The sequence below is a fragment of the Streptomyces sp. NPDC127190 genome (assembly GCF_042672505.1).
In the GTDB taxonomy this organism is placed as follows: Bacteria; Actinomycetota; Actinomycetes; order Streptomycetales; family Streptomycetaceae; genus Streptomyces.
Genome location: NZ_JBHXVE010000010.1, coordinates 187,204 through 242,019, shown reverse-complemented (window position 1 = coordinate 242,019; position 54,816 = coordinate 187,204). Strand labels below are relative to the sequence as shown.

Annotated in this window: 56 protein-coding genes and 1 riboswitch (2 of these 57 cut by a window edge); of the genes, 24 read left to right on the top strand and 32 right to left on the bottom strand. The window is 71.6% G+C overall.

Features of this window, described 5'->3' with window-relative positions; all coding sequences use genetic code 11:
• A protein-coding gene (locus ACFVIU_RS18265; protein WP_385843544.1) for a sigma-70 family RNA polymerase sigma factor crosses the window boundary here: on the top strand, window positions 1-544 show its 3' portion. Its footprint begins 461 nt before the window's first position; the window shows 544 of its 1,005 coding nt (coding positions 462-1,005); the start codon falls outside the window, past its left edge; its stop codon occupies window positions 542-544.
• Here the strand turns inward: ACFVIU_RS18265 and ACFVIU_RS18260 are convergent.
• The 8 genes from ACFVIU_RS18260 to ACFVIU_RS18225 all read right to left on the bottom strand — a co-directional run bounded on the left by ACFVIU_RS18260 (window position 437) and on the right by ACFVIU_RS18225 (window position 8,560).
• Window positions 437-823, bottom strand: coding sequence for an STAS domain-containing protein (locus tag ACFVIU_RS18260; RefSeq protein WP_385843543.1), 387 nt, complete (start codon window positions 821-823; stop codon window positions 437-439). The genes ACFVIU_RS18265 and ACFVIU_RS18260 overlap by 108 nt on opposite strands.
• Window positions 824-861: 38 nt before the next feature.
• Window positions 862-1,446, bottom strand: a complete 585-nt coding sequence (locus tag ACFVIU_RS18255) for a Uma2 family endonuclease (protein ID WP_385843542.1) — start codon at window positions 1,444-1,446, stop codon at window positions 862-864.
• Between the two features lie 94 nt (window positions 1,447-1,540).
• Window positions 1,541-2,818, bottom strand: coding sequence for a thymidine phosphorylase (locus ACFVIU_RS18250; RefSeq protein WP_385843574.1), 1,278 nt, complete (start codon window positions 2,816-2,818; stop codon window positions 1,541-1,543).
• An 80-nt stretch (window positions 2,819-2,898) separates the two neighbouring features.
• Window positions 2,899-3,303, bottom strand: coding sequence for a cytidine deaminase (locus ACFVIU_RS18245; protein ID WP_385843540.1), 405 nt, complete (start codon window positions 3,301-3,303; stop codon window positions 2,899-2,901).
• The gene (locus ACFVIU_RS18240) at window positions 3,300-4,586 is read right to left on the bottom strand and encodes an ABC transporter permease (RefSeq protein WP_385843539.1); all 1,287 of its coding nucleotides are present in this window, start codon (window positions 4,584-4,586) and stop codon (window positions 3,300-3,302) included. The genes ACFVIU_RS18245 and ACFVIU_RS18240 overlap by 4 nt, the downstream gene beginning before the upstream one ends.
• Entirely contained in the window at window positions 4,586-5,713 is a 1,128-nt protein-coding gene (locus ACFVIU_RS18235) for an ABC transporter permease (RefSeq protein ID WP_385843538.1), read from the bottom strand. Before ACFVIU_RS18235 ends, ACFVIU_RS18240 begins: the two co-directional genes overlap by 1 nt.
• Entirely contained in the window at window positions 5,710-7,236 is a 1,527-nt protein-coding gene (locus ACFVIU_RS18230) for an ABC transporter ATP-binding protein (RefSeq protein ID WP_385843573.1), read from the bottom strand. The genes ACFVIU_RS18235 and ACFVIU_RS18230 overlap by 4 nt, the downstream gene beginning before the upstream one ends.
• Window positions 7,237-7,504: 268 nt before the next feature.
• Complete coding sequence (locus ACFVIU_RS18225; RefSeq protein ID WP_385843537.1) at window positions 7,505-8,560, bottom strand: BMP family protein; 1,056 nt, start codon at window positions 8,558-8,560, stop codon at window positions 7,505-7,507.
• Between the two features lie 467 nt (window positions 8,561-9,027).
• On the opposite strand from ACFVIU_RS18225, the gene ACFVIU_RS18220 reads away from it, so the two are divergent.
• The gene (locus ACFVIU_RS18220) at window positions 9,028-9,339 is read left to right on the top strand and encodes a hypothetical protein (RefSeq protein WP_385843535.1); all 312 of its coding nucleotides are present in this window, start codon (window positions 9,028-9,030) and stop codon (window positions 9,337-9,339) included.
• Window positions 9,340-9,439: 100 nt separating this feature from the next.
• On the opposite strand, the gene ACFVIU_RS18215 is transcribed toward ACFVIU_RS18220, so the two are convergent.
• Together ACFVIU_RS18215 and ACFVIU_RS18210 are read right to left on the bottom strand one after the other, a co-directional pair.
• Window positions 9,440-10,678 (bottom strand): amidohydrolase, encoded by a 1,239-nt coding sequence (locus ACFVIU_RS18215; protein WP_385843534.1) that lies wholly within the window; start codon window positions 10,676-10,678, stop codon window positions 9,440-9,442.
• Between the two features lie 159 nt (window positions 10,679-10,837).
• On the bottom strand, window positions 10,838-11,134 hold the full coding sequence (locus tag ACFVIU_RS18210; RefSeq protein ID WP_385843532.1) for a hypothetical protein: 297 nt from the start codon (window positions 11,132-11,134) through the stop codon (window positions 10,838-10,840).
• Window positions 11,135-11,894: 760 nt separating this feature from the next.
• Here ACFVIU_RS18210 and ACFVIU_RS18205 point away from each other — a divergent pair.
• The 3 genes from ACFVIU_RS18205 to ACFVIU_RS18195 all read left to right on the top strand — a co-directional run bounded on the left by ACFVIU_RS18205 (window position 11,895) and on the right by ACFVIU_RS18195 (window position 13,328).
• On the top strand, window positions 11,895-12,038 hold the full coding sequence (locus tag ACFVIU_RS18205; protein WP_385843531.1) for a hypothetical protein: 144 nt from the start codon (window positions 11,895-11,897) through the stop codon (window positions 12,036-12,038).
• Window positions 12,039-12,046: 8 nt separating this feature from the next.
• A complete protein-coding gene (locus ACFVIU_RS18200; protein WP_385843530.1) occupies window positions 12,047-12,988 on the top strand; it encodes a DUF2637 domain-containing protein in 942 nt (313 codons plus the stop codon).
• 142 nt (window positions 12,989-13,130) lie between these two features.
• Entirely contained in the window at window positions 13,131-13,328 is a 198-nt protein-coding gene (locus ACFVIU_RS18195) for a hypothetical protein (protein ID WP_385843529.1), read from the top strand.
• Window positions 13,329-13,403: 75 nt separating this feature from the next.
• On the opposite strand, the gene ACFVIU_RS18190 is transcribed toward ACFVIU_RS18195, so the two are convergent.
• From ACFVIU_RS18190 to ACFVIU_RS18175, 4 genes are read right to left on the bottom strand one after another with little or no spacing between them, the layout of a single operon-like run.
• Entirely contained in the window at window positions 13,404-14,570 is a 1,167-nt protein-coding gene (locus ACFVIU_RS18190; RefSeq protein WP_385843527.1) for a hypothetical protein, read from the bottom strand.
• A 38-nt stretch (window positions 14,571-14,608) separates the two neighbouring features.
• Entirely contained in the window at window positions 14,609-15,544 is a 936-nt protein-coding gene (locus ACFVIU_RS18185) for an N-acetylneuraminate synthase family protein (RefSeq protein ID WP_385843525.1), read from the bottom strand.
• A gap of 14 nt (window positions 15,545-15,558) precedes the next feature.
• Window positions 15,559-16,776, bottom strand: coding sequence for a cytidylyltransferase domain-containing protein (locus tag ACFVIU_RS18180; protein ID WP_385843524.1), 1,218 nt, complete (start codon window positions 16,774-16,776; stop codon window positions 15,559-15,561).
• Between the two features lie 20 nt (window positions 16,777-16,796).
• Window positions 16,797-18,107, bottom strand: coding sequence for a DUF6716 putative glycosyltransferase (locus tag ACFVIU_RS18175; RefSeq protein ID WP_385843522.1), 1,311 nt, complete (start codon window positions 18,105-18,107; stop codon window positions 16,797-16,799).
• Window positions 18,108-18,305: 198 nt separating this feature from the next.
• Here ACFVIU_RS18175 and ACFVIU_RS18170 point away from each other — a divergent pair, with 198 nt between their 5' ends.
• From ACFVIU_RS18170 to ACFVIU_RS18160, 3 genes are all read left to right on the top strand, one after another.
• Window positions 18,306-19,283: a glycosyltransferase family 2 protein gene (locus tag ACFVIU_RS18170; RefSeq protein ID WP_385843521.1), complete on the top strand. Its 978-nt coding sequence runs from the start codon at window positions 18,306-18,308 to the stop codon at window positions 19,281-19,283.
• The gene (locus ACFVIU_RS18165; protein ID WP_385843519.1) at window positions 19,280-20,614 is read left to right on the top strand and encodes an alpha-2,8-polysialyltransferase family protein; all 1,335 of its coding nucleotides are present in this window, start codon (window positions 19,280-19,282) and stop codon (window positions 20,612-20,614) included. Before ACFVIU_RS18170 ends, ACFVIU_RS18165 begins: the two co-directional genes overlap by 4 nt.
• A 97-nt stretch (window positions 20,615-20,711) precedes the next feature.
• Entirely contained in the window at window positions 20,712-21,857 is a 1,146-nt protein-coding gene (locus ACFVIU_RS18160; RefSeq protein ID WP_385843518.1) for an acyltransferase family protein, read from the top strand.
• Here the strand turns inward: ACFVIU_RS18160 and ACFVIU_RS18155 are convergent.
• Window positions 21,842-22,495, bottom strand: coding sequence for a TetR/AcrR family transcriptional regulator C-terminal domain-containing protein (locus tag ACFVIU_RS18155; RefSeq protein ID WP_385843516.1), 654 nt, complete (start codon window positions 22,493-22,495; stop codon window positions 21,842-21,844). The genes ACFVIU_RS18160 and ACFVIU_RS18155 overlap by 16 nt on opposite strands.
• A 71-nt stretch (window positions 22,496-22,566) precedes the next feature.
• Between ACFVIU_RS18155 and ACFVIU_RS18150 the strand changes: the two genes are divergently transcribed.
• Window positions 22,567-23,937 carry an FAD-dependent monooxygenase gene (locus tag ACFVIU_RS18150; RefSeq protein WP_385843515.1) on the top strand — a complete coding sequence of 457 codons (1,371 nt, stop codon included), beginning with the start codon at window positions 22,567-22,569 and terminating at the stop codon, window positions 23,935-23,937.
• A gap of 36 nt (window positions 23,938-23,973) precedes the next feature.
• Here ACFVIU_RS18150 and ACFVIU_RS18145 read toward each other — a convergent pair whose 3' ends face one another.
• A complete protein-coding gene (locus ACFVIU_RS18145) occupies window positions 23,974-25,554 on the bottom strand; it encodes a methylmalonyl-CoA mutase (protein ID WP_385843513.1) in 1,581 nt (526 codons plus the stop codon).
• A 92-nt stretch (window positions 25,555-25,646) separates the two neighbouring features.
• Here ACFVIU_RS18145 and ACFVIU_RS18140 point away from each other — a divergent pair, with 92 nt between their 5' ends.
• Window positions 25,647-26,465 carry a L,D-transpeptidase family protein gene (locus ACFVIU_RS18140; protein ID WP_385843571.1) on the top strand — a complete coding sequence of 273 codons (819 nt, stop codon included), beginning with the start codon at window positions 25,647-25,649 and terminating at the stop codon, window positions 26,463-26,465.
• 201 nt (window positions 26,466-26,666) lie between these two features.
• On the opposite strand, the gene ACFVIU_RS18135 is transcribed toward ACFVIU_RS18140, so the two are convergent.
• The 6 genes from ACFVIU_RS18135 to ACFVIU_RS18110 all read right to left on the bottom strand — a co-directional run bounded on the left by ACFVIU_RS18135 (window position 26,667) and on the right by ACFVIU_RS18110 (window position 32,579).
• On the bottom strand, window positions 26,667-27,863 hold the full coding sequence (locus ACFVIU_RS18135; RefSeq protein ID WP_385843512.1) for a hypothetical protein: 1,197 nt from the start codon (window positions 27,861-27,863) through the stop codon (window positions 26,667-26,669).
• The gene (locus tag ACFVIU_RS18130) at window positions 27,863-28,525 is read right to left on the bottom strand and encodes an RNA polymerase sigma factor (RefSeq protein ID WP_385843511.1); all 663 of its coding nucleotides are present in this window, start codon (window positions 28,523-28,525) and stop codon (window positions 27,863-27,865) included. The genes ACFVIU_RS18135 and ACFVIU_RS18130 overlap by 1 nt, the downstream gene beginning before the upstream one ends.
• A 276-nt stretch (window positions 28,526-28,801) precedes the next feature.
• Entirely contained in the window at window positions 28,802-29,191 is a 390-nt protein-coding gene (locus ACFVIU_RS18125; RefSeq protein ID WP_385843510.1) for a hypothetical protein, read from the bottom strand.
• Between the two features lie 190 nt (window positions 29,192-29,381).
• The gene (locus tag ACFVIU_RS18120; protein ID WP_385843509.1) at window positions 29,382-29,948 is read right to left on the bottom strand and encodes a hypothetical protein; all 567 of its coding nucleotides are present in this window, start codon (window positions 29,946-29,948) and stop codon (window positions 29,382-29,384) included.
• 92 nt (window positions 29,949-30,040) lie between these two features.
• Window positions 30,041-30,742 (bottom strand): DUF4328 domain-containing protein, encoded by a 702-nt coding sequence (locus ACFVIU_RS18115; RefSeq protein WP_385843508.1) that lies wholly within the window; start codon window positions 30,740-30,742, stop codon window positions 30,041-30,043.
• 190 nt (window positions 30,743-30,932) lie between these two features.
• The gene (locus tag ACFVIU_RS18110) at window positions 30,933-32,579 is read right to left on the bottom strand and encodes a glycoside hydrolase family 20 protein (RefSeq protein ID WP_385843506.1); all 1,647 of its coding nucleotides are present in this window, start codon (window positions 32,577-32,579) and stop codon (window positions 30,933-30,935) included.
• Window positions 32,580-32,769: 190 nt separating this feature from the next.
• Between ACFVIU_RS18110 and ACFVIU_RS18105 the strand changes: the two genes are divergently transcribed.
• The 8 genes from ACFVIU_RS18105 to ACFVIU_RS18070 all read left to right on the top strand — a co-directional run bounded on the left by ACFVIU_RS18105 (window position 32,770) and on the right by ACFVIU_RS18070 (window position 38,814).
• Window positions 32,770-33,318: a 2-oxo-4-hydroxy-4-carboxy-5-ureidoimidazoline decarboxylase gene (locus ACFVIU_RS18105; protein ID WP_385843505.1), complete on the top strand. Its 549-nt coding sequence runs from the start codon at window positions 32,770-32,772 to the stop codon at window positions 33,316-33,318.
• Between the two features lie 183 nt (window positions 33,319-33,501).
• The gene (sdhC, locus tag ACFVIU_RS18100) at window positions 33,502-33,882 is read left to right on the top strand and encodes a succinate dehydrogenase, cytochrome b556 subunit (RefSeq protein ID WP_385843504.1); all 381 of its coding nucleotides are present in this window, start codon (window positions 33,502-33,504) and stop codon (window positions 33,880-33,882) included.
• Between the two features lie 5 nt (window positions 33,883-33,887).
• Complete coding sequence (locus tag ACFVIU_RS18095; protein WP_385843502.1) at window positions 33,888-34,370, top strand: succinate dehydrogenase hydrophobic membrane anchor subunit; 483 nt, start codon at window positions 33,888-33,890, stop codon at window positions 34,368-34,370.
• A 19-nt stretch (window positions 34,371-34,389) separates the two neighbouring features.
• A complete protein-coding gene (gene sdhA, locus ACFVIU_RS18090; RefSeq protein ID WP_385843501.1) occupies window positions 34,390-36,144 on the top strand; it encodes a succinate dehydrogenase flavoprotein subunit in 1,755 nt (584 codons plus the stop codon).
• Complete coding sequence (locus ACFVIU_RS18085) at window positions 36,144-36,905, top strand: succinate dehydrogenase iron-sulfur subunit (RefSeq protein WP_385843499.1); 762 nt, start codon at window positions 36,144-36,146, stop codon at window positions 36,903-36,905. Before sdhA ends, ACFVIU_RS18085 begins: the two co-directional genes overlap by 1 nt.
• Before the next feature lie 108 nt (window positions 36,906-37,013).
• The gene (locus tag ACFVIU_RS18080) at window positions 37,014-37,556 is read left to right on the top strand and encodes a hypothetical protein (RefSeq protein WP_385843498.1); all 543 of its coding nucleotides are present in this window, start codon (window positions 37,014-37,016) and stop codon (window positions 37,554-37,556) included.
• Window positions 37,557-37,596: 40 nt separating this feature from the next.
• A complete protein-coding gene (locus ACFVIU_RS18075) occupies window positions 37,597-38,022 on the top strand; it encodes a VOC family protein (RefSeq protein ID WP_385843496.1) in 426 nt (141 codons plus the stop codon).
• A 63-nt stretch (window positions 38,023-38,085) separates the two neighbouring features.
• The gene (locus ACFVIU_RS18070; RefSeq protein ID WP_385843494.1) at window positions 38,086-38,814 is read left to right on the top strand and encodes a TetR/AcrR family transcriptional regulator; all 729 of its coding nucleotides are present in this window, start codon (window positions 38,086-38,088) and stop codon (window positions 38,812-38,814) included.
• A 9-nt stretch (window positions 38,815-38,823) separates the two neighbouring features.
• On the opposite strand, the gene ACFVIU_RS18065 is transcribed toward ACFVIU_RS18070, so the two are convergent.
• Entirely contained in the window at window positions 38,824-40,368 is a 1,545-nt protein-coding gene (locus tag ACFVIU_RS18065) for an ABC transporter substrate-binding protein (protein WP_385843493.1), read from the bottom strand.
• 274 nt (window positions 40,369-40,642) lie between these two features.
• On the bottom strand, window positions 40,643-40,882 hold the full coding sequence (locus ACFVIU_RS18060) for an SCO4848 family membrane protein (protein ID WP_385843491.1): 240 nt from the start codon (window positions 40,880-40,882) through the stop codon (window positions 40,643-40,645).
• Between the two features lie 97 nt (window positions 40,883-40,979).
• Here ACFVIU_RS18060 and ACFVIU_RS18055 point away from each other — a divergent pair, with 97 nt between their 5' ends.
• Entirely contained in the window at window positions 40,980-42,230 is a 1,251-nt protein-coding gene (locus ACFVIU_RS18055; protein ID WP_385843490.1) for a D-alanyl-D-alanine carboxypeptidase family protein, read from the top strand.
• Here the strand turns inward: ACFVIU_RS18055 and ACFVIU_RS18050 are convergent.
• Window positions 42,178-43,101, bottom strand: coding sequence for a YihY/virulence factor BrkB family protein (locus tag ACFVIU_RS18050; RefSeq protein WP_385843489.1), 924 nt, complete (start codon window positions 43,099-43,101; stop codon window positions 42,178-42,180). The genes ACFVIU_RS18055 and ACFVIU_RS18050 overlap by 53 nt on opposite strands.
• A gap of 115 nt (window positions 43,102-43,216) precedes the next feature.
• Here ACFVIU_RS18050 and ACFVIU_RS18045 point away from each other — a divergent pair, with 115 nt between their 5' ends.
• Both ACFVIU_RS18045 and ACFVIU_RS18040 read left to right on the top strand, forming a co-directional pair.
• Window positions 43,217-44,503: an FAD-binding protein gene (locus tag ACFVIU_RS18045; RefSeq protein ID WP_385843488.1), complete on the top strand. Its 1,287-nt coding sequence runs from the start codon at window positions 43,217-43,219 to the stop codon at window positions 44,501-44,503.
• 38 nt (window positions 44,504-44,541) lie between these two features.
• Window positions 44,542-45,276, top strand: coding sequence for an SDR family NAD(P)-dependent oxidoreductase (locus tag ACFVIU_RS18040; RefSeq protein ID WP_385843486.1), 735 nt, complete (start codon window positions 44,542-44,544; stop codon window positions 45,274-45,276).
• A 7-nt stretch (window positions 45,277-45,283) separates the two neighbouring features.
• On the opposite strand, the gene ACFVIU_RS18035 is transcribed toward ACFVIU_RS18040, so the two are convergent.
• The 5 genes from ACFVIU_RS18035 to ACFVIU_RS18015 form a co-directional block, all read right to left on the bottom strand.
• Window positions 45,284-45,859: a 2'-5' RNA ligase family protein gene (locus tag ACFVIU_RS18035; protein WP_385843485.1), complete on the bottom strand. Its 576-nt coding sequence runs from the start codon at window positions 45,857-45,859 to the stop codon at window positions 45,284-45,286.
• Between the two features lie 192 nt (window positions 45,860-46,051).
• Complete coding sequence (gene trpS / locus ACFVIU_RS18030; protein WP_385843484.1) at window positions 46,052-47,068, bottom strand: tryptophan--tRNA ligase; 1,017 nt, start codon at window positions 47,066-47,068, stop codon at window positions 46,052-46,054.
• A gap of 165 nt (window positions 47,069-47,233) precedes the next feature.
• On the bottom strand, window positions 47,234-48,682 hold the full coding sequence (locus ACFVIU_RS18025) for a glycine hydroxymethyltransferase (RefSeq protein WP_385843482.1): 1,449 nt from the start codon (window positions 48,680-48,682) through the stop codon (window positions 47,234-47,236).
• 42 nt (window positions 48,683-48,724) lie between these two features.
• Window positions 48,725-48,814, bottom strand: a riboswitch (ZMP/ZTP riboswitch).
• Window positions 48,815-48,896: 82 nt separating this feature from the next.
• Window positions 48,897-50,081, bottom strand: a complete 1,185-nt coding sequence (locus ACFVIU_RS18020; RefSeq protein ID WP_385843481.1) for a glutathionylspermidine synthase family protein — start codon at window positions 50,079-50,081, stop codon at window positions 48,897-48,899.
• A 26-nt stretch (window positions 50,082-50,107) separates the two neighbouring features.
• On the bottom strand, window positions 50,108-50,449 hold the full coding sequence (locus ACFVIU_RS18015; RefSeq protein ID WP_385843480.1) for a hypothetical protein: 342 nt from the start codon (window positions 50,447-50,449) through the stop codon (window positions 50,108-50,110).
• A 127-nt stretch (window positions 50,450-50,576) separates the two neighbouring features.
• Between ACFVIU_RS18015 and ACFVIU_RS18010 the strand changes: the two genes are divergently transcribed.
• Complete coding sequence (locus tag ACFVIU_RS18010; protein ID WP_385843570.1) at window positions 50,577-51,422, top strand: DMT family transporter; 846 nt, start codon at window positions 50,577-50,579, stop codon at window positions 51,420-51,422.
• Window positions 51,423-51,426: 4 nt separating this feature from the next.
• Here ACFVIU_RS18010 and ACFVIU_RS18005 read toward each other — a convergent pair whose 3' ends face one another.
• Both ACFVIU_RS18005 and ACFVIU_RS18000 read right to left on the bottom strand, forming a co-directional pair.
• Window positions 51,427-52,251 (bottom strand): ATP-binding cassette domain-containing protein, encoded by an 825-nt coding sequence (locus tag ACFVIU_RS18005; RefSeq protein ID WP_385843479.1) that lies wholly within the window; start codon window positions 52,249-52,251, stop codon window positions 51,427-51,429.
• A 241-nt stretch (window positions 52,252-52,492) separates the two neighbouring features.
• Window positions 52,493-53,893 carry a PLP-dependent aminotransferase family protein gene (locus ACFVIU_RS18000; RefSeq protein ID WP_385843478.1) on the bottom strand — a complete coding sequence of 467 codons (1,401 nt, stop codon included), beginning with the start codon at window positions 53,891-53,893 and terminating at the stop codon, window positions 52,493-52,495.
• A gap of 46 nt (window positions 53,894-53,939) precedes the next feature.
• Here ACFVIU_RS18000 and ACFVIU_RS17995 point away from each other — a divergent pair, with 46 nt between their 5' ends.
• Together ACFVIU_RS17995 and ACFVIU_RS17990 are read left to right on the top strand one after the other, a co-directional pair.
• On the top strand, window positions 53,940-54,440 hold the full coding sequence (locus ACFVIU_RS17995) for a carboxymuconolactone decarboxylase family protein (protein ID WP_385843477.1): 501 nt from the start codon (window positions 53,940-53,942) through the stop codon (window positions 54,438-54,440).
• 38 nt (window positions 54,441-54,478) lie between these two features.
• Window positions 54,479-54,816 carry the 5' portion of a carboxymuconolactone decarboxylase family protein gene (locus ACFVIU_RS17990; RefSeq protein WP_385843569.1) on the top strand. The gene runs 91 nt beyond the window's last position, so 338 of the gene's 429 nt are visible here — the first part of the coding sequence; its start codon is at window positions 54,479-54,481; its stop codon lies off the right edge, out of view.

The window sequence follows — 54,816 nt, the reverse complement described above, 5'->3', positions numbered from 1 at the left end:
CGAGGTGCTGGCCTGGCGGGCGAGCGAGGTCGCCGAGCTGCTGGGCACCACGGTCGCCTCCGTCAACAGCGCCTTGCAGCGGGCCCGGGCCACGCTCGCCGAGCGCGCGGAGGCGGGCGCCGACGCGGCGGTGTCCGACCCGCTGGACGAGGAGCAGCGAAAGCTCCTGGACCGCTATGTGCAGGCCTTCGAGGGGTACGACATGACGGCGCTGACAGCGCTGCTGCACGAGGACGCCGTCATGACGATGCCGCCGTTCGACCTGTGGCTGCGCGGCCCGGCCGACATCACCGGCTTCATGACCACGCTCGGCTCCGCCTGCGCCGGGTCCCGGCTGCTGCCGGTCCAGGCGAACGGCCTGCCGGGCTTCGCGCACTACAAGCCGGATCCGGAGCAGGGCGGGTTCAGCCCCTGGGCGGTGCAGGTCCTGGAGATCTCAGCCGGCCGGATCACCGGATTCCACTGCTTCCTCGACGCCCAGCGATGGTTCCCGCTGTTCGGCCTCCCGCTCCGTCTGGAAGCGGAGTCCGGTCAGTTCGAGTAGCGCGGCCAGCGCGGCGTCGGGGTCGCGCAGCCGGATCCGCCCGCCGGCCCGGCGGGCGGTCAGCTCCAGCCGCGCCAGCAGCTCCACGGCCCCCAGCCCCGGCGGCCCGAGCGCCCCCACGTCGATCACGACCACCCCTCCCCCGCGCCCCTCCAGCAGCCCCCGCACCTCGGCACACAGCGGTGCCACCGCCTCCCGGGCCAGGGGGCCGCGCAGCACCAGCACGGCAGGGGTCTCGTCCTCCACATGCGGTAGACCGGCGGAGCGCGCGGAACTCATCGCCGGGAGCCGGTCTCCCCGGTGTGCGGGGCGGCAGGTCAGTCCACGGGGAACTCGCCGGTGTCGATCGTCAGGTCGAAGGGCGCCGGGAGCGTGATGGGATCACCGAACGTGACGGCGCTGAGGACCCGGTACACCTCGCCCTTCGGCTCCCCGTAGAGGGTCGCGGTGGGGCCACCGGGGGCCCAACGGTCGACGAGGAGGGAGAGCGGAATACCTGTGGTGGCGTACGCGGCGGGCTTGCTCACCCGGTCGTGCCGCGCGTTGGTCCTGGAAGTCACCTCGACGACCAGTTCGGCGACGGCGCCTGGGATGTGGGAGTCCGACTCGGCGCACTCCTGAACGGGGGCCACCAACAGGTCCGGGATGAACATGCCGAGCCGCGACGGCACGGCGATGGCCTGCGTCTGATAAATACCCCAGTCCTCGGGGATCACGGAGTAGAGGCGACGCTGGATGCGGGCCGCGATCACGTTGTGGCGGACTGCGGGAGGGGGTGACACGGTGATGATCCCCTCGATGATCTCCACCTTGCTGCCCTCGGGCCATTCCATCTCCTCCCAGTACCGGACGAGGTCGTCCCGGTTCTGGTCGGGGTCCTGGCTCACGGTGAGTGCGCTCATGGCGGTCTCCTTCGGTGCGTCACCGATCCCAGCATGCCGAACGGGACCGGCGTGGTCCGCCGGTCCCGTTCACCCGGAAGGGGAGATCCCCTGGTCAGGCGATGCGTTCCAGCACCACCGGGGACGGGGTGAAGGCGGTGCCCGGGGCGGCGATGTCGTAGGAGCCCTCGATGGCGTTCAGGGCGTAGTCGAAGCGCTCCGGGGTGTCGGTGTGCAGGGTGAGCAGGGGCTGGCCCTCGGTCACCGTGTCGCCGGGCTTGGCGTGCATCTCGACGCCCGCTCCCGCCTGCACCGGGTCCTCCTTGCGGGCGCGGCCGGCGCCGAGGCGCCAGGCGGCGATGCCGATGTCGTAGGCGTCGAGGCGGGTGAGGACACCGCTCGACGGGGCCTTGATCACGTGCTGCTCGCGGGAGGTGGGCAGCGGGGCGTCCGGGTCGCCGCCCTGGGCCGCGATCATCCGGCGCCACACGTCCATCGCCGTACCGTCGGCCAGCGCCTTCGCCGGGTCGGCGTCCTTCACCCCGGCGGCGTCGAGCATCTCGCGGGCCAGCGCGATCGTCAGCTCGACCACGTCCTTGGGGCCGCCGCCCGCCAGGACCTCGACCGACTCGCGGACCTCCAGGGCGTTGCCCGCGGTGAGGCCGAGCGGGGTGGACATGTCGGTCAGCAGGGCCACGGTCTTCACGCCGTGGTCGGTGCCCAGGCCCACCATGGTGGTCGCCAGCTCGCGGGCGTCCTCCAGGGTCTTCATGAAGGCGCCGGTGCCGACCTTCACGTCCAGGACCAGCGAGCCGGTGCCCTCGGCGATCTTCTTGGACATGATGGAGGAGGCGATCAGCGGGATCGCCTCGACCGTGCCGGTGACGTCGCGGAGCGCGTACAGCTTCTTGTCCGCCGGGGCCAGGCCGTCGCCGGCCGCGCAGATCACGGCGCCCGTGGTGTCCAGGACGTGCAGCATCTCCTCGTTGGAGAGCAGGGCACGCCAGCCCGGGACGGACTCCAGCTTGTCCAGGGTGCCGCCGGTGTGGCCGAGGCCGCGGCCGGACAGCTGCGGGACCGCGGCGCCGCAGGCGGCCACGAGCGGCGCCAGGGGCAGCGTGATCTTGTCGCCGACGCCGCCGGTGGAGTGCTTGTCGGCCGTCGGGCGGGACAGCGAGGAGAAGTCCATGCGCTCGCCGGAGGCGATCATGGCCGCGGTCCAGCGGGCGATCTCACGGCGGTTCATGCCGTTGAGCAGGATCGCCATGGCGAGCGCGGACATCTGCTCGTCGGCGACCTCGCCGCGGGTGTAGGCGTCGATGACCCAGTCGATCTGCTCGTCGGTCAGCTCGCCGCGGTCCCGCTTGGTGCGGATGACGGAGATGGCGTCCATGGCCATGGCGGGTGTCGTTCCTTCCGGGAGGTGCGAAGTGTGCGGCCCCCCTGCGAGCGGGGCAGGGGGGCCGTACGGCATTACGAGGTGAGATGCTCCGGGCCGAAGGCCTGGGGCAGCATCTCGGCCAGCGGGAGGATCCCCGCCGGGGTGTCCAGGAGCAGCTCCGGGCCGCCGAACTCGTAGAGGAGCTGGCGGCAGCGGCCGCACGGGACCAGCAGGCCGCCGGTGCCGTCCACGCAGGTGAAGTGCGTCAGGCGGCCGCCGCCGGTGCGCTGGAGGTCGGAGACCAGGCCGCACTCGGCGCACAGGCCGAGGCCGTAGGAGGCGTTCTCCACGTTGCAGCCGGTGACCGTGCGCCCGTCGTCGACCCGGGCCGCCACGCCGACCGGGAAGCCGGAGTAGGGGGCGTACGCGTGGGACATCGCCTCGCGCGCCACCTCCCGCAGCGCCTCCCAGTCGAACCCGGCGTCGGCGCCCGTCACTTGCCCTGGCCCTTCCGGTACCGCATGCCGTCCGCCTTCGGCATCCGCAGGCGCTGCGCCGACAGCGACAGCACGAGCAGGGTGACGACGTACGGGGTGGCGCCGACGAAGTCGCTCGGGACCTCGTCGGTGAGCAGGTACCAGACCAGGACCATGCCGGCCCAGCCGAGGCTGATCAGGCCCTGGAGCACGGCCTTCTGGTACAGCTTCCAGGCGCCCAGGGCCACGAGCAGGACGACCAGCAGGAGCAGCAGGGCGTGCACGGTGGTGCCGCCGTTGCGCAGCTGGAGCGCGTCGGAGTAGCCGAACAGCCCGGCGCCCATCGCGACGCCGCCGGGACGCCAGTTACCGAAGATCATCGCCGCGAGGCCGATGTAGCCGCGGCCGCCGGTCTGGCCCTCCAGGTAGGTGTGCGAGGTGACCAGGGCCAGGAAGGCACCGCCGAGGCCGGCGAGACCGCCGGAGACGGCCACGGCCGCGTACTTGTACGTGTAGACGTTGACGCCGAGCGACTCCGCGGCGATCGGGTTCTCACCGCAGGAGCGCAGCCGCAGTCCGAACGGGGTGCGCCACAGCAGCCACCAGCTGGCGACGAACAGCACCACGGCCAGGATCGTGATCACGGACAGGTTGGTGACCAGGCCGCCGAGGATGCCGGCGAGGTCGGAGACCAGGAACCAGTGGTGCTTCTCCACCGAGGCCAGGGCGTCGGAGAGGCCGGGCACCGTGACCTGCGGCAGCGAGTCGACCGGCGGGGACTGCTTGGGGTTGCCGCCCGCGTCGGCCGCCTTGCCGGTGGTGAAGAAGACCTTGGCGAGGTACTGGGTGATGCCGAGCGCGAGCAGGTTGATCGCGACACCGGAGACGATGTGGTCGACGCCGAAGGTGATGGTGACGACGGCGTGCACCAGACCGCCGAGGACACCGAAGGCGACACCGCAGAGCAGGCCCAGCCAGGGGTTGGTCTGCCAGCCGATCCAGCCGGCGCCGAAGGTGCCGAGGATCATCATGCCCTCGAGGCCGATGTTGACCACGCCGGACCGCTCGGACCACAGACCGGCGAGACCGGCGAGACCGATCGGCACCGCGAGGCCGACGGCGGCACTGACCTGTCCGGCGGAGTCGAGCTGGTCGGAGCCGGTGATCATACGGACGGCGGCGACGAGCAGCAGGGCACCGGCGATGATCATGAGGAGCTGGCCGAGCGAGCGGCCGGAGCGCTGGGGGGCGTTGCCCGCCTTGGGCGCCGCGGGCGGCGGCGCGTCGGTCATCGTGGCAGTCATCACGCCACCTCCTGATTCTTCGTCGTGGCGGCGGCCATGGCGGCGAGTTCCGCGCCGACCTTCTGCTGCTGGCGCTTGAGGCCGTAGCGTCGTACGACCTCGTAGGCGATCACGACGCAGAGGACGATGACGCCCTGGATGACGCCGAGGATCTCCTTGTCGTAGCCCTGGAACTCCAGGTGGTTCGTGGTGCGCTCCAGGAAGCCCCAGAGCAGGGCGCCGAGCGCGATGCCGACCGGGTTGTTGCGGCCGAGCAGGGCGATGGCGATGCCGGTGAAGCCGATGCCGGCGGGGAAGTCGTTGCTGAAGGCGTGACTGTCGTTGAGCAGGGTCGGCATGCCGATCAGACCGGCCACCGCACCCGAGATGAGCATGCTGGTGAGGACCATCTTCTTCACCGACACACCGCTCGCGGAGGCGGCGCTCTCGGACTGGCCGACCGTGCGCAGGTCGAAGCCGAACCGGGTGCGGCCGAGCACGAACCAGTAGGCGACACCGACGATGACGGCGAGGAAGATGAAGCCCCACAGCTCACCGGCCGGACCGGTGTTGATGCTGAAGAAGTACGAGGACGTCGGCAGCGGCTTGGTGGAGACGACCGTGCCGCCCTCCTCCAGCCGGGCCAGCTTGCCGGGCTGGAGCAGATAGCCGATGACCGCGGTGGCGATCGCGTTCAGCATGATCGTGGAGATGACCTCGCTGACGCCCCGGGTGACCTTGAGGACACCGGCGATGGCCGCCCACAGGGCGCCGGTCGCCATGGCGCAGATGATGATCAGCGGGATGGCGATCCAGCCGGGCAGGGTCAGCGCGCCGCCGAGCACGGCGGCGAAGAACGCGGCGATCCGGTACTGGCCGTCGACGCCGATGTTGAACAGGTTCATCCGGAAGCCGATGGCCACCGAGACACCCGCGAGGTAGTACGTCGTCGCCTTGTTGAGGATGTAGACCTGGCTGTCGCTGGCGAAGCCGTAGGTCACCATGTCGTTGAAGGCGGGGCCCGGGTTCTTGCCGGTCGCGAGGATCACCAGGGCGGTGATGACCAGCGCGGCGACGACCGCGAGCACCGGGGCCGCGATGCCGAGGAGCAGCCGCTCCTTGTCGATCCGTGAGGTCAGCTTGTTCATCGCTCGTCGTCCTCTGTGTGCTCCAGGTGGCCGGAGGCCGCACCCGTCATGGCGGAGCCCAGCTCTTCGGGGGTGATGGTGGCGGGGTCGGCGTCGGCGACCAGGCGGCCGCGGTACATCACCCGCAGGGTGTCGGAGAGGCCGATCAGCTCGTCCAGGTCGGCGGAGATCAGCAGCACCGCCAGGCCCTCGCGACGGGCCTCGCGGATGTAGTCCCAGATGGCCGCCTGGGCGCCGACGTCCACACCACGGGTGGGGTGGGCGGCGATGAGCAGCTTGGGGTTGTGGCTCATCTCCCGGCCGACGATCAGCTTCTGCTGGTTGCCGCCGGACAGCGAGCCCGCGGTCACGTCGATACCGGGGGTGCGGACGTCGTACGCCTGCACGATCCGCTCGGTGTCGGCGCGGGCCGCCTTGATGTCCAGCAGGCCGCCGCGCGAGTTGGGCTTCTCGCTGACGTGGCCGAGGATGCGGTTCTCCCACAGCGGCGCCTCGAGCAGCAGGCCGTGCCGGTGGCGGTCCTCGGGGATGTAGCCGATACCGGCCACGCGGCGGGCGCGGGTGTCGATGTGCGAGATGTTGGTGCCGTCGAGGGTGACGACGCCGGTGTCCGGGTGGCGCATGCCCATGATCGCCTCGACCAGTTCGGACTGGCCGTTGCCCTCCACACCGGCGATGCCCAGCACCTCGCCCTTGTGGATGGTGAAGGTGATCTCGTCGAGGATGATCCGCTCGATGCCGTCGAGCCCCGTCTGCGTGAGGTGCAGCCCGGTGACGTCCAGCATCGGGACGTCCGTGACGGTGGACTCCTCGGTCTCCGGGGTGGGCAGCTCGCTGCCGACCATCAGCTCGGCGAGCTGCTTGGGGGTGGTGGCGGACGGTACGGCCGTGCCCACCGTGGTGCCGCGCCGGATGACGGTGATGTCGTCGGCGACCGAGAGCACTTCGCCCAGCTTGTGCGAGATGAAGATGACGGTGAGGCCCTCGGCCTTCAGCTCGCGCAGGTTGGCGAAGAGCGCGTCGACCTCCTGCGGCACCAGCACCGCGGTCGGCTCGTCCAGGATGAGGATCTTGGCGCCGCGGTAGAGGACCTTGAGGATCTCCACGCGCTGGCGGTCGGCGACGCCCAGTTCCTCCACGAGGACGTCGGGGCGGACGTTCAGGCCGTACGCGTCGGAGATCTCCTTGATCTTCGCGCGGGCCTTGCCGCCGATGCCGTACAGCTTCTCCGCGCCGAGGACGACGTTCTCGAGGACGGTGAGGTTGTCGGCGAGCATGAAGTGCTGGTGCACCATGCCGATGCCGCGGGCGATGGCGTCGCCGGGGTTGTGCAGGACGACCTGCTCGCCGTTGACCGTGATGGTGCCCTCGTCCGGCTGCTGCATGCCGTAGAGGATCTTCATCAGGGTCGACTTGCCGGCGCCGTTCTCACCGCACAGGGCGTGGACGGTGCCCGTGCGGACCGTGATGTCGATGTCGCGGTTGGCGACGACGCCGGGGAAACGCTTGGTGATGCCGCGCAGTTCGACGGCAGCGGGAGGGCTGGACGCGTTGATGGCGCACTCTCCTCGGGGAAAGGGGCTGCGTAGGGGAGGGCTGGGCGTCGGCGACGCTAGCGCGGCAACTCCGTGCTACACGCGTAGAGTTGACACATTGTTATGGCTCGGCGAGGGGGTCCCGAAGGCTCCCCCGCGCCGAGCCGAGGTCCGCTGGACGGACCTGATCCGACGGGTCCTCGGACCGCCCGGGCGCTGGGGCCGCGGGCGGGTCCGGGACCCCCGGACCGTCAGATCACGGGGTGGTCTTGACCTTGATCTTGCCGTCGACGATGTCCTTCTTCGCGGCGTCCAGCTTGGGCTGGATGTCCGCGATGAAGCCACCGCTGGCGGCCAGCGAGACGCCGCCCTTGGCCAGCGAGTAGACGTTGTTGCCGGACAGCGGCTTGCCGTCGTGGACGGACTTGATGAAGTCGTAGACGCCGACGTCGACGTTCTTGACCATGGAGGTCAGGATCGAGCTCTTGTACTGCGCCAGACCCGGGATGTTGTACTGGTCCGAGTCCACGCCGATGGCCCAGGCGCCCTTGACGCCGTGCACGGCCTCGATCGCGCCGTTGCCGGAGGAGCCGGCCGCCGTGTAGATCACGTCGGCGCCGCCGTCCAGCATGCCCTGCGCGGCCTCCTTGCCCTTGTCGGGGCTGGAGAAGCCGGAGGTGTCCGAGCCGTGCGACAGGTACTGGGTGTCGACCTTGATCTTCTTGTTGGTGTCGTGGACACCCTGGACGTAACCCGCCTCGAACTTCTTGATCAGCGGGCTGTCGACACCGCCGATGAAGCCGACGTGGTCCTTCTTCGTCTTCAGCGCGGCCGCGACACCGGCGAGGTAGGAGCCCTGCTCCTCGGTGAAGGTGATGCTGTTGACGTTGCTGCCGCCGACCACGGCGTCGACCAGGCCGAAGGAGGTCTTCGGGTACTTCTTCGCGACCTGCTCGACGGCGGGCGCGTAGGTGTAACCGACGGCGATGATCGGGCTGTAGCCGGCGTCCGCCAGGTCCGTCAGGCGCTGCACACGGTCCGCGGGGGTGTCCGAGGACTTCGCGGTCAGCTCCTTGATCGAGCCGCCGAACTCCTTCTGGGCCTTGTCCGCACCGCGCGCGGCGGAGTCGTTGAAGGACCGGTCACCACGGCCGCCGACGTCGTAGGCGAGACCGATCTTGACACCCTTGCCTCCGCCGGAGGACGGCGAGGTGCCGTTGTTGTCGGACGAGGTGCTGCCACAGGCTGTGGCAGTCAGTGCGAGGGCTGCGGTGGCGAGACACGCAGCGGAAAGCTTGGCTACCCGGCGCACGGGAAGGCTCCTTCACCTGACCTGAGCGCCTTGTCGGCGCTTGATGTGAGCACCATGCCAGTGCTCGGGCCGAGACGCCCCCATCGGCGTCGGCTTCGCGGCATCGTAACGCGCGTAGATGTCAGAAAAACACCCCTCTCGAAGCCGTTATCGATTCGAGGCAAACACTGCCTGAACTCGGGGTCTGCGATCTCTCACGCCGTCGTCGCGCACAGGGCACGAATGGCTTACGAGTGTGTTGCGCCGGACAGCGGAACCTCTCGCTCCGCCTGCCCGGCCTCCGGGAGGCGGCCCGGCAGGTTGATCGAACACCCTTGCAAGCCGCCTCCCGCTTGGCTAGCTTGACCGCGGCGATCTTCGGCTTCTGACCAAAGTCGATCTTTCCGATCGTCCGATCATCCAGATCTTCTGGATCGACCAAGGGGGAACTCTTGAATTTCCGTAAGGCCGTATCCGCCGCTGTCGGCGTGGGTCTCACCGCCAGCACCGCGCTCGTCGTCCTGGCGGCCACGCCCGCCTCCGCCGACTCCACCTGCACCACCTGGACGTCCAAGAACGGTGGCACCGCCTACGGCAAGTGCACCGGCGGCGACACCCGCTTCAGCGTGCACCGCGTCTGGGCCGTGTGCGTAGGCCCGAACGGCCACACCTTCAACATGGAGGGCAACTGGGTCAACACGCGCAAGGGCGAGACCTCCCATGCGACGTGCAGCTCGGACCCGGGACACTCCGGCGTCGGCGTCCTCCGGATGAAGATCGAGACCGACGAGCCGGTCTGATCCTGCCCGGCAGGGCTCTGCCCGGAACAAGGGCCTGTATACGACAGAAGGCTGTCCGGCATCGCGCCGGGCAGCCTTCTGCCGGTGCCGCTGCTGCGGCTCAGTCCTCCATGGGGGACCTGGCGTCCAGGCAGGCCGCCGCCGTGAACATCTCGACGCCGACCACGATCGCGTGCTCGTCGGCGTCGAAGTCGCCCTGGTGCAGATCGCGCACCGTGCGCTCGCCGGGCCGGCGGACGCCGAGCCGGGCCATGGCACCCGGCACATGCTCCTGGTACCAGGAGAAGTCCTCGCCGCCGAGACTCTGCTCGGTGCTCTCGACGGAGTCCCGCCCCCGCCGCGCGGCCATGGCGCGGCGCAGCAGCTCGGTGGAGTCCTTGTCGTTCACCACCGGCGGCACCCCGCGTACATAGGTGATCTCCGTCTTGGCCCGGTGCAGGGTGGCGACCTCGTCGATGGCGGCGTGCACGATGTCCGGGGCCTGCCGCCAGGCCTCCAGGTCCAGGCAGCGCACGGTGCCGGACAGCTCGGCGTGCTGCGGGATCACGTTCGGCGCGTGCCCGGACTCGATCCGGCCCCAGGTCAGCGCCAGCCCCGCCCGGGTGTCGACCCGGCGGGCGATCAGCGCGGGCACGTCCACGGCGACCCGGGCGGCGGCGGTCACCAGGTCGGTGGTCAGATGCGGCCGGGCGGTGTGCCCGCCGGGCCCGTCGAGGGCGATCTCCAGCCGGTCGCAGGCGCTGGTGATGGCCCCGTGCCGCAGCCCGATCTTCCCGGCGTCCACCCGGGGGTCGCAGTGCACGGCGAGAATCCGTCCGACACCGGACAGCACCCCGTCCTCGATGGCGTCGAGGGCACCGCCGGGCATCAGCTCCTCGGCGGACTGGAAGACCAGCCGCACCGGCCGGGGCAGCAGCCCCTTGGCGTGCAGGTCCGCCAGCACCAGCCCGGCCCCGAGCACCACGGTCGTGTGCACGTCGTGTCCGCACGCGTGCGCCCGGTCCGGCACGGTCGACCGGTACGGGCAGTCGGTCTTGGTGTCCGGGATGGGGAGGGCGTCGATGTCGGCCCGCAGCGCCAGCAGCGGCACCGCCGACCGCTCCCCCTCGGCGAGTCCGATGTCGCACACGAGTCCGGTTCCGGCGGACAGGACGCGGGGCCGCAGCCCGGCCTGCTCCAGCCGCTCCTTGATCGCGGCGGTGGTTCGGAACTCCTGGTTGCCCAGCTCGGGGTGCATGTGCAAGTCGCGGCGGAACGCGACGAGTTCGGTGTGCAGGGACTCGCTCAGCACCCCGGGGAGCACATCCCCCGCGAGGCCGGCCTCGGACTCTAGGGACATCAATTGCTTCACCCTCTGAAGGGTAGGACGCCCGGCCGGTCAAGTACCCCTCGATCAACAAAAGTTCAGCCCGTTAGGGGAATAAAATCTGACCGGCGGACGCATGGCGGCGGACACTGGTGGGTAAAACACTTGTTTCCTCCTTCCACGCATACCACGTCACGCCGCGATCACGCGCGCCATGTCCACGCACCGGACCCCCCGGACGCGCTCTCCGACGGCGGGCGGGGAGGCGCGGCCGCCGGCCGGACCGGGGCCGGCCGGCCCCTCCTTCTTCATCCAGGCGTCCAGCTTGTCCTGTAGCCGGCCCGGCTCTCGGCCGGCACGAGACGGTTGGCCTCGTCCCGCACGGTGGCGGGTCCAGTCCCGGCCGGACGCCACCAGGTCGCCGTCGGCCTTCAACGCCCGCAGTTTCGGCGCCCACTTGGCGTCCCCGTCCGCGGCGTCCGCCTTCAACTGCTCCCATTCGTCCCAGGAGAATGAGTGTGATCCTCCCCGTTTCCCCCTTGCCGGCAGCCCCGCCGACCGAGCCATGCTCCCCACGGTGCGGGCAAAAAAATCAAGCTGCGGAGGAACTCGCCCCTCATTTACTTTTAGTCCGCTCTTCGAGTGACGAATTATTCCGCATCGCGCGTATGTGAGATGCCACATCTCGACACGGATAATCTGCGACCCCATCCGCACGTCACACGGGAGAAGAAAAAATGTGGAACATGCTCGTCTGGACGGTAATCACATGTACTTCCTTCTGTACCGCGGGGTCCATTTTCGTACGACCCCACCAGTTCCGGATGCGGCAGACCGACACCGTGGAATTGCGGCGGTGGCGTCGCATGGGGGAAGTGCTGCAGCGCGAGGTGCGGGCCATGAGTGACGCACCGGGCTGCTCCGACGGCAGGAAATCCTAACAATCCGCTCCAGGGGCTGCGACCAGGGAGAAACAGCCCCTACACTTTGAAAAACCTTTTCTTCTGATCCCGCCATCGTCATGTACCACCTGCTTTTCCATTTCTCATACAGGATGGGCATAGGGCCGAACGACACCGGGACAAGGTGTTTGTCCGGCTACTTTCTTCACTCCTTTGCCGCACACCCATCGCCGCCTGGTGCCGTTAGTTGCAGCATGACGAAGGCTCTGAGGGTGCGTCCCGTGCGGCTGGGTTCTTATACCTACCTGCCGGCACGCGCCGAAATGCACAGCGCCAAAGGGGTCCTGATGAGGGGCGGCCTCCCTGTCACACTGGAGGCGACCGAGGAGATCCTCCAGGAATTCATGGAGAGAATGAACTCGCTGGAGAGTGACATCTCCCAGCGCTGGGCGGGCGCGGACACCTGGTTCCGTATTTCACCGACGGAATGACATCGCCCATGCAGCACGAGACAACGGGATCGTACCCGGATTTCCCCGCCGACTATGCGGACGACTACTACCACGGCAGGGGGCGGCACCGGTCGCCCACCGAGGATTTCCCGCACCCTCTGGTCCCCCCGGACTCGGGCTGGGACCCCGCGGAAGAACTGGCCTACATGCTCCGGGACACCATGGAGCAGGAGGGCAGGGTCCCGGGCCCGCGCTATGAGGACCACCCCATGGCTCCGGAGCCGAAGACGCCCCGCGAGGCCCTGGTGGAACTCACGGCGGAGCTGCCCCCCGTGAAGGCGGCTCCGCGGGGCCACCGCAAGGACCGCCGGAGACAGCGTCCCGGCAGGATCCGGATCGCCAGCTACCTCATCGCCGCCGCCGCGACCGTCATCGCTTCGGGAGTGAGCATCTTCGGCGGCCTGATCGCCTACGACCCGCTGCGCTTAGTGGCGGCGGCCCGGACGGAGAGCGGCGTGGTCTCCTGGTGGCCTCTGCTGGTGTTCGGCCCCTGGCTGGTGGCGTCGCTGTCCATCCTCCGGGCGGCGCTGCACCAGCGCCGGGCCTTGCACTCCTGGTCCGTCCTGCTGGTGTTCTCCGCCATCGCCATGGCCCTGTGTGTGGCGCAGGCACCGAAGAACATCGTGGACACCGTGGCCGCCGCGCTGCCGAGCCTCGCCTCGCTGGCCTGCTTCCAGCAGGTGGTACGGCAGGTCACCCTGACCAGACCGCCCCGGCGGGCCTTCCCCCGGCACCGGTCCCAGTCTTCCGAGAAGGCGGCCGTGGAAGAAGCGGCGGCGCCCCAGGAGGGCACGCTGTACCCGAGCGGCGACCTGCCACCGGGGGGCTTCGCGGGACCGGTGGGAGAGGTGGGGGCCGGCGGTCCTGCGGCCCATGATCCGCTCTCCGGTCCCCCGCGTCGCTTCGGGTGGCCCGGCGACCGTCCCTGACCGTTCTCACGGCGGCGCCGCCGAGCCGGGGTCCGCTTCCGCCTGGCACAGCTGGAGGTTCCACATCGATGAGCAGTTTCCGTACGCCGGTGCGGGCGGCCGCCGTCCGGCCCGCCCGGGGCCGGACGGTCGGGGGCGGCGCGTGAACACCCTTGTCTCGGCGCCCCCGCTCCTGCCCGACGTCGCCCGGCTCCGGCCCCGCCAGCAGATGGGCATCGACTGCGCCGACTGCGGCCTCCCGCTGGGGTCGAGCGGCCGGGTGCTGGGCGAGGTGCGCTACCGCGGACTGCCGTTCCGGCTCTGGGTCTGCCCGACCGGCTGCGGCACCACCCCGCCCTAGGGTCTTCTTCCGGATCGTGCCGGCGTCGCGGGCCCTGGCACGCACATCCGGAAGAGCGGCCCTGGGGGCCGTCCGTCACGCCGGGGTCACCGCCGTCAGCCGGTGGACGTCGCGGGCGGTGCCGGTCACGCCGGAGAGGAAGCCCTGGGCGCGGGGGGACGCGGAGTCGGTGAGCCAGCTCGGGTCGATGTCGCAGACCGCCACCCGCACCCCCGTGCCGGTCAGCGCCAGCGGGAGGGTGTGGACGACCGTGGAGGGGAAGCTGAGGATCGTACGGCCGATGGGGCCCCTGCGGGCGATCAGTTCCAGCGGCAGGTCCGGGCGGACTATCTCCAGGCCCGTCTCGGCTGCGAGGCGGTGGAGTTTGCCGGTGTTCTCGCGCCGGTGGGCGAAGTAGCGGGTGGCGCCGTGGGTTTTGGCCAGGTGGCGGACGGCTTCGAGGTAGCGGTCGCCGTCCACCACACCGGTCTCCACCAGCGACGTACCGACCATGTCGGCGCCCTTGGTGATGCGCGGCGGGCCGAAGCGGGCCCGGGTCCAGGCGAAGTCGTTCGCCGTGACCGTCACACCGTCCGGCGTCTGGGTCACCGGCATGGAGGAGAAGACCTCCACCCGGTGCCGGTCGCTCGGGGTGAGGCGGCGCCGGGCCGAGGCGGAGACCGGGGCGAAGAGCAGGTCCCGGGGGCCGCGGCGGCCGCCCTTGCGGTGCCAGCGCACCAGGCGTTCGCCGCGGGCGAGCTGGGCGACGAACTCCATCGTCGCGGTGCCGTCGTCCACGACCACCAGGTCGCGGGCGCGGGTGATCGTCAGCAGCAGCTGCACATAGCGGGAGAAGGGGTCCCCCATGACGATGCGGTCGGCGCGGCGCAGCGCACCGGCCAGGCCGCCGATCGTCGCGAACGGGGCCGTCGTACCGCCCCGCGCCTCCTCCCAGCGCACCCGGTACCCCTCGTCCCGGGCCAGGTCGGCCATGCGGCGCAGCTGGCCCCGGGTCATGGGGTCGGTCGGGGACAGGACGACGACCGTGAGTTCCGCGCCGGTGCGTGGCGAGTCGCCGGTCACCGTCCGCCGCACCTGCGTCGGCACGCACGGCAGCGGCGCGGCCGGGCCGGTGCCGTCCGGGTCCGCGCCGTGCAGACCGTGCAGGTGCGCCCACTCCAGTACGTTCAGCAGCTGGACGGGGCTCTCCACGAAGGCGAGCGTGCGGGGAGGGTGGCCGGGGTGACCGGCGCGGGGGCTCATCGGCGTACGACCGTCCCGTCGTAAGGGAATCAGAACGCTCAGACCGCGACCGGCTCGCCGGCCGCGGCCGCGATCTCCGCCTCGGCGACGACACCGGTGACCCGGCGCAGCTTCTTCATCGGGCCCAGCTCGGAGTCGTAGACCTTCTTGACGCCGTCGCCGAGGGAGGCCTCGATGGTGCGGATGTCGCGGACCAGGCGGGTCAGGCCCTGCGGCTCGACGGAGGCGGCCTGGTCGGAGCCCCACATGGCGCGGTCGAGGGTGATGTGGCGCTCCACGAAGGTGGCGCCGAGGGCGACCGCGGCCAGGGTGGTCTGGAGGCCGGTCTCGTGGCCGGAGTAGCCGATCGGGACGTTCGGGTACTCCTTCTCCAGCGTGTTGATCACGCGGAGGTTCAGCTCCTCGGCCTTGGCCGGGTAGGTGGAGGTGGCGTGGCACATGAGGATGTTGTCGCTGCCCAGCACCTCGACCGCGTGGCGGATCTGGCGCGGGGTGGACATGCCGGTGGAGAGGATGACCGTACGGCCGGTGTCGCGCAGGGCGCGCAGCAGCTCGTCGTCCGTGAGGGACGCGGAGGCGACCTTGTGGGCGGGCAGGTCGAACTTCTCCAGGAAGGCGACCGCCTCGGTGTCCCACGGGGACGCGAACCAGTCGATGCCCTTCTCCTTGCAGTACGCGTCGATCCGGCGGTACTCGTCCTCGCCGAACTCCACCCGGTGGCGGTAGTCGATGTAGGTCATCCGGCCCCAGGGGGTGTCGCGCTCGATGTCCCACTGGTCGCGCGGGGTGCAGATCTCCGGGGTGCGCTTCTGGAACTTGACGGCGTCGCAGCCGGCCTCGGCGGCCACGTCGATGAGCTTGAAGGCGTTCTCCAGCTCACCGTTGTGGTTGATGCCGATCTCGCCGCAGATGTAGACGGGGCGGCCGGGGCCGACCTCGCGCGAACCGAACGTGCGCAGACGGGAGTTGCTCATGACTGGGGGTGTCCTTACTCGGGGAGGGAATCGAGAGAGGGGCCGAGGATCCAGCTGGCGATCTCTCGGATCGCGCCGTCACCGCCGGGGACGGTGGTGACCGCGCGTGCGGCGCCGCGTACGACGTCGTGGGCGCTCGCGACCGCCACGGGCCAGCCGACGAGGGCGAAGCACGGGAGGTCGTTGACGTCGTTGCCGACGTAGAGCACGCGCTCCGGCGCGATGCCCTGCTCCTCGCACCACTGCTTGAGGGCGAGGTCCTTGCGGTCGATGCCGTGCAGCACCGGGAGCTTCAGCTTCCGGGCGCGGGCGGCGACCACCGGGTTCTGTTCCGTGGACAGGATCAGCATCTTCAGGCCGCTCTTGCGCAGGGCCGCGATGCCGAGTCCGTCGCCGCGGTGGACGGAGACGAACTCCCGTCCCTCGGAGTCGATCAGCACCCGGTCGTCGGTCTGGGTGCCGTCGAAGTCGAGGACGACGGCGTCGATGTCGTCGTAGGTGGGGAGGGCGCCCGGGCGGTCCGCGTCGAAGAGCGGGGCGAGCGCGCGGGCGCGGGCGAGGTCGTGCGGGTCGTCGATCTCCAGGACCCGGGCGGGGTCGGTGCGGACGAGTTCCGTACGGCCGAAGAAGCGGTGCTGGTGCTTGCGGAAGCCGGCCGCGTCCATCGCGTAGGCGGCGCCGGTCTCCAGGAAGTCCTGGGGGCGGTCCTGGCGGCGGGGCCGGAAGGACTTGTCGTGGTTGACGCCGAAGCCGCCCTCGGCCGTCTCGTCGGAGTGGCGCCACACGAAGCCGTGGAAGGGGGCGACGGTGACGGCGGTGTCGGCGCCCTGCTCGGCGACCGCGCCGGCGACGCCGTCGACGTCCTCGCGGACGAGGAAGGGGCTGGTGCACTGGACGAGTACGACGACGTCGACGGCGGCGCCGTGCAGGGCCTCGTGGGCGTCCATCGCGTGCAGTACGGCCGCCTCGGAGGTGGCGGTGTCACCGGCGATGGCGGCGGGGCGCAGTACGACCTCGGCGCCCGCCTCGCGGGCCGCGTTGGCGATGGCCCGGTCGTCGGTGGAGACGACCACGTCCGTGACCAGCCGGGTGGCCAGGCACTCGCGGACCGCGCGGGCGACCAGGGGGACGCCGCCGATGGGGGCCAGGTTCTTGGCGGGCACTCCCTTGGAGCCGCCCCGGGCGGGGATCACCGCGAGGATGCGGCGCACGCCGACTGCTGTCTCGGACACGGTTTCCACTCCTTGGGGGTTCACAGCTCGCCCATGCGGCGGATCACGGGGGCCACGCGCTGCACACCGTGGCGGTAGGCGCCGCGCGCGGCCCGGCGGACGATCTGCCGGACCGGTCCGGGCGCCTTGTCGGCGGCGGGCGCGCCGGGCAGCGGGGCGCCGTCGGGGCCGAGGTGGTGCCGGGCGAGGATGCCGGGCAGATAGCCGGGGGCGGTGCGGGGGGTGTAGTAGGGGGTGAGGGGCGGCAGCCCGCCGGGGCGGTCCAGCAGCTCGGCGATGCGGGCGCGGGCCGTGTCGAAGGCCGTCTCGTAGCCGCCGTCGGCGGCCACGCCCTGCCGGGCCACCCACTCCTCGTCCGGCACCGGCCGGTGTCCGGCGTCGAGCTGGTCCCAGGAGGCGAGGCAGCCGGAGCCGGTGAAGTGGTGGTTGCCGAGCACCTCGCGCACCCCGAGGTCGGTCAGGACGACCGTGGGGATACGGCGGTGCAGGGCCTCCAGCGCGGCCGTGGAGCTGACCGTCACCAGCAGGTCGGTGCGGTCCAGGACTTCGCCCATGTGGCCGTACACCAGGCGGAAGTTGGCGGGCAGCTCCTTGCCCTGGACCAGCTTCTGGTACGGCAGCTCCTCGATGTGGGTGGTGTGTTCCCCGGGCTTGGAGCGCAGTTTGAGCAGCACCTCGCGCTCGGGGTGGCGGCGGGCGTGCTCGACGAGCCGGTCCAGCAGATAGGTGCGGTCCCGTCGGTTGTCGGGGACGGACGGCTGGGCCGCGAACACCACCGTGTAGGGGTCGTGTTCACCGGTGTACGGCGCTCCGCCGAGGAAGGGCAGCGCGACCTCGGTCACCGCGGAGGCGTCGGCCCCCACCCCCTCGTACACGGCCCGGAACCGGTCCGCGTCATGGCGGGAGTTGGCGAGGACGAGATCGGCGCCGTGCCGCAGCAGCAGCCCGTCGGCGAGCTTCTCGTAGACGACGCCGACGTATCCGGTGACCACCACCGGACGCGGGCCCGTGCCCCAGGCGTTGCGCAGCCCGTGCAGCATCGCCTGCACACCGCCGCCGACCAGGGCGAGGACGAGGATGTCGTACGGCTCGGCGGTCATCGCACGCAGGAACTCGACGCCGGTGACCTCGCTCAGGGAGTCCGCCCGGACGCCGACTTCCTGAAGCTGGCGGGGGGTCGGTGTGGCGCGCCCCCGCAGGAGGTAGCCGTCGAGCCGGACCCCGGCAGCCGCCGGAGTGAGGCGCTGCGCGGTGAGCGCCCCCCACTTCCACCGGGTGTCGGAGTCCGCGAGAACGGCGACCCGCAGGGACTTCGTTGCACTTGCTGGCACGCCGAAGACGCTAGGAAGGCATTCCGAGGTTCCGCCCAACCGGAATGCAACAAACGGTTAACAGCACACCGCCGAATGGCGAATCGGGCCGGGAACTCCCCCTGAAAAAGCCCGGTTCACAGCTTCGCCACGTGTCGTTCACCCGGTATCAAGCGAAGCGTCAAGACGAATGACGGGCTTCCCCCTAACGTCCCTGACGTGGTCAAGCTCTCCGTCATCGTGCCGTTCTACAACGTGCAGCAATACGCGCCCGACACCCTCACCAGTCTGGGTGCGAACGCGCGTGAGGACTTCGAATTCATTCTCGTCGACGACTGTTCCCGCGACGGGACACCAGAGATTCTCGCGCGCGCGGAGCGCGAGCTGCCGGGGGCCGTGCTGGTCCGGCACGAGAAGAACGGCGGGCTGGCGACCGCGCGCAACACCGGGATCGACCGGGCGCGCGGCGAGTATCTGACCTTCCTGGACGGCGACGACTGGCTCGCCCCCGGCTACTTTCCCCGGCTGGTCGCCGCGATGGACGAGCTGGGCTGCGACTTCCTGCGCACCGACCATGTGCAGTGCACGGCGCGGGCGCGCAGTGTGGTGCGGGTGCCGGTCGGCCGGCGGAACGTGGTGCTGGACCCGCGCGAGGCGATACTGCCCGCCGACCGGTCCACGTCCGTGGACTACCCGTACGCCTGGGCGGGCGTCTACCACCGCCGGCTGCTGGAGCGGGGACTGCTGCACTTCACCGACGGGCTGCGCACGGCCGAGGACCGGCCGTGGATCTGGAAGCTGCACCGGGAGGCCGAGTCCTTCGCCGTGGTGAGCCTGCTCGGGGTGTTCTACCGGCGCGGGGTCGCGTCCTCGCTCACCCAGATCGGCGATGTGCGGCAACTCGATTTCATTCGGGCGTTCGATCAGGTCATCGCGGAAACCGCCCTGGACCGGGAGGCCGCACGGTTGTTGCCGAAGGCCGTCCGCACCTATTGCGCCATCATTTCCCATCATCTGGGAACCATCGAAAGGTTCGAGCCCGCGGTGGCGAAGAAACTGAAATCCCTGAGTGCCGCCGCGCTGCGGCGCATGCCGCAGGACGTGCTGGACGAGGCACTGGACTCGATGGACATCCAGCGCGCCTCCCGGCTGCGCCGGCTGCGCCGCCGTCCCGCCGCCGCGGGGGCCGCCGCGTGACCACCCAGATCTTCCAGGCGTCGACGCTGTACGGCACGGCCACGCTCGCCGCCGCACTGGACTCCGGCTGCTTCCGCCCGGCCGACCGGCGGATCCTGCTGGTCTGCAACAACGCGGCCGCACCGGAGATCACCCCGGCGCTGGACCGGGCACCCGGCTTCGAACGGCTGCGGGACCGCTTCGACGACGTCGTCTCGTACAACGCGGCGATCTTCCCCTTCCACCCGGGCGGCTGGGCACCCCGCGCGGACGACCTGCCGCTCTGGGAGCGCTATCTGCGCCACGAGTGGCAACTCGGCTCCGACGACGTGGAGTTGGCGGTCGAGTCGATCCAGGTCAACCCGTCCCTGGCGCTCGCCCAGATCTTCACCGGCGCCCCGGTCACGGTGTACGCCGACGGACTGATGAGTTACGGCCCGACCCGCAACAAGATCGACCCGCTGGTCGGTACCCGGGTGGACCGGGTGCTGCACCTGGACCTGGTGCCGGGTCTGGAGCCGCTGCTGCTCACCGAGTTCGGGGTGCCCGGCGAGCTGCTGCCGAGCCCGGCCTTCACCAAGGTGCTCGCCGAACTCGCCCAGGAAACCGCTGAGTTGCCGGACATCGACGAACCGGCGCTGCTGCTGGGGCAGTACCTGTCCGCGCTGGACATCCTCACCGCCGAGCAGGAGGAGGCGCTGCATGTGCGGATGCTGCGCGGCGCGGTCCGGCTCGGCCACCGGAGGGTGGTGTTCAAGCCGCACCCCTCGGCCCCGGCCCGCTACACCCGCTCCCTGGAGCAGGAGGCGGAGCGGCTGGACGCCGAGCTGACCGTGCTCAACACCCCGGTGCTGGCCGAGGTGCTGTACCAGCGGATGCGTCCCGCGCTGGTCGTCGGCTGCTTCTCCACCGCGCTGCTCACGGCGCAGGCCCTGTACGGCCTTCCGGTCGCCCGGGTCGGCACCGAGCTGCTGCTGGAGGGGCTGACGCCGTACGAGAACAGCAACCGGGTCCCGGTCACCATCGTGGACGCGCTGCTGCCGGAGCTGACCGACGCGGCCGCCGTCACCGAGCAGCGCCGCGGCATGACCGTGGAGGCGCTGAGCGGGCTGGTGCGCGCGGTGGGCTTCGCGATGCAGCCGAAGATCCTGCCGGGGCTGCGCCCGGAGGCCGAGGGCTGGCTGGCCCGGAACCTGGACGCGCACACCGCGCGCTACTTCAAGCGACGGCGTCTGTCCGCACTGGCCCTGCCCGGCGGGGTCCCGGCGCAACTGGCCTTCATCCCCCGCAACGCAACAGTCCGCCGCGTGGCCCGCAAGGCCCGCAGCCTGCGCCGCGGCGCACGCGGTTGACGGCATCCGGGTCGGATGCCGTGCCCGGGCGCCGGGTCGGTTCGCGGCGGGCACGCAGGACGTCCGTGGCAGGCACGCAGGAAGGAAGAATCCGTATATGCCCGCTCCCTCTCCCGGGCTTGCCGCCGAGGCGGGGCCTGTCATACCCCGGCCGGACGGCGGCCGGGTCCTCGCGACGGGTCGCCGGGGCCGGCTGTTCGCCCTGGACGGTCTGCGGCTGGTGGCCGCGCTGCTGGTCTGCTTCTACCACTACGCCGGTCGCGGCGGCACGGTCGCCGGGTCCTGGCACGGGGACCCGCGGCACATCTTCCCCACCCTGTACCGGGTGGCCGTGTACGGCTGCTTCGGGGTGCAGTTCTTCTTCGTCATCAGCGGCTTCGTGATCTGCATGAGCAGCTGGGGCCGCACTCTGGGCGACTTCTTCCGCTCCCGGGTCGCGCGCCTGTACCCCGCCTACTGGGTGGCCCTGGTGCTGGTCACCGGCGCGGCCGCGGCGCTGCCCGTCGTCGTCCACCCGGTGCGGCCGGACGAGTTCCTGGTGAACCTGACGATGCTCCAGCAGCCGATGGGCGCGACCCGGGTCCTCGGCGTGTGCTGGACCCTCTGGGTCGAGGTGCGCTTCTACGTGCTGTTCGCCCTGCTCGTCGTGGTGCGCGGGGTGACCTACCGCCGGGTGGTGCTGTTCGCCTGCGTGTGGACGGCGGCGGCGGTGCTGTGCCACGGCTCCGGCAACGACCTGCTGAACCAGCTGGTCATGCCCGAGTACGCGCCCTACTTCACCGGCGGGCTGGCCCTGTATCTGATCCACCGCTTCGGCAGCGACCTGCTCGCCTGGGGCATCGTCGCGATGTCCTGGCTGCTGGCGCAGAGCGAGGCCACGCGCGGGCTGTGGGGCCCGCATCCGCACCGCGATCCGTACGTCGTGATGCTCGTCGTCACTCTCGCCTTCGCCGCCGTCGCCGCCGTGGCGCTGGGCTGGACCCAGTGGGCCTCCTGGCGCTGGCTGGTCACGGCGGGCGCGCTGACGTACCCGTTCTACCTGGTCCACGAGCACCTGGGCTGGTTCGTCATCCGGGTGCTGCACCGGGGCCTGGGGCTGCCGCCGTGGCCGACGCTCGCCCTGACGGTGGTGGCCATGCTGGTGCTGGCCTGGCTGATCCACCGGCTGGTGGAGAGGCCGTTCGGGCCGCGGCTGAAGCGGGCGCTGAAACCGTCGCCGGCCCGCGCTCAGCCGATGCCGTAGCGCGCCTCCACTCCCGCGATCACGACCGCCAGTCCTTCCTCGAACTGGCGGTCGTAGTCGTCGAAGAGCACCTTTCCGGCCTCGGCCGCGAGCGGGTAGTCGGCGAGCCGGCGGGCCCGCTCCTCGACGATGTCGTACCCCTGCCGGGGTTCGTCCGGGCGGGGCCGCATGCCCTGCTCCTCGGTGACGAAGCCGAGGGTGTACAGGTGTGCGGCGCGGGCCGCCTGGACGGCCTGGGCCAGGGTGAAGCCCGCACCGGTGAGGAACCGCAGGTTGGCCTCCAGCTCGGAGGCGTGGTCGGTGCCGGTGAAGCGTGAGCCGCTGAACACCTTGGCGCCGTCGCGGTAGCCGAGCAGTGCGGCGCGCAGCCCGCGGTTGACCTTGCGCAGCCGCTCCTGCCAGGTGTCGTCCGGGTGATGCACGGTTCCGGCGACCATCCGCCGGTACATCTCCGTCGCCATCTCGTCCAGCAGCGCCTGCTTGTCCTTGAAGTGCCAGTACAGGGCGGGCGCTTTGACGTCCAGCCGCTGGGCGATGGCGCGCAGGGTCAGGCCGTCCAGGCCGACCTCGTTCAGCAGGTGCAGCGCGGTGTCCGCGACCCGGCGGCGGTCCAGGGGGGCGCGTTTCTCGGGGCTCACCCTTGACACTTTAACAGCGTTAAGGACATCCTTGCGAGCGACGGAACTTAACGACGTTAAGGAGAGCTGGGATGGATGTCGTGATTGTCGGCGCGGGGCCGACCGGTCTCACCCTCGGTATCGACCTGGCGCGGCGCGGAGTGGACGCGCTGGTGCTGGAGCGGGCCGACGGCCTGTTCCCCGGCTCACGCGGCAAGGGCCTCCAGCCGCGCACCCTGGAGGTCTTCGACGACCTGGGCGTGCTGGCCGGGATCCGCGCGGCGGGCGGTCCGGTGCCGCCGCGGCTGATCTGGCGGGACGGCGCACCGGCCGACACCAGCCCGATGTTCGACCGGATCGCGCCGGACGAGGGCACGCCGTACCCCGAACCCTGGTCGATCGCGCAGTGGCGGACCCAGGAGGTGCTGTACGCGCGGCTGCTGGAGACGGGCGGGAAGGTCGCCTTCGGCCACGAGGTGACGGGCGTGGAGCAGGACGCGCACGGGGTGCGGGTCGACCTCGCCGACGGTACGACCCTCGGCGCGCGGTATGTCGTCGCGGCCGACGGCGGCCGCTCGGCCATCCGGCGCGCCGTGGGCGTCGGCATGACCGGGGAGACGGTGGACCCGGCGCCGTTCCTGGTGGCGGACGTGCGGATCCGCGGCCTGGACCGGGAGCACTGGCATGTGTTCCCGGGGGACGAGGGGACCGTCGTCGGCCTGTGCCCGCTGGCCGGCACGGACCGGTTCCAGCTCCAGGCGCGCCTGGCGGAGGACGAGGCGGTGGACCTCTCCCTCGACGGACTGCGCAGGCTGGTCGCCACCGGCACCCACCTGGACGCCGGGGACCTGGCCGAGGTGCACTGGGCCTCGGAGTTCCGGCCTCGCGCGGCCCTGGCCGACCGCTTCCGGGTGGGCCGGGTCCTGCTGGCCGGCGACGCCGCGCACATCCACTCCCCGGCCGGCGGCCAGGGGCTCAACACCAGCGTGCAGGACGCCTACAACCTCGGCTGGAAACTGGGCGCGGTGCTGCGCGACGGGGCGCCGGAGGCACTGCTCGACACCTACGAGGAGGAACGCCGGGCGAACGCGGCCGCGATGCTGGAGCTGTCGACGGGCGTGCACCGCGGAGAGGTGCGCCGGGGCCGGGCCACGGTCCAGCTCGACGTGGGATACCGGACGTCGTCCCTGAGCGCGGAGACCCGCAAGCACCCGACCGGCGTCCAGGCGGGCGACCGTGCCCCCGACGGCACGGTGAACGGCGTCCGCCTCTTCGACACCTTCCGCGGCCCGCACTGGACCCTCCTGGGCGCCCCCGCCCCGCGCCCGGACATCCGCGCACTGCCCGCAGCCCCCGCCGGCTACGGCCCCGGAGTCTTCCTGATCCGCCCGGACGGCTACATCGCCTGGACGGGCGACACGACGGCGGGCCTGGAGTCCTACCTCCCCGGCGTCGGCCTCTGAACGGCCGCACCCGCCCCTACGGGGTATCCGCCCGGATCAGAACGCGTCCGACGGCACATAAGCGCCCCACACCTCGCGGAGCGCGCCGCACACCTCTCCCACCGTCGCCCGTGCGCGCAGGGCTTCCTTCATCGGGTAGAGGACGTTGTCCTCGCCCTCCGCCGCCTTCTTCAGGGCGGCCAGGGCCGAGTCCACCGCGCCCTGGTCCCGCTCCGCGCGGAGCCGGCGCAGCCGCTCGGTCTGCCGGGCCTCGATCGCCGGGTCGACGCGGAGTGGCTCGTACGGCTCCTCCGCGTCCAGCTGGAAGCGGTTGACGCCCACGACCACCCGCTCGCCGGAGTCCGTCTCCTGGGCGATCCGGTAGGCGTTCCGCTCGATCTCGGCCTTCTGGAAGCCCCGCTCGATCGCCGCCACCGCCCCGCCGAACTCCTCCACCCTGCGCATGAGGGCGACGGCCGCCTCCTCCACCTCGTCCGTCATCCGCTCCACCGCGTACGAGCCGGCGAACGGGTCCACCGTCGCCGGTACGTCCGTCTCGTACGCCAGCACCTGCTGCGTCCGCAGCGCCAGCCGGGCCGACTTGTCGGTCGGCAGCGCGATGGCCTCGTCGAAGGAGTTGGTGTGCAGGGACTGGGTGCCGCCGAACACCGCCGCGAGGGCCTGTACGGCGACCCGGACCAGGTTCACCTCCGGCTGCTGGGCGGTCAGCTGCACCCCGGCCGTCTGGGTGTGGAAGCGCAGCATCAGCGACTTCGGGTTCCGCGCGCCGAACTCCTCCCGCATCACCCGCGCCCAGATCCGCCGCGCCGCGCGGAACTTCGCGACCTCCTCCAGCAGCGTCGTACGGGCCACGAAGAAGAAGGACAGGCGGGGGGCGAAGTCGTCGACGTCCATCCCGGCCGCGACCGCCGTCCGCACGTACTCGATGCCGTCGGCGAGCGTGAAGGCGATCTCCTGCACGGGCGAGGCGCCCGCCTCGGCCATGTGGTAGCCGGAGATCGAGATCGTGTTCCACTTCGGGATCTCGGCGGTGCAGTAGCGGAAGATGTCCGCGGTCAGCCGCAGGGACGGCTTCGGCGGGAAGATGTACGTCCCGCGCGCGATGTACTCCTTCAGGACGTCGTTCTGGATCGTCCCGGTCAGCCGGTCCGCCGGGACGCCCTGCTCCTCCGCCACCAGCTGGTAGAGCAGGAGCAGCAGGGCCGCCGGGGCGTTGATCGTCATCGACGTCGAGACCTGGCCCAGCGGGATGCCGTCGAAGAGGACGCGCATGTCCTCGATCGAGTCGATCGCCACGCCGACCTTGCCGACCTCGCCGTGCGCGAGGGGCGCGTCGGAGTCGTGGCCCATCTGGGTGGGCAGGTCGAAGGCGACCGACAGCCCGGTCGTGCCGTGCTCGATCAGCTGCCGGTAGCGGGCGTTGGACTCGGCCGCGGTGCCGAAACCGGCGTACTGGCGCATGGTCCAGGGGCGGCCGGTGTACATCGTCGGGTACACGCCCCGGGTGAAGGGGTAGCCGCCCGGTTCGCCCAGACTGACGGCCGGGTCCCAGCCGTCCAGCGCCGACGGGCCGTAGACCGGCTCGATCGGCAGCCCCGACTCCGACTCACGCGCCATGGATGCCTCGCCTCCGCGGTACGGCAGTACGTCCGTCACTTCTCACCATGCCCGCTCGTTCGGCGGCGGTCACGCGGGGAAGCATCCTCGGCATGAAGCTGCCGGGCGGCCCCGCCGCCGTACGAGCCCGTGCCGTCACCCTCACCGCCCTCACCGCCCTCACTGCTCTCGTCGGCTGCACCGTCCAGCCCGCGGGCACCGACGGCAGACCCGGCGGACCGGTACCCGCCCGGACCCGGTCCCAGGCCCCGCCCGGCGCGCGGGCGGAGACGCCGTCCCCCGCCGTGCTGTGGCGGCGCGGCGACAGCGGGCCGGGCGTGCGCGAGCTCCAGGCGCGGCTGCGCCAGCTGGACTGGCTGTTCGACGGGCCGACGGGGTCGTACGACGATCTGACCGAGCGGGCGGTCAGCGGCTTCCAGGGCAAGCGGGGGCTGCCGCGGACCGGCATGACGGACACCGCGACCTGGCAGCGGCTGCTGGCGATGACGCATGCGCCGGGGAAGTGGGAGCTGTACCTGATGGGCGGCCAGCCGGCCGCGGCGCCCGACCCGCGCTGTCTGACCGGGCGGGTGCTGTGCATCAGCAAGACCAGCCGGACGCTGCGCTGGATGATCGACGGACGGACCGTGTCGACCATGGCCGTGCGCTTCGGCGTGCAGTACACCCCGACCCGCGAGGGTGTGTTCCACATCTACTGGAAGTCACGCAACCATGTGTCGACGCTCTATCACTCGCCGATGCCGTACGCGATGTTCTTCAGCGGGGGCGAGGCGGTGCACTACTCGTACGACTTCGCGGCGCGCGGTTACGCGGGCGGCTCGCACGGCTGCGTGAACGTCCGGGACGAGACGGCGATCGCCCGGCTCTTCGCGCAGGTGCGGGTGGGCGACAAGGTCGTCGTCTCCTGGTGAGGGATTCGGGGCGCGGGCGGGACCGGGGGAACGTGTCCCGCCCGCGCCATGCGCACGAGCCACGGGTACGGGGGGAACCCCGGCTCAGTGCTACGGCCGATGACCAGTCGGCTCACTCAGTACTGCGTACAAGGCCCCGGAAACGTCACACCTGGCGCCAAGAAATTTTTCGCGAATTTCCGGGGCAGGGAAAACCGCAGGTCAGCGGGGGTTTGGGGTGGGCGGGGAGGTGGTGGCGGCCGCCTTGGGCTGCGCGGCGCCCGTCGCCCCGGGGGTGTTCTTCGGGTGCGGGCCCTTGCCGGCGCCGCCGCCCGTGCCGCCCGTGCCGCCGGAACCGGCCGCATGGCCGTTGCCCTTGACCGAGCCGTGGCCGGGGTGACCGCTGCTGTGACCGGGGTGGGTGCCGCCGTGGCCGGGGTGGCCGGTGCCGTGGCCGGGGTGGGAGTCGCCGTCGCCCTGGCCGCCGCCGTCCTGCTCGCCCTTGCCCTTGTCCTTGCCCTGGCCGTTGCCGTTGCCCTTGTCCTGGCCCTTGCCGTTGCCCTTGGCGCCCTGGTCCTGCCCCTGGCCGGAGCCGCCCTTGCCGCCGCTCGCCGCGCCGGAACCGCCCCAGCCGCCCGCGTCACCGGAACCGCCCGAGCCGCCCGAGCCGCCCGAGCCGCTGCCCAGGACGACCTTGCAGTACGACCTCACCCGGTTGGAGCCGCCCGCCAGCTTTTCCAGGGCGTGCTTGCGGCCGGTGTCCAGGTCCTTGCCGTCCCGGAGGTCCCGGCAGGCCGGACCGGCCCCGCTCCACCGGCCGGCGGCGCCGGCGGACGGACGGGTCTCGTCCGGCGCGGCGGCCTCGCCGGACGGTGCGCTGCCGTTCGGGGTGCCCGGGTCCTGGCCGGTCGGGGAGGGCGAGGTGAGCGGCCGTCCGTCGGCGGAGGCGGCGGGGGCGGGCTCCCGGTGGCCGAACGGCGCGGGCAGCACACCGCTGCCCGCGGCGACGGCGACCCCGCCGAGCGCGCTCGCGGCCACCGCCGCGGCGAGCGCGAGGCGCACCGGGCGGCCCCAGCGCGGGCGGTGGCCGGAGATTCCGGTACGGCCCGGGAAGCCGATCCGGACCAGGCCCGCGTCGGAGCCGTGGCCGAAGGCGCGGAAGCGCCGGCCGGAGGTACCGGCGGTGGCGGCGGGCTCGGCCGCGGCGCTGTCGCGGGCCGTGCGGAACGCGGCCAGGGCGGCCTGCTCACCGGGCAGTTCTGCGGTGTCGCCGACGGTCCGCGCGGACAGCGCGCCGAGCGCCTCGGAGAGGCGTTCGGCCTGGTCACGGGCGCGGGGGTCGACGGCTTCCAGCGGCTCACCGCGCAGCAGACGTTCCGCCGTCTCCCGGTTCAGCCACCTGTACTGCTCGTCGGCCATCACATGTCCTTCTGCGTCCGCGCGCGTGTATGCGTCACAGTTGCGGACGTCACCGTGCCCTGGCGCGGTTCTCGCTGGGGTGGCAGCGCATCGAGCCCGCCCGCGGATTCCGGATCGTCGCCGAGCAGCTCCGCGAGCCGCTTCAGGCCGCGATGGGCGGCGGTGCGGACGGCACCCGCGCGTTTGCCGAGCGTCTCGGCGGCGGTCTTGGCGTCCAGGCCGACCACCACGCGCAGCACGACCGCCTCGGCCTGGTCCTGCGGGAGCCGGGCGATGAGGGAGAGGGTGCGGTCGGTGGTGAGGGCCTCGATGGCCTCGCCCGCGGTGTCGGAGTCGGCGGCGCGTCCGGTCAGCTCCGTCTCGTCGCCGCCGATCGCGGGCCGGCGGCCGCGCATGCGTATGTGGTCCAGGGCGCGGTTGCGGGCGATCCGGGCGGCCCAGCCGCGGAAGCGGTCGGCGTCGCCGCTGAACCGGTCGAGGTCGCGGGCGATCTGCAACCAGGCCTCGGACGCGACGTCCTCGGCGTCCGGGTCGCCGACGAGCGTGCGTACGTATCCCAGCAGCCGCGGATGCACTGCGCGGTACACCGTACGGAACGCGGTCTCGTCTCCGTCCTGTGCCGCACGCACCGCGGCGGTCAGCTCCGCGTCGTCCCCCAGCACCGCACTCCCTTACGCCTGTCTTCGGTCGGCGCGAAAGGCACGTTACGGCGTCAAACCGCTCCCCGTCCATGTCCATAGAAGATGCAACTAACTCGTGATCGAGTGCTGATGTGCGCAGAGTGAGGGCCGTTGGGGACTGAGCGCGCCCGGGGTGTGACAGAAAACGCATCCATGGCGCTGAAGGGAGTACGGGCCGCGCGCGGCCCGTCCGCGCGACGGCCGGGGCCTCTCCTGTGGGGGGTGGCGGCCCCGGCCGTTGCCTGTGGGTGGCTGCGCTCACCCCGTGGAGGCCGTGGCGTCCCGGCACAGCAGGCGGAGCGAGCCATGGCCGCGGTAGCAGCGGCGGGCCTCGTCGACGGGGTCCCAGAGCCGTCCGTCCGGGGTGCGGACCCAGTGCTCGCCGCCGGTCGCCCACCATTCGGCACCGGTCTGGCGGACCAGCACCTCACCGGCGTAGGCGCCGAAGCCGCGCAGCACGGTCTCGACCGCCGCGTACGGTGCGCCCTCGCGCCGTATCTCCTCGATCATCCGGTCCACGCGCCACAGGCTCTGCGCCGTGTAGTCGAGGCGCACCCGGGCGCCCTCGCGCATGGCCGCCACCGCGTCCGCGGCCCATCGCACGGGCTTCGCCGCGGCATGCGGTCTGGTCTCCTGCTGTGCAGTCACGTACTGGGGGGTCACATGGGTCACATACGGAAGAGCGAGCGTGGCGGATCATCCGTCACGGCCGATCGGCGTCTTTCTGCAACCCGCCCAGGACCGCCCCACCTCCGCCGCAGGACGGTCACAGCACCCGCTCACGCCCGAGGTTTGGCGCCGTTCGTCCCGTGCGGCGGGCCGGCCGGCCGGTCCCGGCTCAGGCCCCCGCGTCGGCCTCGCTGCGCGCGCGGCGCGAGACCACCGCGCGCAGCACCCGGCGGCCCTCGACCGAGATCTCCAGGGCGCGGCGCAGGGCCTGGCGGCCGTGGTCGCCGAGGATCTCCAGCACGGTGGTCTGACGGCGCAGCTCGGCGGCGACCAGCGGCGGCAGGTCCGCGGTGTCCCCCCGGCGCCCGGCGTCGGGGCCGGCCGGGCCGGCGCTGCCGTCGGCGGCGGGGTCGAGCAGCCGGTGGATGCGCAGGGAGGCGACCGAGCAGGCGTCGGCCCAGGGGCGCAGCGTGTCGGCGGTGCGCTCGGCCGGGGCGGTGTCCAGCATGCGGCGGGCCAGCAGCGCGGGCTCGTCCCCGGCGGGTGCCGGGCCGAGCGCGGCGCGGACCTTGTCCAGGCTCACGGCCCAGTCGGAGCCGTCGGCGAGGTGCCCCCACAGCGGCCGCAGCAGCTCGTCGTCGCCGTCGAGCAGGGGCAGACATCGCTCAAAACAAGCCAGCCCGCCGGCGGCCAGCGCGCGCTCGTCCGCCTGTGCGATCAGTTCCACCAGGCTCATGAAAAGCCTCCCTCGCCGGGGCTCCGACCGATACGGAGCCCGCACTTCCCCTTACTGCGTGCAAGGGACCGGGAGTGTCACTGTGATCGTTTTCAGCCATAGAGGGGCGCGGGCGCCGGGCCGTACAGCGCCTTCTGGTGCTGCATCCGGGTGAGGTGGACGACCACCACGATGGCCAGCGCGGCGGCCGCGGCGTCGACCGCGTCGGACAGCAGCATCAGCGCGGCGGCGTTGCGCAGGGTGGTCGGGTCGTCGGCGCGGGAGTAGACGGTGTACGCGACCCGGCCGAGGAGCATCGTGCTGATCCACAGGGTCCACCAGGCGGTGACCGGCGCGCGTCCGGTCCGCGAGCCCAGCGGCAGGCTGGCGTCCCAGGCGTCCTCGACGATCCGGCGCGGGAACCACAGGTTCACGATCGGGCAGAACCAGCCGCCGATGGTCCAGCCGCGCCGCATCCGGTGCAGGTCCGGGCGGAACACCTCGGCGTTCACCCGCACCCGCCACAGCCAGCACAGATAGACGACGGCCGCGGCCAGCAGGGCGATCCCCTGGCAGAGGCCGGCCATGTTGTACACGGTGTCGGCGCGGTCGGCCCGGTGGATCACGGCGGAGCCGGTGGCGCCGCCCAGCAGCTCACCGGAGACGCTGAACTCCATCCAGTCGGCGACGACGGCGAACAGGTCGGCGGCGATCACCACACCGAGCAGCGTGGCTGCGGCCCGGCCGAGCCCCACCGGCGAGCGCAGGACGGCACCGGGCGTGAAGGGCGGGGCGGCGGGCATGGGCGAGGTCATGTGGAGATCCCCCGGATGAAGCAGAAGCGCGGGGACGGCCGTCGTACGGCCGGACGCGCGATCTTGGAAAACGGTCAACGGAACATACGGGCCGACGCCCCGGCACGTCCACTCGGTTCCCGCCGCCCCACCTCGGCCCGGCCGGGTCCCCCGCCGCGTCCCTCGGCCCGGCCGGTTCGCACCGCGCCCCTCAGCCCAGCCGGCCGGCCAGCGCCGTGAAGGCCGCCCAGGACAGCGCGGGGGTGCCCGGGTCCCACAGCTTCTGCACGGTGGCCCGCAGCGGCATCCGGATCCCGGCCGCGACCTGCGCCTCCGTCTGCGCGTTCGGGAAGTCGCACCACACGGCGAAGGAGCCGCCGGCGATCCGGCCGTCGTAGCGCGCCGGCACGGCGGCCGTGCCGCGCAGCACGCGCGGGTTCCACTGCTGGTAGATCCGCTGTCCGGTCGGATAGACGAAGGTCTGCGGCTGCCCGAGGACGTAGTAGAGGAACTCGTCGTTGTAGTTGAGCACCGTGCGGCCCGCACTCAGATAGTCCAGCGGCGGGCGGGCGCCGATCTCCTTGCCGGTCCAGTAGGCGACCTGGAGATCGCCCGCGGGCTGCACGGAGGTGCCGCGGTAGAAGCCGTCGTTCCAGGCCCGTGCGGTCTTGGCGTGGGCGCGGACGGTGGCGGCGCGGGCGTTCAGCCAGCCGGTGGCGAGGTCGGCGACCGTGCCGCCGGAGCCGTAGGCGGCCCGGGCGGCGGCGGCCAGCTGCGGATACGACGTCTGCGGGTTCCGCACGGTCAGCGCCTGGTACTCGTCGCCGCCGAGGTGCCACTGGCCGCCGGTGAACAGGCCCGCGTACTCGTTCAGCAGATCGTCGACGAGCTTCGCGGAGGCGGGCTTGGAGATGTCGATCGCGCCCTTGGTGGCGATCCCGCTCGCGTTGCGCAGCTGGAGGTCCGGGTGGGCGGCGAGCACGGCGCCCAGATGCCCGGGCGAGTCGATCTCCGGGACGACGGTGATGTGCCGGCTGTCCGCCAGCGCCACGATCCGGCGGACCTGCGCCTTGGTCAGATGGACCGGCGAGACGATCTCGGGGTGGCTGGTGGACTCGATCCGGAAGGCCTGGTCGTCGGAGAAGTGCAGGCCCAGCTCGTTGAACTTCAGGTCCCCCAGCTCGCGTATCCGGTCCTCGATCCAGGCCTCGCTGAACGGCTTGCGGGCGATGTCCAGCATGAACCCGCGCACCGGCTTGGCGGGCGCGTCCCGGACCACCCCCTCCGGGGCCGTACCGCCGCCGTGGACCTCCTGCTTCAGGGTGCGGGTGCCGTAGAAGACGCCGGCCTCGCCGGGCCCGCTGATGTCGACCCGCCCGCCGCGCACGGTCATGGTGTACGACTCCTGGTTCCCGCCCCCGCCCCCCAGCGCCAGCCGCACATCGCCCGCCCGTACGTCGTCCCGCTCCCCCGCGTACGTCAGCCCCAGCTCCCCGGCGATCAGCCGGCCCTCGTCGGCCAGGGCGCCGTCCCCCACCACCACCCGGTCGCCCGTGCGGGGCTGCCAGCCGGGCCCGCGCGCCGGGGTGTGGGAGCGGACCGCGGGTATGGTGCGCGGCGTCTGCGACAGCGGATAGGACCGGCTGGGCCGAGGCGTCACACCGGCCGGGGGCGGGGCCGTACCGGAGGCCGTACCGGGCGACACGCCGAGGCGTCCGCCGTCCGAGCCGGACGCCGTCCGCCCCGCGTCGGCGGAGTGCCCGCCGCCGCCGGCCGACGAGGCCCACACCCCGACACCCGTTCCGAGCGCCACGGTGCCGACGAACGCCGCCGCCACCACCGCGCGCTTCCGTATCACTTGCTGCGCCGGTCCCCGGCGCCTGTGCTGGGTCACCCTGCCAACGTACGACCGAACGGCGCCACACCCGTCACCCAGGCGCTCCGAAACTCTTCCGTCCGGGTGAAATTCAGGCATCGCACGGACACACCGTGACCACTCTCGATAGCCTGACGACACACCTTTCACAAGATCCCCTGCCACATCACCCGTGACGCGAGGACCTACGCTGCCCGGCCACCCGCTCCCTCACCTCCCCACGCCCCTGGCCGCCTTCAACGCGGCCCCGGCGGACGAGGCCCGCGCCCTGCTCCTGTGCTGCCTGCGCAGCCTGCGCTGGTCCGACCGGGTGACCGAGCACCGCCCCTATCCGGACCTGGCCGCGCTGCTGGCCGCGGCGGACGAGGCGGCGTACGACCTCTCCCCGGCCGACCTGGCCGAGGCGCTGGCCGGCGAGTCGCTCCCCGAGCTGCCGGCGGACACCTACTCCGCGGCCCATATGGCGCTGAGCGCCGCGAATGCCGCGTACGAGTGCAAATTCGGCCATGCGTTCGTCATCTACCTGGGTGACGTCCACCCGGACGAAACCCTCGATCACATCCTCGAAGGGATCCGGTCACGATTGACAAACGATCCGGAGGACGAACGGGTGACGACGGCGGAGGAACTCAGGCGTCTGGCGCGAAGCCGGCTGACCGCGGCCCTGGGGGCCGCGCGAAGGAGCATGACCAGCCCAAAGGCACCCGCATCCGGCATCTGAGCGGGCCGTCCGCCGTACGGCCGATCATCCATCCGGTGCCAGTTCGATCACACAAGTAGGCCCCCTGTAAGCGACACAGGTTGGCCTGGATACGATGCTGAGGGCCGGTGGACCGTACCCGGCCGGGCCCGACCGACAGAGAAGCCGGCGCGGCCCTAGTCCCCGCTCCCGGAGGGTTCTTCCGTGCCGGCTGGAACGCTGTACCGCGGCCGGGAAGGAATGTGGTCCTGGGTGGCTCATCGAGTCACCGGCGTCCTCATTTTCTTCTTCCTGTTCGTCCACGTGCTGGACACCGCTCTCGTCCGTGTCAGCCCCGAGGACTACGACAAGGTCGTAGCCACCTACAAGACGCCGATCGTCGCGTGCCTGGAGTACGGCCTCGTCGCCGCCATCCTCTTCCACGCCCTCAACGGCCTGCGCGTCATCGCCGTCGACTTCTGGTCGAAGGGCCCCCGCTACCAGAAGCAGATGCTCTGGAGCGTCGTCGGGGTCTGGCTCGTGCTGATGATCGGCGCGATCTACCCGGTCCTCGGCCACGCCGCTCGTGTTCTGTTCGGGAGCTGAGATCCATGGCCACCACTGAATCCACCGCGTCCGGAGTCGGCCCCGTCGAGGGTGCCCCCGTCTACACCGTCGACAACCCGGCCCCGCTCATCGAGGCGCCGCGCAAGCGCACCAAGAAGACCCCGCGTTCCACCCGGGGCAACTTCGAGATGGCGGCCTGGCTCTTCATGCGCCTGTCCGGCATCGTGCTGGTCGTCCTGGTCCTCGGCCACCTGCTGATCCAGCTCGTGCTGGACGGCGGCGTCTCCAAGGTCGGCTTCGCCTTCGTGGCCGGCCGCTGGGCGTCCCCGTTCTGGCAGGTCTGGGACCTGCTGATGCTGTGGCTGGCGATGCTGCACGGCGCCAACGGCCTGCGCACGGTCATCAACGACTACGCGGAGCGGGCGGCCAGCCGTATGTGGCTGAAGGCCCTGCTCTACACCGCCACGGTGTTCACCATCCTGCTCGGCACGCTGGTGATCTTCACCTTCGACCCGAACATCCGCTAGGCACGGGGCTGCGAGAAACATGAAGATCCACAAGTACGACACCGTCATCGTCGGCGCCGGCGGCGCGGGCATGCGCGCCGCCATCGAGGCGACCAAGCGCAGCCGCACCGCGGTCCTGACCAAGCTCTACCCCACCCGCTCCCACACGGGCGCCGCGCAGGGCGGCATGGCCGCCGCGCTCGCCAACGTGGAGGACGACAACTGGGAGTGGCACACCTTCGACACGGTCAAGGGCGGTGACTACCTGGTCGACCAGGACGCCGCCGAGATCCTGGCGAAGGAGGCCATCGACGCCGTCCTCGACCTGGAGAAGATGGGCCTGCCGTTCAACCGGACCCCGGACGGCGCCATCGACCAGCGCCGCTTCGGCGGTCACAGCCGCAGCCACGGCGAGGCGCCGGTGCGCCGCGCCTGCTACGCGGCCGACCGCACCGGCCACATGATCCTCCAGACGCTGTACCAGAACTGCGTCAAGGAGGGCGTGGAGTTCTTCAACGAGTTCTACGTCCTGGACCAGCTGATCACCGAGGTCGACGGCGTCAAGAGGTCGGCCGGTGTGGTGGCGTACGAGCTGGCCACCGGCGAGATCCACATCTTCCAGGCGAAGGCCGTCATCTACGCCTCCGGCGGCTGCGGCAAGTTCTTCCGGGTGACCTCCAACGCGCACACCCTGACCGGTGACGGCCAGGCCGCCGTGTACCGGCGCGGGCTGCCGCTGGAGGACATGGAGTTCTTCCAGTTCCACCCGACCGGCATCTGGCGCATGGGCATCCTGCTGACGGAGGGCGCCCGCGGTGAGGGCGGCATCCTCCGCAACAAGGACGGCGAGCGCTTCATGGAGAAGTACGCGCCGGTCATGAAGGACCTCGCGTCCCGTGACGTCGTCTCCCGCGCCATCTACACGGAGATCCGCGAGGGCCGCGGCTGCGGTCCCGAGGGCGACCACGTCTACCTGGACCTGACCCACCTGCCGCCGGAGCAGCTGGACGCCAAGCTCCCGGACATCACCGAGTTCGCGCGGACCTACCTCGGTATCGAGCCGTACACGGACCCGATCCCGATCCAGCCGACCGCGCACTACGCCATGGGCGGCATCCCGACCAACGTCGAGGGTGAGGTCCTGGCGGACAACACCACGGTGGTCCCGGGCCTGTACGCGGCCGGCGAGGTCGCCTGTGTCTCCGTGCACGGCGCCAACCGCCTCGGCACCAACTCGCTGCTGGACATCAACGTGTTCGGCCGCCGCGCGGGCATCGCCGCCGCCGAGTACTCGGCCAAGAACGACTACGTGGAGCTGCCGGAGAACCCGGAGTCCCTGGTCGTCGAGCAGATCGAGCGGCTGCGCAACTCCACCGGCACCGAGCGGGTGGCCACCCTGCGCCGTGAGCTCCAGGACTGCATGGACGCCAACGTCATGGTGTTCCGCACCGAGCAGACGATCAAAGCGGCCGTCGAGAAGATCGGCGAGCTGCGGGAGCGCTACCGGAACGTGGCGATCCAGGACAAGGGCAAGCGGTTCAACACCGACCTGCTGGAGGCCATCGAGCTGGGCAACCTGCTGGACCTGGCCGAGGTCATGTGCGTCTCGGCGCTGGCCCGCAAGGAGTCCCGCGGCGGTCACTACCGCGAGGACTACCCGAACCGCGACGACGTCAACTTCATGCGCCACACCATGGCGTACCGCGAGGTCGGCGCCGACGGGGCCGAATCCATCCGTCTCGACTACAAGCCGGTCGTCCAGACCCGCTACCAGCCGATGGAGCGTAAGTACTGATGGCTACCCCTGTTCTGGACAAGGTCGAGGCGGAGTCCGCGGCCTCCCCGTACATCACGGTCACCTTCCGGATCCGCCGGTTCAACCCGGAGGTCGCGGCGGAGGCCGTGTGGGAAGACTTCCAGGTGGAGATCGACCCCAAGGAGCGGGTCCTCGACGGCCTCCACAAGATCAAGTGGGAGCTCGACGGCACCCTCACCTTCCGTCGGTCGTGCGCGCACGGCATCTGCGGCTCGGACGCGATGCGGATCAACGGCAGGAACCGCCTCGCCTGCAAGACGCTGATCAAGGACATCAACCCCGAGAAGCCGATCACGGTCGAGCCCATCAAGGGCCTGACGGTCCTGAAGGACCTGATCGTCGACATGGAGCCGTTCTTCCAGGCGTACCGGGACGTCATGCCGTTCCTGGTCACCAAGGACACGAACGAGCCGACGCGCGAGCGTCTCCAGTCGCCGGAGGACCGGGCGCGCTTCGACGACACCACGAAGTGCATCCTGTGCGCGGCGTGCACCTCGTCCTGCCCGGTGTTCTGGAACGACGGCCAGTACTTCGGTCCGGCCGCCATCGTGAACGCCCACCGCTTCATCTTCGACAGCCGTGACGAGGCGGGCGAGCAGCGGCTGGAGATCCTCAACGACCGCGACGGCGTGTGGCGCTGCCGCACGACCTTCAACTGCACGGACGCCTGCCCGCGCGGTATCGAGGTCACGAAGGCGATCCAGGAAGTGAAGAGGGCGCTGATCACCCGGCGCTACTGAGCCGACGCCTGGCACAATGCGAGGGGCCGTTCTCCCGGTGACCGGGGGGACGGCCCCTCGTCGGCAGTACCCACACACACGGCATCTTCGTCATCGGGGGGCAGCAGCATGTCCGAGCAGAATCCGTACCAGAACGGCGGCGGTGGATGGGGTCCGGGGCAGCCGCCCGCGCAGCCGCCGACACCGCCCGCGCAGCCCGGTTACGGCTACCCCCATCCCGCCCCGGCCTACGACGCGGCCGGGTACCCCGAGGTGCCGGGGCCGGGCTTCCCCCAGCAGCAGGGGGCTCCGGCGCCGATGGGCGGCGCACCGCTGGTGGCCATCGGGGACATCACGGTGACGGGCGATCAGATCGTCACCCCGGCCGGCACCATGCCGCTGCGCGGTGCGGTGTGGAACGCCACCGACATGTCGCACACCGAGGAGAAGATCCCGTCGCACGCCATCGTGCTGGCGATCATCTTCTTCATCTTCTGCCTGCTCGGCCTGCTCTTCCTGCTGATGAAGGAGAAGAAGACCACCGGCTACGTCCAGGTCACCGTGACCAGCGGCGGCCGGCACCACCAGACCATGATCCCGGCCACCGGTCCGGAGACCTTCCAGATGGTCATGGGCCAGGTCAACTACGCCCGTTCGCTCAGCAGCATGTGAAATCACGGGTCGCGGCCGCTCCGGCGCCTATTCTGACGGTATGTCAGACGACCAGTCGTACGAACCGCTCGGATTCGACAACGTCCTGCTGCCCGTCGGGGACCTCGGCGCGGCCGTCGGCTTCTACGAGCGCGCCGGGTTCGCGGTGGCCTTCCGTTTCGACGAGGCGGGCATCGCGCTGCTGAAGGTCGGCGGCGAGACGCCCGGCATCCTGCTGCGGCACGAGGAGGTGCTGGGACACCGGCCGCCGCCCTGGCCCTCGCCACGGGTGTGGATCGAGGTGGCGGACGCCCGTACGGCGGCCCGCTCCCTGGCGGCCGCGGGCATCGCACCGCTCGACGGGCCCTTCCCGGTGGCCACCGGCTGGACCGTGGAGATCGCCGACCCGTGGGGCAACGTCATCGGGTTCACGGACTACACCAAGCGCCCGGAGCTGGGCCGCAGCGGCCGCCTGGTGGCGAGCTGAGCGGGCCGGGCCGGCGGCCGACCTGGTCCGAGGGCGCCCGCGTCACTCGTTAGGCTCTGCATCGTGCCCGTGAAGTACGACGGCCCCGAGGCGGCCGGCTCCCCCAGCAGCAAGTCCGAGCAGACCCGCGCGCTGATCCTGGAGACCGCGATGCGGATGTTCCAGGAGCGCGGGTACGACAAGACGACCATGCGGGCCATCGCCCAGGAGGCCGGGGTCTCGGTAGGCAACGCCTACTACTACTTCGAGGGCAAGGAACACCTGATCCAGGGGTTCTACGACCGGATCGCCGCCGAGCACCAGCAGGCGGTGAGGGAGGTCCTGGCCCGGGAGACCGACCTGGAGGCGCGGCTCGCGGGCGTGCTGACCACGTGGCTGGACATCGCGCGGCCGTACCACGAGTTCGCGGTGCAGTTCTTCAAGAACGCCGCCGACCCGGACAGCCCGCTCAGCCCCTTCTCACCGGAGAGCGAGCACGCCCGGGAGCAGGCGATCAGCGTGCACCGGGAGGTGCTGGCCGGCTCGAAGACGAAGGTGGCGCCCGAACTCCGGGAGGTGCTGCCGGAGTTGATGTGGCTGTCCCAGATGGGGCTGATCCTGTACTGGATCTTCGATCGGACGCCGGGGCGCGAGCGCAGCTACCGGCTGGCGCGGCGCGGGGCCCGGCTGACCGCGCGCGGCGTCTCCCTGGCCCGGTTCCGGGTGCTGCGCCCCCTGGTCCTGGAGGTCCACGAGCTGTTCACGGACTTCCTGCCGGGCATGACGAGGGCGCTGCCGGATCCGGGCCGGTGAGCGGACCGGTCAGATCCACTGGAGGCGCCACAGGCGGAACACGCCCGTGCCGTCGTCCAGGTACTGGCCGCCGCCCACGTCCTCGGTGCTGACCACGTACTCCTTGCGCTGCCACAGCGGGATCAGCGGCACGTCCCGGGCCACGTCGGCCTGGATGTCCCGGAAGTCCTTCGCGGCCCGGGAGCGGTCGGTGTACTGCTGGCTGTCCTGGATGAGACGGTCGACCGCCTTGTTGCTGTAGCCGGTGCTCATGGTGGAGCCGGTGCCGACGAGCGCGGAGCCGAAGGTGTCCGGGTCGGGGTAGTCGGCCACCCAGCCGACCGCCCAGGCGTCCATCTGCCCGGCCGCCCAGCGCTTCTGGAAGTCGGTCCACTCGTAGCCCTTGACGTCCACCTGGAACAGACCGCCCGCCTCCAGCTGCTTCTTCAGCGTCGCCGCCTCCTGCTCGCCGGCGCCCCGGTTGCGGCCGTAGCCGAAGGTGAAGCGGACGGGCAGGGAGACCCCGGCCTCGGTGAGCAGCGCCCGCGCCTTCTGCACGTTCTGCGTCGGGTACGCGTCGAAGAACGAGGTGGTGTGGCCGGTGATGCCGGTCGGGATCAGCGAGTAGAGCGGATCGACGGTGCCCTGGTACACGGTGGCGGCCAGCTGTTCGCGGTTGACCAGCCAGGCCAGCGCCTGCCGTACCCGGGGGTCGTGCAGCGGGGAGCGGGCGCGGGTGTTGAGGTACAGGTTGCGGGTCTCGGAGCTGTCCGACTCGGTGATGCGGCTGTTCGGGTCGCTGGGGTTCAGCCGGGACAGCACGCCCGGCGGCAGGGTGCGGCTGGCCACGTCGATCTGCCGGGACTTCCAGGCGTTGTTCAGCTGGTCGGAGTCGGTGTAGTAGCGCAGCTCGACCGGGCGTCCGGTCCCGCTGAGGTAGCCCTTGTAGCGGGGGTTGGGGTCGAGGTCGGCCTTCGCGCCCTTGGTGTACGAGGTCAGCGTGTAGGGGCCGGTGCCGTCGACCGAGGTGCCCTTGCGCAGGGCGTTCGCCGGGTACTTGTCCTTGTCCACGATCGCACCGGCGCCGGTGGCCACCTTCAGCGGCCAGGTGGCGTCCGGGGTCGACAGGTGGAAGGTCACCTTCCTGGTGCCGTCGACGGTGACCGAGCCGAGGGTGCCGAAGAGGGAGGCCGGGCCGACATCGGAGTTGATCTTCTTGACCCGGTCGAAGGAGTACTTCACGTCCTCGGCGGTCATCGCCCGGCCGCTCGGGAAGGTGATGCCGTCGCGGAGCGTGCACTGGTACGTCTTCGAGCCGCTGCCCACGAAGGAGCAGCTCTGCGCCGCGTCCGGGACCGGCTCCACGCCACCCGGCTCGAACGTGAGCAGCGTCTGGAAGACGTTGCTGAAGAGGGCCCAGGAACCCGCGTCGTACGCGCCGGCCGGGTCCAGGTCCGTGACGGCGTCCGTCGTACCGACCGTGATCGTCTTGTTCTTGTCCTCCTGCGACGGCAGCAGCTGCCAGCCGCCGATTCCCACGGCCGCGAGCACGAGCAGCGTCACGAGAATCCGCATGCGAACAGATCGCATGGTGGTGCCCTCCCCAGGCCCTTCCAGGCCCTACCCCTGGACCAGCACGAATGAGCCACTTCCCCAGAGTGGCGCGGCTCACCTAATCACACCGGTTTCACCTGGGGGAAGGGCTTTCTGACCAGTAGGCGCAAGAACTTACCGAAGCGTTGTTATCCCCCTGTTTCACAGGCCCTCCACACCGGAGCGATCGTTTCCGGCAGCCGGGTGGTGTGAGAAAGGTCCCGGGTGGGGTGCGACTCCTGCCCGGGTGAGGGGGTCAGGGGGTGTGGCGGAGGGTGCGGAGGCTGCGCAACCCGATGGCGCCGATGGCCGTCCCCAATACGAAGGACACGACGGCCAGCAGCAGGTGGACCCAGAAGTAGGCGGTCGGGTGGCCGTGGTGGAAGGCGAGCCCGCTGGCGTCCATCCATAGATTCTTGACGAAGGTGACCCAGATGACCCAGGACCACACCCCGAAAGCGAGCAGGAACCAGGAGACCGGGCGGCTTAGCTTCATGCGACCAGTATCGCCGTCCGCGCTCCGGCTCCGTGCCGGGGGTGGCGATGGGCCACGACGTGGAACTTCGCCGTCCGCGCCAGGTACGTTTCCCAGCGTGCCCGCACCCAAGAAGACCAGCCGACGCCTGCTGTCGGCCGCCTGTGTCACCCTGCTGTCGCTGTCCGTCGCCACCCCCGCCGCCCTCGCCGCCCCCACCCCCTCCGCGCGTGCGACCGCCACGCCCCCGAACGGCATGTCCACGGTGGGCGGCGCCCGGCTGGGCCAGGCCGGTACACAGGTGAACCTCGCCCCGGGCGTGCCCGTGCTGCCGAAGGACCTCACCGCGCTGTCCTGGATCGTCTCGGACGCCGAGTCCGGCGACGTACTCGCCGCGCACAACGCGCACTGGCAGCTCCCCCCGGCCAGCACGCTGAAGATGCTCTTCGCGGACACCGTGCTGCCCCGCTTCCCGAAGACCATGGAGCACAAGGTCATCCCCGGGGACCTGGCCGGCATGGGTGCCGGGTCGAGCGTGGTCGGGATAAAGGAGGGGCGCTCCTACTCCGTCCACGACCTGTGGCTCGGGGTCTTCCTGCGCTCGGGCAACGACGCCGTGCACGTCCTCGCGCACATGAACGGCGGTGTCCCGCAGACCGTCCAGGACATGCAGCAGCACGCCGACGAACTCCAGGCGGACGACACCCACGTCGTCTCGCCCGACGGGTACGACGAGCCGGGCCAGGTGTCGTCGGCGTACGACCTGACGCTGTTCGCCCGGTCCGGCTTGCAGAAGAAGGACTTCCGGGACTACTGCTCGACCGTGCGCGCCACCTTCGAGTCCGGTGAGATCCGCAACACCAACCGGCTGCTCAGCGGGGACACCGATGTGCCCGTCTACCAGGGCATCGCCGGGGTGAAGAACGGCAACACCACGAACGCGGGCGCCACCTTCACCGGCGTCGCCGAGCGCAACGGCCGGGTGCTGCTCGTCACCGTGATGAACCCGCAGAAGCACGAGCACAACGAGGTCTACAAGGAGGCCGCCCGGCTGCTGGACTGGGGCTTCCAGGCGGCCGGCAAGGTCACGCCGGTGGGCGAGCTGGTGCCGCCGAAGAGCGTCGCCGCCGCCAACGGCCGGCCCAGCCCGGGCGCCTCCGCGCAGAGCGGCTCCGCGCAGGGCGGCTCGGGGATCGGCGGCCCCGCGGCGAAGCCGGTAGCCGGTTCGGCCGCCGGGGGCGGGGCCGGCGGGGTGGGCACCGCGCTGGCCATCACGGGCGGCGCGCTGATGCTGCTCGCAGCCGCCGCGTTCCTGGTCAACCGCCGTTGGCCGCTGCCGGACCTGGTACGCCGGCGGACGCGTCCGTGACACCGTCCGGCGCCGCCGCCTCCGTGTGCTGGGTGGCCGTCCAGGACGCGCAGTACAGGACCAGCTTCGAGGTGAAGTTGATCCACAGCAGCAGCGCCACCGGGACGCCGAACGCGCCGTACATGCTCTTCGCGGCGATCCCCTGGATATAGCCGCTGAGCAGCAGCTTCAGCAGTTCGAAGCCGACCGCGCCGAGCAGTGCCGCGACCAGCAGGCGGCGGCGCGGCGGCTCGACCCCGGGCAGCAGGGTCAGGACGTAGAGCAGCACGAGGAAGTCGGCGAGCGCGGCGACCGCGAACGCGGCGATGCGGAGCAGAACCACGCCCCAGCCGTGCTCGCTCAGCCCGAGCAGCCCGGAGAGCCCGCCGACGGCGGCCGAGGCGAGCGTGGACGCGGCGAGCGTGATCAGCAGGGCGCCGCCGAGCCCGAACAGGATGCCGGCGTCCTTGGCCTTGGCGACCAGCGGGTTCTCCGGCCGGTCGGGCAGCTCCCAGACCGCGCGCAGACAGTCCCGGGTCTGGCCGACCCAGCCGATGCCGGTGAACAGCAGCAGGGCGCCCGCGATGACGCCGACGGTGCCGGCGTTGTCCACCAGCGAGGTCAGGTTCAGCTGGTTGGAGATGACCCCCGGGAACTGCTCGGCGATCTTGTGCTCGACCGTCTTCTGCCGGCCGGGGCTGAGCGTGGCGGCGCTGACCGCGGCCACCAGGGTCAGCAGCGGGAACAGCGCCACGAAGCTGATGAACGTCATCGCCGCGGCCAGCCGCGACCACTTCACCCGGTCCAGCCGCTCGTACGACCGCCACGCGTGGGTGGCCGTGAGCCAGGTGACGGCCGGCCCGATGACGGGCAGCTTCTTGAGCCAGTCCATGATCCTCTCCTGCCCCGAGGACGCGCTGGTATGACATCCCACTAATCACCCATTGTGTGGAGTGGGCGAATGTTCAGTAACTAACCACCCATACACGGGCGATACGGTCACCGACATGCCTGGAGACACCGTTTCCGTCATCCGTCCGCGCACGTACGAGGAGGCCGCGGCCGCCGTACGCGACTGCGGGGCCCGCGGCACCGTCGCACGCGGTTCCGGCCGGGCGCACGGGGACGCGGCACGCAACGCCGGCGGCGCCGTCCTCGACATGGCCGGCCTCGACCGGATCCATGTCGTCGACGCCGCCGAGGGTCTTGTGCTGTGCGACGCCGGGGTCTTCCTGCACCGGCTCGCCGAGGTGCTGCTCCCGCTCGGCTGGTTCGTGCCGGTCGCCCCCGGCCCCCGCCCGGTGACGGTCGGCGGGGCGATCGGCGCCGACCTGCACGGCCCCAACCAGCATGTCTCCGGCTCCTTCTCCCGCCATGTGCTGTCGCTGGAGATGCTCACCGCCGACGGCGAGGTCCGCACGGTACGGCCGGGCACCCCGCTGTTCGAGGCGACGGCCGGCGGGATGGGCCTGACCGGCGTGATCCTCACGGCCACGATCCGGCTGCTCCCGGTGCAGACGTCGTATCTGACCGTCGACACCGAACGCGCCCCCAGCCTCGACGTCCTGATGGACCGTCTGGCCGCCGCCGACCACCGCTACCGCTACTCCGCCGCCCGGGTCGACCTGACCGCCCGGGGCGCGGCGACCGGCCGCGGCGTCCTCGTCCGCGGCGACCACACCCCGCTCGACGCCCCCGGCGCGAGCCCCTGGCGGCGGCTGTCGGCCGCCCTGCCCCGCACCCCGCTGCCCGCGGCCCCCGCCGCCCGGCTCGGCCGGATCGCCGCCGGACTCGTGGACGGCCTGTGGTTCCACACCGTCCCCCGGGCCCGCACCGGCGAACTCCGGCGGCTGTCCGCTTCCTTGCGCCCCCTGCACGCCCTGCCCCAGGGAGGCCGCAGTGTCGTGCCGTACCGGTTCGTCGTCGGGCACGGCCAGGAGGAGACCCTGCACCGCATCGTGCGGCGCGTGGCCGGCCGGCGGGGTGCGGCCGGTCCGGGGGTGCTGAAGCGCTTCGGCGAGGCGGACCCCGGCTGGCTGTCCTTCCCGCTGCCCGGCTGGAGCCTCGCCCTGGAGTTCCCGGCCGCGCTGCCCGGGCTCGCCGGCCTGCTCGACACCCTGGACGAGGAGGTCGCCGCGGTCGGCGGCCGGGTCTGTCTGGCCGCGGACGGCCGGCTGCGCCCCGATCTGCTCGCCGCGATGTACCCGCGGCTGGGCGACTTCCGCTCCCTGCGGGCGGAACTGGACCCCCGCGGGGTCTTCGTCTCGGACCTGGCCCGCCGTCTGGGCCTGTGACGACCACTGCACGCCCGGCCCGTCTTCGAGGAGTTGTCGTGAAGGACGCCTTCGGCCTCCCCCAGTCCCTGCTCGTCCTCGGCGGCACGTCCGAGATCGCGCTCGCCACCGCCCGCCGGCTGATCGCCCGCCGCACCCGTACGGTGTGGCTGGCGGGCCGCCCCTCCCCCGCGCTGGAGCGGGCCGCCGAGAGCCTGCGCGCCCTCGGCGCCGACGCCCGCACGGTCGACTTCGACGCCCTGGACCCCGAGTCCCACGAGACCGCGCTCGGCAAGGTCTTCGCCGAGGGCGACATCGATCTGGTGCTGCTCGCCTTCGGCATCCTCGGCGACCAGGCGCACGACGAACGCGACCCGGTACGGGCCGTCCGGGTCGCGCAGACCAACTACACCGGCGCCGTCTCCGCGGCCCTGGTCGCCGCCCGTGCGCTCCAGGCGCAGGGGCACGGCTCGCTGGTGGTGCTGTCCTCCGTCGCCGGGGAACGCGCCCGGCGCGCCGACTTCATCTACGGCTCCAGCAAGGCCGGTCTGGACGCCTTCGCCCAGGGTCTCGGCGACGCGCTGCACGGCACCGGCGTGCACGTCATGGTCGTACGCCCCGGCCCGCTGCGGGCGGCGGGCCCGCTGGGCACGACCCCGGAGGAGGTGGCCGCGGCCGTCGAACTGGGGCTGCGCCGGGGCTCGGAGGTGGTGTGGGTGCCGGGTCGGCTACGCCTGCTGATGTCGGCGCTGCGCCACACCCCGCGCCCGCTGTACCGACGGCTCCCCCTGTAGAGCCCTGCTAGGAGACCGTGCTGCGGTTCGCGCCGCGCAGGGCCTGCGGCGGCACCAGCGCGCCGCCGAAGCTGTACTCCCGCAGCTTGCGCCACACCTCGTCGGCGCCCTGCTGGTACAGCGCGAACCCGGTGCACGGCCACTCCGCCTCGAACCCGGCCAGCTCCTCGAAGGCGCGGTCCATCGCCGCCTCCTCGATGCCGTGGGCGACGGTGACATGCGGGTGGTAGGGGAACTGGAGCTCGCGCGCCACCGGCCCGGAGGAGTCCCGGACCCGCTGCTGGAGCCAGGTGCAGTCCTCGGCGCCCTCCACGACCCGGACGTAGACCACCGGGGACAGCGGGCGGAAGGTGCCGGTGCCGGACAGCCGCATCGGGAAGGGCCGGCCGGCCGCGGCGACCGCGCTGAGGTGCGCCTCGACGGCCGGCAGGTCGGCCTCGTCCACCTCGGTCGGCGGCAGCAGGGTGACATGGGTGGGGATGGAGTGAGCCGCGGCGTCGCCGAAGCCCGCGCGCCGCTCCTGGAGCAGGCTGCCGTGAGGCTCCGGAACCGCGATCGACACGCCGATCGTTACGGTCCCCACGTCGTCTCCTGTCGTCGCGTCTGTCGTCTTGTCACAGCCGTGCCGTCCGGCCGTCGGCTATCGACTGTACGGCCATGGAAGTCCTGTGGGCAGGCGCAGCGGAAGTGATGTGCAGCGCTCCACCCACCAGGACGTGTGTACGGCCGTGCGCCCCAGCGCCGGTCCGTGCGGCGCGGTGCCGGTCCGTGCCCCTCAGTGCCTCGGCGGGAGGAAGCCCACGCGGTCGTACGCCTGTGCCAGCGTCTCGGAGGCGACGGCGCGCGCCTTCTCCGCGCCCTTGGCGAGGATCTTGTCGAGGCTCTCGGCGTCGTCCAGGTACTGCTGGGTGCGCTCCCGGAACGGGGTGACGAACTCGACCATGATCTCGGCGAGGTCGGTCTTGAGCGCGCCGTACATCTTGCCCTCGTACTCCTGCTCCAGCTCGGCGATGGAGGTGCCGGTGAGCGTGGAGTAGATGGTGAGGAGGTTGGAGACGCCCGGCTTGTTCTCCGCGTCGTAGCGGATCACGGTGTCGGTGTCGGTGACGGCGCTCTTGACCTTCTTGGCGGTGGTCTTCGGCTCGTCGAGCAGGTTGATGAGGCCCTTCGGCGTGGACGCCGACTTGCTCATCTTGATCGACGGGTCCTGGAGGTCGTAGATCTTCGCCGTCTCCTTGAGGATGTACGGCGCCGGGATGGTGAACGTCTCGCCGTAGCGGCCGTTGAACCGCTCGGCCAGGTCCCGGGTCAGCTCGATGTGCTGGCGCTGGTCCTCGCCGACCGGCACCTGGTGGGCCTGGTAGAGGAGGATGTCCGCGACCTGGAGGATCGGGTACGTGAACAGGCCGACGCTCGCCCGGTCGGCGCCCTGCTTGGCGGACTTGTCCTTGAACTGGGTCATCCGGCTGGCCTCGCCGAAGCCGGTGAGGCAGTTCATGACCCAGGCGAGCTGGGCGTGCTCGGGGACGTGGCTCTGCACGAAGAGGGTGCAGCGGTCCGGGTCCAGGCCTGCGGCCAGCAGCTGGGCCGCGGCGAGGCGGGTGTTGGCGCGCAGGTCCGCGGGGTCCTGCGGGACCGTGATCGCGTGCAGGTCGACGACCATGTAGAAGGCGTCGTGGGATTCCTGGAGGGCCACCCACTGGCGGACGGCACCGAGGTAGTTGCCGAGGTGGAACGAACCGGCGGTGGGCTGGATGCCGGAGAGCACGCGGGGGCGATCAGCAGTGGCCATGGTGCCCATTCTCTCATCGGCTGGGGGTGTGATTGGCCCGGGAGGTGGGGGGTGGTTGTGGGGCGCGGGGGACTGCGGGCCGTCCGTGGCTGGTCGCGCCCCGCGGCGGAGCCGCATATGGATGCGGCCCCGCGCCCCTGGGTTGGCTGCCCCTTGGGGCGTCTGTCAGCCGAGGTCGATTTCCGGGTACAGGGGGAAGCCCGCCACCAGGTCCGTTGCCCGCTGGGCGATTTCCTGGGAGACCTTCTCGTCCAGGACGTGGGCCGCCTTGGAGGGGGCGCCGGACTTGGTGGTGCCCGGCTCGGTGGTGGTCAGGACGCGGTCGATCAGGCCCGCCACCTCGTCCATCTCCGCCGTGCCGAGGCCACGGGTGGTGAGCGCGGGGGTGCCGACGCGGATGCCGGAGGTGTACCAGGCGCCGTTCGGGTCGGCCGGGATGGCGTTGCGGTTGGTGACGATGCCGGAGTCGAGCAGCGCCGCTTCCGCCTGGCGGCCGGTGAGGCCGTAGGAGGTGGCGACGTCGATCAGGTTGAGGTGGTTGTCCGTGCCGCCCGTCACCAGGGTGGCGCCGCGGCTCATCAGGCCCTCGGCGAGCGCGCGGGAGTTGTCCACGATGCGCTGGGCGTAGTCCTGGAAGGCGGGCTGCCGCGCCTCGGCGAGGGCGACGGCCTTGGCGGCCATGACGTGCGGGAGCGGGCCGCCGAGGACCATCGGGCAGCCGCGGTCGACCTGGTCCTTGAGGGAGTCGTCGCACAGGACCATGCCGCCGCGCGGGCCGCGCAGCGACTTGTGGGTGGTGGTGGTGACGATCTGGGCGTGCGGGACCGGGTCGAAGTCGCCGGTGAGGACCTTGCCCGCGACCAGGCCGGCGAAGTGCGCCATGTCGACCATGAGGGTCGCGCCGACCTCGTCGGCGATCTCCCGCATGATCCGGAAGTTCACCAGACGGGGGTACGCGGAGTAGCCGGCGACGATGATCAGGGGCTTGAAGTCCCGGGCCTGGGCGCGCAGGGCGTCGTAGTCGATGAGGCCCGTCGCCGGGTCGGTGCCGTAGGAGCGCTGGTCGAACATCTTTCCGGAGATGTTCGGGCGGAAGCCATGGGTGAGGTGGCCGCCGGCGTCCAGGGACATGCCGAGCATGCGCTGGTTGCCGAAGGCCTGGCGCAGCTCGGCCCAGTCGGCCTCGGTGAGGTCGTTGACCTGGCGGGCGCCGGTCTTCTCCAGGAAGGGCGCCTCGACGCGGTCGGCGAGTACGGCCCAGAAGGCGACGAGGTTGGCGTCGATGCCGGAGTGCGGCTGGACGTAGGCGTGCCGGGCGCCGAACAGGGCCTTGGCGTGCTCGGCGGCCAGCGACTCGACCGTGTCGACGTTGCGACAGCCGGCGTAGAAGCGGCGGCCGACGGTGCCCTCGGCGTACTTGTCGCTGAACCAGTTGCCCATGGCCAGCAGGGTGGCCGGGGAGGCGTAGTTCTCGGAGGCGATCAGCTTGAGCATCTCGCGCTGGTCGGCGACCTCCTGGCCGATGGCGTCGGCGACCCGCGGCTCGACCGCGCGGATGACGTCGAGCGCCGCGCGGAAGGCGGTGGACTCGGTGGAAGGGTGCTGCTTCGGCATGGGGACCTCCGGACGGCGTGCGTACAACTCATGTACAGCGTTACGTTCGGCCCAGGCGCACGGCACTGTTTTCCCGCCGGGCCGCTCCCCGATGGTCCGTCCCATCCCAGCGCGCCAGTCACGGCCCGCTGATCAGCCTACCGGGCGCGTCGCCCGGCGCAGGTCCCGCGTCCACCATGCGAGCGACGTCTCCCGCCGGGGTGCGGCCGGCGGATCAGAGGATCACATGGGGCAGGAAGCGGGCGTACTCGTCGGTGATCAGGCCGGTGGACTCGCGGATGCCGAGCCCGGCCGGTTCGCCGCGGACGGTCCAGGCGCCCAGCACCACGTGGTTGCCGTCGAAGGCGGGCAGGGGTGCGAGCTGCTGGTAGCAGCAGGGTTCGTCGCGTACGACGGGTTCGGCGCCCGGCGGGTGGACGGTGACGCCCTCGCCCTCGCGGCCGAGGAGCGGCTTGGCGACGTAGCCGTGGGTGCCGGCCAGGTCGCGGGGGCCGTCCAGGTAGGCGGGGAGGAGGTTGGGGTGGCCCGGGTACAGCTCCCAGAGGACCGCCAGCAGGGCCTTGTTGCTGAGCAGCATCTTCCAGGCGGGCTCGATCCACAGGGTGCTGCCGGTGCCGCCGCCGTTGTCGAGGGTGTCGAGGACATGGCCGCCGAAGGCGTCGGTGGTGAGCCATTCCCACGGGTAGAGCTTGAAGAGGGCGCGGATGAAGCGGAGCCGGTTGTCGACGAAGCGGCCGGAGAGGGTGTCCCAGCCGATCTCCTCCATGGGCAGCCAGTCGGTGTCGAGTCCGGCCTGTTCCGCGGTCTCCTTCAGATAGGCGACCGTCATCAGGTCCTCGCCGAGTTCGTCGGCGGCGGAGTGCGCGAAGTGCAGGGGGCTGCCGGTCGGGAGCAGCGGGGCCTGGGCGCGCCAGGCGTCGACCAGCCGTTCGTGCAGGGAGTTCCACTGGTCGGCGCCGGGGAAGCGGTCCTCCATCCAGAACCACTGGGGGGAGGCGGCCTCCACCAGGGAGGTGGGCGTGTCGGCGTTGTACTCCAGCAGCTTGGCCGGGCCGGTGCCGTCGTAGCGCAGGTCGAAACGGCCGTAGAGGGAGGGGAGTTCGGCGCGGCGGGTCCAGGACTCGGCGACCGCCGCCGCCACCCGCGGGTCGGTGATGCCGAGGTCGGCGAGGCGGTCGCCGGTCACCAGGTGGTCGGCGGCGGCCAGGCACATGCGGTGCAGTTCGCCGACCGTGTCCTCCAGCGCCTCGACCTCGGGCAGGGAGAAGACGTAGTAGGCGCTCTCGTCCCAGTAGGGGCGCAGGGAGCCGTCGGGGTGGCGGGTGAGCGGGTAGACCAGTCCCTGTTCCTCGACGGTCTGCTGCCAGCCGGGGCGGGGCGTGGTGGTGCGGCGTTCCATGCGGGGTGTCCGATCGGGCGTCCGGCTCAGCCGCCGGAGCTGTGGTAGTGGCTGCCGCCGAAGCCGCCGCGGTGGACCCCGCTGCCGCCCGAGGAACCGCCGGAGCCCTTGTGGGGCGGGGTGAAGGAGCCGCCGCTCACCCAGGAGCCCTTCTTCTTGCCGCCGTAGTACCAGTCGCCGTCCACGGACGTGACGGACGTGCAGTTCTTGTCGGAGACGGCCTTGTACCCCTTGGCGGCCTGGTAGCTGTCGCGGTCGACGCAGCGCTTGTCCGGGTCGGAGGAGCATGCGGTGAGGGCGGCGGCCAGCAGGCCCATGCCGCCGAGTACCACCGTGCCGGACCGCAGTCGCCGTCGTGTGTCGGCCATGTCCGTCTCCCCCGTGTGTCGTGACCGCTTCCTTCGTTTCGGCGGTCAGCCTAGAGAACGGTAAGAGCGCAGGCCCAAGTGGGTGACCGGTAGGGCCTTCTCCTAGAGTCCCTTTGTGCTCTTTGGAATGGTGTGCGCCCTTGGCGCGGCGGTCTGCTTCGGTACCGCGACGGTGTTGCAGGCGGTGGCCGCGCGGACGGCCGGTACGGGCGAGGGGGGCGAGGCGGCCCTGCTGCTGCGGGCGATGCGGCAGTGGCGGTACATCGTCGGGCTGGCGCTGGACGGGATCGGCTTCCTGTTCCAGATCGCCGCGCTGCGCTCCCTGCCGATCTACGCGGTCGGCGCGGCCCTCGCGTCCAGTCTCGCGGTGACCGCGGTGGTCGCGGCGCGGCTGCTGAAGGTGCGGCTGAGCGGCACGGAGTGGGGCGCGGTGGGTGTGGTGTGCGCCGGGCTCGCGATGCTGGGGCTGGCGTCCGGGCCGGAGGGCGACCGGGCCGGCTCGGACACCCTGCGGTACGCGATGCTCGCGGTCGCGGCCGGGATGCTGCTGCTCGCGTTCGCGGGCGGGCGGCTGTCCGGCGGGGCGCGGGCGCTGGTGCTGGGGCTGGGGGCCGGCTTCGGGTTCGGGGTGGTGGAGGTGTCGGTACGGCTGATCGACTCGCTCCGGCCCGCGGACCTGTTCACCAACCCGGCGGCCTATGCGCTGGTCATCGGCGGCGGCGCCGCCTTCATGCTGCTGACCTCCGCGCTGCAACGCGGTTCGGTGACGACGGCCACGGCCGGTCTGGTGATCGGCGAGACGCTCGGCCCGGCGGCGGTGGGCGTGGTCTGGCTCGGTGACCGCACCCGGGAGGGCCTGGCCTGGCTGGCGGTGCTGGGTTTCGCGGTGGCCGTCGTGGGCGCCCTGGCGCTCGCCCGGTTCGGGGAGGCGCCGGCGGCGGTCGAGGCGGAGACGGAGGTCGAGGCGTCCTGACGGCTCAGGCGTCGGAGAGCTGGTGGAAGGCCAGTCGCGCGTAGAGCGGGCTGGTCTTCAGCAGTTCCTCGTGCGTGCCCGTGGCGCGGACCCGGCCGTCCTCGACGACCGCGATCCGTGCGGCGCCGCGCACCGTGGAGAGGCGGTGCGCCACCGCCAGCACGGCGACCCGGGTGGACAGCTCGCGTACGACGTCCCGCAGCGCCGCCTCGTTGACCGCGTCCAGCTGTGAGGTGGCCTCGTCCAGGAGGAGCAGCCGGGGCTTTCTGAGCAGGGCCCGGGCGATGGCGACGCGTTGGCGTTCGCCGCCGGACAGGGAGACGCCGCGATGCTCGATCCGGGCGTCGAGATCCCCGCCCAGCCGGGCGACGAGGGGTTCCAGCCGGGTCGCCGCGAGGACGTCCCGCAGCTCGTCGTCGCCGACGCCGTCGAGGGCGTAGGCGAGGTTCTCCCGCAGTGAGCCGGCCATGACGGGGGCGTCCTGTTCGACGTACCCGATGCGGGCGCGCAGGGTGTGCAGCGGCCAGTCCCGTACGTCGGTTCCGTCGATGCGGACGGTGCCCGCGTGCGGGTCGTAGAAGCGCTCGATGAGGCTGAGCACCGTGGTCTTCCCGGCGCCGGACGGCCCGACCAGGGCGGTCAGGCCGACCTCCGGCACCTCCAGGGAGAAGGACCGCAGGGCGGGTTCGGGGCGGCCGGGGTAGGTGAAGGAGACGTCCTCGAAGACGGCGACGGAGGCGGACGGGCGGGACTCCGGGCGCGGCTCCGGGCAGGTGGCGGCGGACCGGTCCGGTGCCGGCTCCACCGGGAGGGCGGTGATCTCGGCCACCCTCAGAAACGACCAGCAGGAGACTAGCTGTGAAATCTCCTGATTTCTACGGGAGTCGGCTGCTTCAGGGGCTCAACGCACGAACCCCGCCTCCGGAATCGGAGGCGGGGTTCGGGTTCGAGCGCCGGGCAGGCCTTGCACCTGCATTTCCCCGCAGGAAGCGGGGCGTCTTTCCTTGGACCACCAACGCACTGCCGGTCACCGGGTGTTCCGGCGGCCTTGCGTGATCAACTGTACCCCATCACGGGAGTACCCGGCACAGTGCGTCCAGCGCTCCCGCCCAGGCGCTGTCCGGCGGGGTGCCGTAGCCGACGACGAGGGCGTCCAGGGGTTCGGCGACGGCCTGTTCATGGCGGTGGAAGGAGAGGCCGTGCAGGGCCAGGCCCTGCCAGGCGGCGGCCTGGACCACCGACTGCTCGGTGCCGGGCGGCAGCCGCAGCACCGCGTGCAGGCCGGCGGCGATCCCGGTGACGCGGACGTCGGGCGCGCGGTCGGCGAGGGCCGCGGTGAGGGCGTCGCGGCGGCGCCGGTAGCGCAGCCGGGCGGAGCGGACATGGCGGTCGTAGGCGCCGGAGGCGAGGAACTCGGCGAGGGTGAGCTGGTCCAGCGCGCCGACGGTGTCCACATGGCCCTTCGCCGCGATCACCTCCTCGATGAGCGGGGGCGGCAGCACCATCCAGCCCAGCCGCAGGCCGGGGGCGAGCGCCTTGCTGGCGGTGCCGAGGTAGACCACCTGGTCGGGGGCGAGGCCCTGGAGGGCGCCGACCGGCTGGCGGTCGTAGCGGAACTCGCCGTCGTAGTCGTCCTCCAGGACCAGGCCGCCGGTGCGGCGCGCCCAGTCGACGACGGCCGCCCGCCGGTCCGGGTGCAGGGCGGTGCCCATCGGGAACTGGTGGGCCGGGGTGAGGAGCACGGCCCCGGCGTCGCCCAACGCGCGGGTGTCGGTGCCGAGTTCGTCGTACGGCAGGGCGGGGGTGGCCAGGCCGGCGGTGCGCAGCAGACGCCAGTACAGGTCCAGTCCGTACGACTCGACCGCCACCGTGCGCACCCCGCGCGCCCGCAGCGCCGGGCCGAGCAGCCGCAGGGCGTGCGAGAAGCCCGCGGTGACCAGGACGGAGTCCGGGTGGGCGCGCACGCCCCGGGCACGGGCGAGGTATCCGGCGAGGGCGGTGCGCAGTTCCGGGCGGCCGCGCGGGTCGCCGTAGCCGAGGGCGTCGTTCGGGGCGGCGGCGAGGGCGCGGCGGGCGGCCCTGAGCCACTCGGCGCGCGGGAAGGAGGCGAGGTCGGGGGTGCCGGGGACGAGGCTGTGGACCGGGCGGCCGGGTTCCCGGCGGTGCCGGGGCGCGCTCGCCGGGCGCGAGGGCGGCGGGGCCACGGCGCGGTCCGCCACCCGGGTGCCGGAGCCCTGCCGGGCGGTGAGCCAGCCCTCGGCGACCAGGTCGGCGTAGGCCTCGGCGACGGTGTTGCGGGCGATGCCGAGGTCGGCGGCGAGGGAGCGGGAGGACGGCAGCCGGGTGCCGGGGGCGAGGCGGCCGGTGCGGACGGCGTCGCGCAGCGCGTCGGTGAGGCTGCGGCGCAGCCCGCCGCCGCCGGACGGTTCCAGGTGCAGGTCCACACCCAAAGTGGCCCATGATTTCGCCATGGAAATGGACCATACTCCTGGGCTGCCCGGCTTCTAGGGTCGAGGCATGAGCACAGCACAGGAAACCGTCGAGTACGCCGCCGAACACGCCCCGCGGATGCGCTGGGCCCAGCACGCGCCCGAGGTCTACAAGGCGATGGTCCGGCTGGACGCCGCGGCCCGGCAGGGGCTGGACCCGAAGCTGGCCGAGCTGGTGAAGATCCGTTCCTCGCAGCTCAACCACTGCGCGTTCTGCCTCGACATGCACACCAAGGACGCGCTCGCGGCCGGTGAGAGCGTGGAGCGGATCGTGCAGCTCAGCGCGTGGCAGGAGTCGCGGCACTTCTACACGGAGAAGGAGCTCGCGGCACTGGAGCTGACCGAGGCGGTCACCGTGCTGACCGACGGCTTTGTGCCGGACGAGGTGTACGACCGGGCCGCGCAGCACTTCGAGGAGGCCGAGCTGGCCCAGCTGATCGCGGCCATCGCGGTGATCAACGCCTGGAACCGGTTCGCCGTGACCACCCGGATGACCCCGGGCCACTACCAGGCGGGGCAGTACAAGTGAGCCGTACCCAGCTGCTGGACCGGCAGGTCGGCGCGGCGATGTCCGCGGTGAGCGCGGCGGCGAAGCGGGGGCTCGGCGACCCGGTCCTCGCCGAGCTGGTGATGATCCGCGCCTCCCAGCTCAACCACTGCGCTTTCTGCCTGGACATGCACCTCGAGGCCGCCCGGAAGAACGGCGAGTCGGAGGACCGCGTCCAGCTGCTGAACGCCTGGGAGGAGGCCGGGGACCTGTTCAGCGAGCGGGAGCGGGCCGCGCTGGCCCTGACCGAGGCGGTCACCGTGCTCACTGGGGGCACCTCCCAGACGAAGTCTGGGGGAGGCTTTGTGCCGGACGAGGTGTACGACCGGGCCGCCCGCCACTTCGAGGAGGCCGAGCT

What these genes read in the sequence shown, in the direction of transcription:
- ACFVIU_RS18260 (WP_385843543.1), bottom strand. Translation starts at nt 823, where the DNA reads ATGAGTTCCGCGCGCTCCGCCGGTCTACCGCATGTGGAGGACGAGACC.
- ACFVIU_RS18255 (WP_385843542.1), bottom strand. Translation starts at nt 1,446, where the DNA reads ATGAGCGCACTCACCGTGAGCCAGGACCCCGACCAGAACCGGGACGAC.
- ACFVIU_RS18250 (WP_385843574.1), bottom strand. Translation starts at nt 2,818, where the DNA reads ATGGACGCCATCTCCGTCATCCGCACCAAGCGGGACCGCGGCGAGCTG.
- ACFVIU_RS18240 (WP_385843539.1), bottom strand. Translation starts at nt 4,586, where the DNA reads ATGACTGCCACGATGACCGACGCGCCGCCGCCCGCGGCGCCCAAGGCG.
- ACFVIU_RS18235 (WP_385843538.1), bottom strand. Translation starts at nt 5,713, where the DNA reads ATGAACAAGCTGACCTCACGGATCGACAAGGAGCGGCTGCTCCTCGGC.
- ACFVIU_RS18215 (WP_385843534.1), bottom strand. Translation starts at nt 10,678, where the DNA reads ATGTCCCTAGAGTCCGAGGCCGGCCTCGCGGGGGATGTGCTCCCCGGG.
- ACFVIU_RS18205 (WP_385843531.1), top strand. Translation starts at nt 11,895, where the DNA reads ATGAGGGGCGGCCTCCCTGTCACACTGGAGGCGACCGAGGAGATCCTC.
- ACFVIU_RS18200 (WP_385843530.1), top strand. Translation starts at nt 12,047, where the DNA reads ATGCAGCACGAGACAACGGGATCGTACCCGGATTTCCCCGCCGACTAT.
- ACFVIU_RS18190 (WP_385843527.1), bottom strand. Translation starts at nt 14,570, where the DNA reads ATGAGCCCCCGCGCCGGTCACCCCGGCCACCCTCCCCGCACGCTCGCC.
- ACFVIU_RS18185 (WP_385843525.1), bottom strand. Translation starts at nt 15,544, where the DNA reads ATGAGCAACTCCCGTCTGCGCACGTTCGGTTCGCGCGAGGTCGGCCCC.
- ACFVIU_RS18160 (WP_385843518.1), top strand. Translation starts at nt 20,712, where the DNA reads ATGCCCGCTCCCTCTCCCGGGCTTGCCGCCGAGGCGGGGCCTGTCATA.
- ACFVIU_RS18150 (WP_385843515.1), top strand. Translation starts at nt 22,567, where the DNA reads ATGGATGTCGTGATTGTCGGCGCGGGGCCGACCGGTCTCACCCTCGGT.
- ACFVIU_RS18145 (WP_385843513.1), bottom strand. Translation starts at nt 25,554, where the DNA reads ATGGCGCGTGAGTCGGAGTCGGGGCTGCCGATCGAGCCGGTCTACGGC.
- ACFVIU_RS18140 (WP_385843571.1), top strand. Translation starts at nt 25,647, where the DNA reads ATGAAGCTGCCGGGCGGCCCCGCCGCCGTACGAGCCCGTGCCGTCACC.
- ACFVIU_RS18135 (WP_385843512.1), bottom strand. Translation starts at nt 27,863, where the DNA reads ATGGCCGACGAGCAGTACAGGTGGCTGAACCGGGAGACGGCGGAACGT.
- ACFVIU_RS18120 (WP_385843509.1), bottom strand. Translation starts at nt 29,948, where the DNA reads ATGAGCCTGGTGGAACTGATCGCACAGGCGGACGAGCGCGCGCTGGCC.
- ACFVIU_RS18115 (WP_385843508.1), bottom strand. Translation starts at nt 30,742, where the DNA reads ATGACCTCGCCCATGCCCGCCGCCCCGCCCTTCACGCCCGGTGCCGTC.
- ACFVIU_RS18095 (WP_385843502.1), top strand. Translation starts at nt 33,888, where the DNA reads ATGGCCACCACTGAATCCACCGCGTCCGGAGTCGGCCCCGTCGAGGGT.
- sdhA (WP_385843501.1), top strand. Translation starts at nt 34,390, where the DNA reads ATGAAGATCCACAAGTACGACACCGTCATCGTCGGCGCCGGCGGCGCG.
- ACFVIU_RS18085 (WP_385843499.1), top strand. Translation starts at nt 36,144, where the DNA reads ATGGCTACCCCTGTTCTGGACAAGGTCGAGGCGGAGTCCGCGGCCTCC.
- ACFVIU_RS18080 (WP_385843498.1), top strand. Translation starts at nt 37,014, where the DNA reads ATGTCCGAGCAGAATCCGTACCAGAACGGCGGCGGTGGATGGGGTCCG.
- ACFVIU_RS18075 (WP_385843496.1), top strand. Translation starts at nt 37,597, where the DNA reads ATGTCAGACGACCAGTCGTACGAACCGCTCGGATTCGACAACGTCCTG.
- ACFVIU_RS18065 (WP_385843493.1), bottom strand. Translation starts at nt 40,368, where the DNA reads ATGCGGATTCTCGTGACGCTGCTCGTGCTCGCGGCCGTGGGAATCGGC.
- ACFVIU_RS18060 (WP_385843491.1), bottom strand. Translation starts at nt 40,882, where the DNA reads ATGAAGCTAAGCCGCCCGGTCTCCTGGTTCCTGCTCGCTTTCGGGGTG.
- ACFVIU_RS18050 (WP_385843489.1), bottom strand. Translation starts at nt 43,101, where the DNA reads ATGGACTGGCTCAAGAAGCTGCCCGTCATCGGGCCGGCCGTCACCTGG.
- ACFVIU_RS18045 (WP_385843488.1), top strand. Translation starts at nt 43,217, where the DNA reads ATGCCTGGAGACACCGTTTCCGTCATCCGTCCGCGCACGTACGAGGAG.
- trpS (WP_385843484.1), bottom strand. Translation starts at nt 47,068, where the DNA reads ATGGCCACTGCTGATCGCCCCCGCGTGCTCTCCGGCATCCAGCCCACC.
- ACFVIU_RS18025 (WP_385843482.1), bottom strand. Translation starts at nt 48,682, where the DNA reads ATGCCGAAGCAGCACCCTTCCACCGAGTCCACCGCCTTCCGCGCGGCG.
- ACFVIU_RS18020 (WP_385843481.1), bottom strand. Translation starts at nt 50,081, where the DNA reads ATGGAACGCCGCACCACCACGCCCCGCCCCGGCTGGCAGCAGACCGTC.
- ACFVIU_RS18015 (WP_385843480.1), bottom strand. Translation starts at nt 50,449, where the DNA reads ATGGCCGACACACGACGGCGACTGCGGTCCGGCACGGTGGTACTCGGC.
- ACFVIU_RS18010 (WP_385843570.1), top strand. Translation starts at nt 50,577, where the DNA reads ATGGTGTGCGCCCTTGGCGCGGCGGTCTGCTTCGGTACCGCGACGGTG.
- ACFVIU_RS18000 (WP_385843478.1), bottom strand. Translation starts at nt 53,893, where the DNA reads ATGGCGAAATCATGGGCCACTTTGGGTGTGGACCTGCACCTGGAACCG.
- ACFVIU_RS17995 (WP_385843477.1), top strand. Translation starts at nt 53,940, where the DNA reads ATGAGCACAGCACAGGAAACCGTCGAGTACGCCGCCGAACACGCCCCG.